This is a genomic window from Hymenobacter caeli, assembly GCF_013294115.1.
Taxonomy (GTDB): Bacteria; Bacteroidota; Bacteroidia; order Cytophagales; family Hymenobacteraceae; genus Hymenobacter; species Hymenobacter caeli.
In genome coordinates this window covers 226706-282875 of sequence record NZ_JABSNP010000005.1, presented here as the reverse complement: position 1 = coordinate 282875, position 56170 = coordinate 226706, and the positions used below count along the sequence as shown (strand labels likewise).

Annotated in this window: 39 protein-coding genes, 1 tRNA gene and 1 pseudogene (1 of these 41 only partly in view); 26 read left to right on the top strand and 15 right to left on the bottom strand. The window is 62.5% G+C overall.

The features are described from left to right. Positions 1-60: 60 nt before the first annotated feature. The 3 genes from HNP98_RS07780 to HNP98_RS07770 all read right to left on the bottom strand — a co-directional run bounded on the left by HNP98_RS07780 (position 61) and on the right by HNP98_RS07770 (position 2376). Entirely contained in the window at positions 61-336 is a 276-nt protein-coding gene (locus HNP98_RS07780; RefSeq protein WP_173809486.1) for a helix-turn-helix domain-containing protein, read from the bottom strand. A 58-nt stretch (positions 337-394) separates the two neighbouring features. After that, entirely contained in the window at positions 395-1621 is a 1227-nt protein-coding gene (locus tag HNP98_RS07775) for an OmpA family protein (RefSeq protein ID WP_173809485.1), read from the bottom strand. A gap of 197 nt (positions 1622-1818) precedes the next feature. Next, the gene (locus HNP98_RS07770) at positions 1819-2376 is read right to left on the bottom strand and encodes a hypothetical protein (protein WP_173809484.1); all 558 of its coding nucleotides are present in this window, start codon (positions 2374-2376) and stop codon (positions 1819-1821) included. A 429-nt stretch (positions 2377-2805) separates the two neighbouring features. Here HNP98_RS07770 and HNP98_RS07765 point away from each other — a divergent pair, with 429 nt between their 5' ends. From HNP98_RS07765 to HNP98_RS07715, 11 genes are all read left to right on the top strand, one after another. Then, the gene (locus tag HNP98_RS07765) at positions 2806-3546 is read left to right on the top strand and encodes a polysaccharide biosynthesis/export family protein (RefSeq protein WP_173809483.1); all 741 of its coding nucleotides are present in this window, start codon (positions 2806-2808) and stop codon (positions 3544-3546) included. 54 nt (positions 3547-3600) lie between these two features. Then, entirely contained in the window at positions 3601-5991 is a 2391-nt protein-coding gene (locus HNP98_RS07760) for a polysaccharide biosynthesis tyrosine autokinase (protein ID WP_173809482.1), read from the top strand. 123 nt (positions 5992-6114) lie between these two features. Further along, positions 6115-7695, top strand: coding sequence for a lipopolysaccharide biosynthesis protein (locus HNP98_RS07755; protein WP_173809481.1), 1581 nt, complete (start codon positions 6115-6117; stop codon positions 7693-7695). Further along, positions 7692-8915, top strand: a complete 1224-nt coding sequence (locus HNP98_RS07750; protein WP_173809480.1) for a glycosyltransferase family 4 protein — start codon at positions 7692-7694, stop codon at positions 8913-8915. The genes HNP98_RS07755 and HNP98_RS07750 overlap by 4 nt, the downstream gene beginning before the upstream one ends. Before the next feature lie 36 nt (positions 8916-8951). Further along, positions 8952-10247 (top strand): O-antigen ligase family protein, encoded by a 1296-nt coding sequence (locus tag HNP98_RS07745; RefSeq protein ID WP_173809479.1) that lies wholly within the window; start codon positions 8952-8954, stop codon positions 10245-10247. A gap of 65 nt (positions 10248-10312) precedes the next feature. Continuing rightward, positions 10313-11530, top strand: a complete 1218-nt coding sequence (locus tag HNP98_RS07740; protein WP_173809478.1) for a glycosyltransferase family 4 protein — start codon at positions 10313-10315, stop codon at positions 11528-11530. Positions 11531-11571: 41 nt separating this feature from the next. Next, positions 11572-12609, top strand: coding sequence for a nucleotide-diphospho-sugar transferase (locus tag HNP98_RS07735; RefSeq protein WP_173809477.1), 1038 nt, complete (start codon positions 11572-11574; stop codon positions 12607-12609). After that, positions 12606-13907 (top strand): glycosyltransferase family 4 protein, encoded by a 1302-nt coding sequence (locus HNP98_RS07730; protein WP_173809476.1) that lies wholly within the window; start codon positions 12606-12608, stop codon positions 13905-13907. Before HNP98_RS07735 ends, HNP98_RS07730 begins: the two co-directional genes overlap by 4 nt. 52 nt (positions 13908-13959) lie before the next feature. Beyond that, positions 13960-14826 (top strand): glycosyltransferase family 2 protein, encoded by an 867-nt coding sequence (locus tag HNP98_RS07725; RefSeq protein WP_217425690.1) that lies wholly within the window; start codon positions 13960-13962, stop codon positions 14824-14826. After that, entirely contained in the window at positions 14826-16022 is a 1197-nt protein-coding gene (locus HNP98_RS07720) for a hypothetical protein (RefSeq protein ID WP_173809475.1), read from the top strand. The genes HNP98_RS07725 and HNP98_RS07720 overlap by 1 nt, the downstream gene beginning before the upstream one ends. Before the next feature lie 20 nt (positions 16023-16042). Then, complete coding sequence (locus HNP98_RS07715; RefSeq protein ID WP_173809474.1) at positions 16043-17239, top strand: glycosyltransferase family 4 protein; 1197 nt, start codon at positions 16043-16045, stop codon at positions 17237-17239. A gap of 1 nt (position 17240) precedes the next feature. Here the strand turns inward: HNP98_RS07715 and HNP98_RS07710 are convergent, their stop codons facing one another. The 4 genes from HNP98_RS07710 to HNP98_RS07695 all read right to left on the bottom strand — a co-directional run bounded on the left by HNP98_RS07710 (position 17241) and on the right by HNP98_RS07695 (position 22164). Continuing rightward, positions 17241-18911, bottom strand: coding sequence for a GMC oxidoreductase (locus HNP98_RS07710; protein ID WP_173809473.1), 1671 nt, complete (start codon positions 18909-18911; stop codon positions 17241-17243). A 10-nt stretch (positions 18912-18921) separates the two neighbouring features. Then, positions 18922-19806, bottom strand: a complete 885-nt coding sequence (locus HNP98_RS07705) for an aldo/keto reductase (RefSeq protein ID WP_173809472.1) — start codon at positions 19804-19806, stop codon at positions 18922-18924. Positions 19807-19955: 149 nt separating this feature from the next. Beyond that, complete coding sequence (locus HNP98_RS07700) at positions 19956-21164, bottom strand: glycosyltransferase family 4 protein (protein WP_173809471.1); 1209 nt, start codon at positions 21162-21164, stop codon at positions 19956-19958. Positions 21165-21195: 31 nt separating this feature from the next. Then, positions 21196-22164, bottom strand: coding sequence for a polysaccharide deacetylase family protein (locus tag HNP98_RS07695; protein ID WP_173809470.1), 969 nt, complete (start codon positions 22162-22164; stop codon positions 21196-21198). A 475-nt stretch (positions 22165-22639) separates the two neighbouring features. On the opposite strand from HNP98_RS07695, the gene HNP98_RS07690 reads away from it, so the two are divergent. Then, the gene (locus HNP98_RS07690; protein WP_173809469.1) at positions 22640-25744 is read left to right on the top strand and encodes an Ig-like domain-containing protein; all 3105 of its coding nucleotides are present in this window, start codon (positions 22640-22642) and stop codon (positions 25742-25744) included. 72 nt (positions 25745-25816) lie between these two features. On the opposite strand, the gene HNP98_RS07685 is transcribed toward HNP98_RS07690, so the two are convergent. From HNP98_RS07685 to HNP98_RS07675, 3 genes are all read right to left on the bottom strand, one after another. Then, the gene (locus HNP98_RS07685; RefSeq protein ID WP_173809468.1) at positions 25817-26590 is read right to left on the bottom strand and encodes a WecB/TagA/CpsF family glycosyltransferase; all 774 of its coding nucleotides are present in this window, start codon (positions 26588-26590) and stop codon (positions 25817-25819) included. Between the two features lie 48 nt (positions 26591-26638). After that, the gene (locus tag HNP98_RS07680) at positions 26639-28036 is read right to left on the bottom strand and encodes an exopolysaccharide biosynthesis polyprenyl glycosylphosphotransferase (protein ID WP_173809467.1); all 1398 of its coding nucleotides are present in this window, start codon (positions 28034-28036) and stop codon (positions 26639-26641) included. 363 nt (positions 28037-28399) lie between these two features. Next, positions 28400-30061 carry an MFS transporter gene (locus tag HNP98_RS07675; protein WP_173809466.1) on the bottom strand — a complete coding sequence of 554 codons (1662 nt, stop codon included), beginning with the start codon at positions 30059-30061 and terminating at the stop codon, positions 28400-28402. A gap of 289 nt (positions 30062-30350) precedes the next feature. Here HNP98_RS07675 and gltB point away from each other — a divergent pair, with 289 nt between their 5' ends. From gltB to HNP98_RS07640, 7 genes are all read left to right on the top strand, one after another. Further along, positions 30351-34880 (top strand): glutamate synthase large subunit, encoded by a 4530-nt coding sequence (gene gltB, locus HNP98_RS07670; protein ID WP_173809465.1) that lies wholly within the window; start codon positions 30351-30353, stop codon positions 34878-34880. A gap of 192 nt (positions 34881-35072) precedes the next feature. Continuing rightward, positions 35073-36542: a glutamate synthase subunit beta gene (locus tag HNP98_RS07665; protein WP_173809464.1), complete on the top strand. Its 1470-nt coding sequence runs from the start codon at positions 35073-35075 to the stop codon at positions 36540-36542. Between the two features lie 277 nt (positions 36543-36819). Continuing rightward, positions 36820-37928, top strand: a protein-coding gene (locus HNP98_RS07660; protein ID WP_217425689.1) for an IS3 family transposase whose coding sequence is annotated in 2 segments (ribosomal slippage) — positions 36820-37075 and positions 37075-37928 — 1110 coding nt in all. Because the reading frame shifts where the segments join, the coding sequence is not laid out codon by codon here. A 169-nt stretch (positions 37929-38097) separates the two neighbouring features. Then, entirely contained in the window at positions 38098-39144 is a 1047-nt protein-coding gene (locus tag HNP98_RS07655; RefSeq protein ID WP_173809463.1) for an exostosin domain-containing protein, read from the top strand. Between the two features lie 1104 nt (positions 39145-40248). Then, on the top strand, positions 40249-41142 hold the full coding sequence (locus HNP98_RS07650; protein ID WP_173809462.1) for a glycosyltransferase family 2 protein: 894 nt from the start codon (positions 40249-40251) through the stop codon (positions 41140-41142). Positions 41143-41176: 34 nt separating this feature from the next. Continuing rightward, positions 41177-42247 (top strand): glycosyltransferase, encoded by a 1071-nt coding sequence (locus tag HNP98_RS07645; RefSeq protein ID WP_173809461.1) that lies wholly within the window; start codon positions 41177-41179, stop codon positions 42245-42247. A 340-nt stretch (positions 42248-42587) separates the two neighbouring features. Continuing rightward, on the top strand, positions 42588-43565 hold the full coding sequence (locus tag HNP98_RS07640) for a glycosyltransferase family 2 protein (RefSeq protein WP_173809460.1): 978 nt from the start codon (positions 42588-42590) through the stop codon (positions 43563-43565). 219 nt (positions 43566-43784) lie between these two features. Here the strand turns inward: HNP98_RS07640 and HNP98_RS22445 are convergent, their stop codons facing one another. Beyond that, entirely contained in the window at positions 43785-44138 is a 354-nt protein-coding gene (locus HNP98_RS22445; protein ID WP_217425693.1) for a hypothetical protein, read from the bottom strand. Between the two features lie 54 nt (positions 44139-44192). Further along, positions 44193-44483 (bottom strand): transposase, encoded by a 291-nt coding sequence (locus HNP98_RS22440; protein WP_173809459.1) that lies wholly within the window; start codon positions 44481-44483, stop codon positions 44193-44195. 618 nt (positions 44484-45101) lie between these two features. Between HNP98_RS22440 and HNP98_RS22435 the strand changes: the two are divergent. Then, positions 45102-45823, top strand: a pseudogene (locus HNP98_RS22435) (IS5 family transposase); the annotation flags it as partial. Between the two features lie 653 nt (positions 45824-46476). Here HNP98_RS22435 and HNP98_RS07615 read toward each other — a convergent pair. Then, positions 46477-47145, bottom strand: a complete 669-nt coding sequence (locus HNP98_RS07615; protein ID WP_173809457.1) for an HAD family hydrolase — start codon at positions 47143-47145, stop codon at positions 46477-46479. Between the two features lie 121 nt (positions 47146-47266). On the opposite strand from HNP98_RS07615, the gene HNP98_RS07610 reads away from it, so the two are divergent. Next, positions 47267-47983: a 3-ketoacyl-ACP reductase gene (locus HNP98_RS07610; protein ID WP_173809456.1), complete on the top strand. Its 717-nt coding sequence runs from the start codon at positions 47267-47269 to the stop codon at positions 47981-47983. A gap of 109 nt (positions 47984-48092) precedes the next feature. Here HNP98_RS07610 and HNP98_RS07605 read toward each other — a convergent pair whose 3' ends face one another. Further along, positions 48093-50969: a T9SS type B sorting domain-containing protein gene (locus tag HNP98_RS07605; RefSeq protein ID WP_173809455.1), complete on the bottom strand. Its 2877-nt coding sequence runs from the start codon at positions 50967-50969 to the stop codon at positions 48093-48095. 333 nt (positions 50970-51302) lie between these two features. Beyond that, a tRNA-Met gene (locus HNP98_RS07600) sits at positions 51303-51375 on the bottom strand. Positions 51376-51525: 150 nt separating this feature from the next. On the opposite strand from HNP98_RS07600, the gene HNP98_RS07595 reads away from it, so the two are divergent. The 5 genes from HNP98_RS07595 to HNP98_RS07575 form a co-directional block, all read left to right on the top strand. Next, a complete protein-coding gene (locus HNP98_RS07595; protein WP_173809454.1) occupies positions 51526-52773 on the top strand; it encodes a TCR/Tet family MFS transporter in 1248 nt (415 codons plus the stop codon). A gap of 44 nt (positions 52774-52817) precedes the next feature. Beyond that, positions 52818-53264 carry a hypothetical protein gene (locus HNP98_RS07590; protein ID WP_173809453.1) on the top strand — a complete coding sequence of 149 codons (447 nt, stop codon included), beginning with the start codon at positions 52818-52820 and terminating at the stop codon, positions 53262-53264. Between the two features lie 207 nt (positions 53265-53471). Beyond that, positions 53472-53846, top strand: a complete 375-nt coding sequence (locus tag HNP98_RS07585) for a BlaI/MecI/CopY family transcriptional regulator (RefSeq protein ID WP_173809452.1) — start codon at positions 53472-53474, stop codon at positions 53844-53846. A gap of 2 nt (positions 53847-53848) precedes the next feature. Next, entirely contained in the window at positions 53849-55621 is a 1773-nt protein-coding gene (locus HNP98_RS07580; RefSeq protein ID WP_173809451.1) for a M56 family metallopeptidase, read from the top strand. 95 nt (positions 55622-55716) lie between these two features. Beyond that, positions 55717-56170, top strand: partial view of a hypothetical protein gene (locus HNP98_RS07575; RefSeq protein WP_173809450.1) — the 5' portion only. Its footprint extends 113 nt past the window's final position; only the first 454 of its 567 coding nucleotides appear in the window; the start codon lies at positions 55717-55719; its stop codon lies off the right edge, out of view.

Sequence of the window (56170 nt, the reverse complement as noted above, 5' to 3'; positions counted from 1 at the left end):
CGCGGCGCAGGCGCGGAATCCAGCGCCGCAACTGCTGGGTGGCAGGGCCGAGCCAGGCCCTTACTTTTTTTGGGCCGCCGGGGGCAGTTTGGGGGGCCGGCCGGCCCGTTGGCCTTCGAGCAGGCCCGCTAGGCCCTGGCTGCGCCACGCGCTGAGCCACCCGTGGACGGTGGCGTAGCGGACGGCAAAGAAGGCCGCCAATTGGTTCAGGGTCTGGCCCCGGTGGTGGCCCAGCACGGCTTGGGCGCGGCGGCGCTGGCGGGGATGACGGGCGTGGTGGCTACACGCGTCGAGGGTGGTGACTTCGTCGGGGGTTAAGGCAAGGGGGGCACGCATGCACCAAATTTAACGCCTCCGTTTTTATGCGATTACTTTTGCGCGACTACTTAACGGCCTACTTCTTCACCACTTGCAGGCTCACGCGCCGGTTGAGGGAGCGCCCTTCTTCGGTGTCGTTGCTGGCCAAGCCGTCCTGGGCCCCGTAGCCGACGGCCTGGAGGCGGACGGCGGGCACGCCCATGCTCACGAGGGTGGTCATGGCGGCCTTGGCCCGCTCCTGGCTCAGCTTCAGGTTGAGGTAAGGGTTGCCCGAACTGTCGGTGTAGCCGCCCAGCTTGACCTTGGCGTCCGGAAACCGCTTGAGGATGCTGGCCACGTTGGACAGCTGCCACAGCGACTCGTTGGTGAGGATGGCCTTGTTGCTCTCGAAGTAGATCCGGTCGAACCCAATCCAGTTTTTGGTGGGGTCCGTGGGGTCCACTTCCTTCGACGGGTCAATCAGGAACTGGTACAGCTTGCTCTCGGTCGAGTTGGCCCCGATAATTTGCCGCACGCCGTTCTTAAGTTTGAGCACCACCGGCACCGCTGCCTTGGCCGAACCGGCCGATAAGTTGGCCACCGGCACGGCGGCGTACTGGCCGCTGCGCTCCGGGGCCCCGGGGCCGGCCACCGGGCTGGCCGCCGTTCCCGCGGAGGGCGTGGCGGCTACTTCGCCCGCACTCGTGTCGGACCGGTTGCCGATGATGTAGCCAAACTCGCCCACGGCGATGACGCCCAACGCCAGCAGCAGCGCCTTGGCATTGGCCGCCACCCAACCGATGGAGCCGCCGTCGGCCGCCATGCGCGCCACCGCGGGCTCGGTGGCGAGGCCGGCCAAGGGCACCGCCACTGCGGCGGCCGCCCCCGCCCCCGGGTGGGGCCGGAGCCATTGCCCCAGCTCTTGGGCCGTCCAGTGGCCTTCGGCTGCCAAGCCGCCCATAATTTCCAGGGCCGCCGTGGTCACCACGTCAATCAGCCGGCCCACGGTGGCCGTTTGCACACCCGCGGCCGTGGCCACGCCGTTCACTGTGCCGTGGTAGCGGTCGTCGAGCACCGATTTGATCAGGCCCGCGCCGTGGGGGCCGGGGTGGGTGGTGGCTTCGCGGGCGGTGTTCCACAGTACTTCGCGGCCGCTGGGCTGCTCGGCCAGCTCGCCGAAGCTGTTCATTACCAATTCGGTAACGCGGGTCAGGGCCAGCTGCACGCCCACTTGGTGTTCGTTGGGGAAAGCCTCGGACCGCGCCAGGCCGCGTTCCTGGACGAAGTTTTTTATTTCTTCCGGCAGATTCTGTAGCGTTACCATAAAAAAGGGCGTGACAAAAGTGAAAGCTTGGGATGCAAGTTTATATTGCTTCGGTACCAGTCAATTACGAAAAAAAGCCAGCTGCAGATTGATAAATACCAATTATGCAAAATCGCTAATTGAACAGCCGCGTCAACGGCCCCGGAGCGGTCAATTTCGTGCGGCCCCGCCGGTTATAGTATCATTTGCGGCGCGGCCTACAATTGCTCGACCTGGCCGCCGGGCCGCACCACAAACGTGGCGCTGTCGAGTCCGGTTGCCCCGGCCTTGTTGGTGGCGCGGTAGGTGTGCGTGAGCTGGGTGCCGATGCGGGCGGAGTCTTTGACGCCGATGTAGCGGTTGGCGATGAGCAGCAGCGAGTCGTTGTGCTTGTTGGCCTTGCCGTAGATGCCCATGATGGCCGCGGTGCGGGCGGGCGCGTCGTGGCGGGCCAGCGAGGCCTTGTAGTTGGCCAGGGCCTGGTTGCGCGGCACCAGGGCGTCGTCGAAGGCCTGCATGGCCACCACGCCCTTGATGGCGGCTTCGCTCATCTTGGTATAGGGCGTGGGCCGGCCCCAGCGCACCGCCTCGTAGCCGGGAAATGCCGCCGCGTTGGCCTTGATGTAGGCCGCTACGGCTTGGTGCAGCGAATCGGTGGCGGCATCGGCCGGGGGCGGAACGGCTGCGCCAGCGCCGGCGGGCGCGGATTTGGGGGTAGTGGGGCTGTTGCAGCCGGCCGCAGCGAGCAGCGCAAGGAAAGGAAAAAGGTTTTTCATAAATTTGGTTTGCACTACGCCAAGCTTGGGTTTGCGGCGAACCTGCCCCGCGGGCGGCGTACTTCGGGGGGAGGGTAAAAGATTAGTGGTTGGGCAGGCCGGGGCCTTTACGAGGCGATGCGGAAGGAGTTGGCGGGCCGGCAGGCCCTGGCCCGCAAATTGCCTGGCCGGAAACTTGGCCCGCAACGAAATGCAACAACGGCAACCGTAACGGCGTCTAATTGCGTATTCTCAGGTGGACTCCGAAATTTTGCCTGATTTAATAAAAAAATGTGACTATTTGGTTTAATGGGATGAACAATTCCATTTTTCGAGCAAAAAAGTGCGCAGGACCCAAAAATAACCTTTTATTTACTTTCTTTAATATCACCTCTGATGACCCCATTTTTTCGATTTCGCCTGGCGGCGGTAGTACTGGGATATTTGGCAATGGGACTGGGAGGTTGCGTGACGCAGAGCAAATTGCCTTACTTGCAAGGTGCGGGCTACTCAACCAAGAGCCCGGTGCAGGTGGTTAATGTACGCCCGGCCTACGCGCTGCAAGCCGGCGATGTGCTCAGCATCCGGGTGCAAAGCGTGCAGCCCGCTCTGAGCGACATTTTCAACGTGACGGGCCCCCAGACGTTTACTTCCGGCGACCCCAGCACGCTTTACCTCACCGGCTACCCCGTGGACGACAGCGGGTCCATTACCCTGCCCACCGTGGGCAAAGTTAAGGTGCAGGGCTTGAGCCTGGAGCAGGTGCAGACCCTGGTGCAGCAGAAAGTGGGGGCTTACGTGCGCGACGCCAATGTGCTGGTGAAACTGTTGAGCTTCAAGATAACCGTGCTGGGCGAGGTGCGCGCACCAGGGCGCTATTTCATTTACAACCCGCAGGCCACCGTGCTGGAGGCCCTGGGCCTGGCCGGCGACCTGACAGAGTTCGGCAACCGCGAGAACGTGAAGTTGGTGCGGCAAACCGCCAAGGGGTCGGAAGTCGTATTATTGGACCTGACCGACCCCAAACTGCTGCAATCGCCCTACTACTACCTGTTGCCCAACGACGCCCTGTACGTGGAACCGCTGAAGGCGCGCACGGCCCGGGCCAACGCCAACAACCTGGGGCTCGTGTTTGCGGGCATTTCCGCCATCGTGCTGCTGGTCAGCTACCTTACTACGAATCACAACTAAACTAAACGGGGGCCCCGGCGTGCCGTTGCCCGGGCCCTGCTTACCCTTTTTGTTATGGAAGTGCGTCCCGCGGCTCCTGCCGCCGAATTAGATTTACACGAGCTTTACTTTAAGCTGCGCCGCCGCTGGCCCCTGTTCGTGGCCTCGCTGCTGCTGTTCGGCGCTTTGGCCTGGGTGTACCTCCAGGTGAAGTCGCCGGTGTACGATTTTCAGTCCACGCTGCTCATCGGCGACCAATCGACGGGCTCGAAACAGGCCCAGGAGCTGTTGCAGCTGCTGGACAGCAAGCCCAAGGGCCTCAAGCTCGAAGACGAGGTGGGCCTGCTTACCTCTGCGGGCATGTTGCAGCGCACCTTGGCCCAGCTGCCGTTTTCGGTGAGCTACTACGCCGAGCCCAACTCGTGGCTGAACTGGGTGCGGCCGCTGCAAGTGCGCGAGCGGGCCGCCGGCGACGTGCCCTTTTGGGTGGTGGCCGTGCCCGGCCGGCCCCAGGTTACGGGCGTGCCCATTTACGTGGAGCCGCTGGCCGACGGCAAGTTTCGGGTGCACGCCGATGCCAAGCGCGGCGACCTGCGCAAGCTGACCACCGGCGAACTGGTGCGCCAAGTAGACGACGTGGAGTTTGACCAGACGGTGGCGGCCGGCGACACGCTGCGCAACGCGCTGCTCACGGCCGTGTTTCGCCCCGAGCCTGGGCAACTTGTCGGCAGCCGCCGCACCAAGTACTTCTTCAAGTTCAACGACGTGGCCACCCTGGCCGGCGAGTACCAGGCCCGCCTAAAGGTGCGCCCCACCGACCACGAGTCGCGCATTTTGGAGCTGAGCACTTCGGGCACGGTGCCGGCCAAGGAAACCCAGTTTTTGAACACGCTGATGGCCACCTACGTGCAGGACGACCTGAACCAAAAGAACCAGGTGGGCACCAAAACCATTGCCTTCCTCGACAACGAAATCAACAAGCAATCGGAGTCGAAGTCGAAGGCCGCGCAAAGCCTTAGTTCCTTCCGCTCGGCCAACAGCGTGGTAGACGCCGGGGCCCAGTCGGGGGTGGGCCTCCAGCAGCAAAACGAACTGTCGACTAATCGCAACCGCCTGGCCACCAGCCGCCGCAACTACGAAAACATGCTGGCCTACGTGCGGGCCCGTCGGGGCAGCAACCAACAGGTGTCGCTCAGCAGCGCCGGCATCGAAGACCCCGCCACCACGGGCCTTATCCAGCAGTTGTCGGAGCTGAACAGCCAGCGGGCGGGCCTGATTGTGAACGCCAGCGAAATAAACCCGATAGTGGTGGCGCTGGACGAGAAAATCAGCAGCACCAAGGAGCAACTCATCCAAACCCTGACCGGGCTGGTGAACTCGTCGGGCAACGCCCTGCGCGACGCCGAGCAGCAGCTGGGCGAGGTGCGCGGCCAACTGAACCGCATGCCCGAAAACGAGCGGCAGCTCGGCAGCCTCAAAACCAACAGCGACTACAACGACAAGAACTACAACAATCTGGTAGAGAAGCGTAACGAGGCGGCCATTGCCCTGGCCACCAACATGACGGACAAGAAAATAGTGGACCCCGCCAAGCAGAGCGGCCTGGGCCCCTCGGCCCCCAAGCCGCTGCTCGTGGCCCTGCTGGCCCTGCTGGCCGGCCTGATGCTGCCCGCTGCCCTGGTGCTGATGCAGGACAAAACCAACCGCCGCGTGCAGAGCAAGGAAGACCTGGCCCGCCTAACGAAGATTCCGCTGCTGGGCGTGATCCCGCACGGCACCCCGGAGGATAAGCAAACCATGCTGCACGACCCGCGCAGCGCCATCGCCGAGGCCTTCCGGGCCGTGCGGGTGAATATGCAGTACCTGGCCGCCGGCCTCGACAAGCGCGTGATTGGCGTCACGTCGTCGGTGCCGGGCGAAGGCAAGAGCTTTTGCACCGTGAACCTGGCCGCTGAGCTGGCCCAGAGCGGCCGCCGCGTGGCCGTGCTGGAGTGCGACATGCGCCGCCCCACGCTGGCCGGCTACTTCGGCATCGACCGCAACGCCCCCCACGGCCTGAGCACCTACTTGACCGGCGAAAGCACCCTCGACGAGGCCCGCAGCAGCACCAGCATTGCCGGCCTGGACGTGTTGTGCTGCGGCCCCTTGCCCCAGAACCCCACCCGCCTGGTAGAAAGCCCCCTGCTGGCCGACCTGGTGAAGCAGTTGCGCGACGAGTACGATTACCTGCTGGTGGACATTCCGCCCCTGGGTTACGTGTCGGAGTTCTTGGTGCTGCTTCAGTACCTGGACGCCAAAATTTACGTGGTGCGCCAGAACTACACCGACCGGGCCCTGGTGGGCCAAATCAACGAGATGCACCGCGACTACAAAGTGAAGCAGCTGTACATGGTCATCAACGACGTGCATTTTGCCAACACCTACGAGTACCGCTACAAAACCAACGCCTACAAGTACGGCGTATAGCTTTTAATTGAGCTGTTAGCTTTTAGCTGTTGGCTTCTCATGATTGCTGGCAAGTCTTTTTATTTCAAAAAGCTAATAGCTGGCGGCTAACAGCTCAAAATAGCAGCTAACAGCTCAAAAAAAATGGCCGTCACCACCCAGAATCTGACTTCGGCTGCCGTGCGCGGCGTGCAGTGGACGACGGCGGCCACGGTGCTCACGGCGGTGATGCAAATCGGCTACACCGCCGTGATGGCCCGCCTGCTCGACCCCACCGCCTTCGGGCTGGTGGCCATGACGGGCGTGGTGCTGCGCTTCGGCAGCTACTTTGCCGAGATGGGCCTGGGCCACGCCCTGGTGCAGCGGGCCGAGATTGACGGACACGACGTGCGGGCGGCCTTCACGGCGTCGCTGGGCCTGGGGCTGGCGGTGGCGGGCCTGGCCTGGCTGGGGGCCCCGCTGGCCGTGCTGTTCCTGAAAGAGCCGGCCGTGGTGCCGCTGGTGCGGGTGCAGGCCCTGGGGTTTGTGCTCGTGGGCCTGGGGGCCACCGCCACCAGCCTGCTGCGCCGCGAAATGCGCTTCGAAGCCCTGGCCAAGGTGGAGGTATCGGCCTACGTGCTGGGCTACGGGGGCGTGGGCATCACGCTGGCCGTGCTGCACGCGGGCGTCTGGAGCCTGATCGGCGCCAGCCTGGCCCAGCAGTTCTTCGTCGCCTTCTTTAACTACCTGGTGGTGCGGCACTCGGTGCGCTTCACGTTTTTGCGGGCCCCCTACGGCCGCCTGCTGGGCTACGGTGGCCGGGTGTCGGTGGTGGGCTTTTTGGAGTTCGTCAACGGCAACCTCGACACGCTGCTGATTGGGCGGCTGCTGGGTTCGGTGCTGCTGGGTATCTACAACCGGGCCTACATGCTGCTGTACCTGCCCATGTACTTCCTCACCAACAGCCTGGCGCGGGTGGCCTTTCCGGCCTTCAGCAAAATCCAGGACGATTTGCCCCGCACCCGGGCCCTGTACCTGGCCAGCAGCACGGTGGTGGCCACGCTGGTGCTGCCGCTGTGCGCGGGCGTGGCCGTGGCCGCCCCCGAGCTGGTGCAGGTGCTGCTGGGGCCCCGCTGGGCCGCGTCGGTGCCGGTGCTGCGCGTGCTGTGCCTGTCCATCCCCCTGAGCATGACCACCTTGTTTGCCGGCGTGGTGGCCGACGCCCGGGCCAACCTGCGCCAGAAAATCATCCTCAACCTGGAGTTCATGGCCCTGCTGACGGCGCTGTTCTGGCTGCTGAAGGGCTACGGCCTGGCCGGCATTGCCGGGGCCATCGGCACGGGCGAGGTGGTGCGCACCTTCCTCTACATGCGCGTCACGCACCGCGACATCGGCATCTCGTACCCGCGCCTGCTGGCCATCTACCGGCCCGGCCTGCTGAACGCCGCCGCCGTGGGCCTGGCCCTGCTGGCCGTGGCCCTGCTGGTGCGCCCGCTGCACGCGCCCGCCCTGCTGGCCCTGCTGGCCCAGATGGCCGCCGGGGCCGCGGTGCTGGGGGCCGTGCTGCTGCGCTGGCCCACGGCCGAGCTGCGGCCGGTGCTGCGGCAGGCCCTAGCCCGGCTGCGCGGCCGGGCCGCGCTGCCGGCCGGGGCCCAGGTGCGGCTGGCCCGCTACGCCGCTTTTCTGGAGCGGGCTGCGGGCGGGTCGGCGGTGCTGGAAGCTTTCGATAACCCCCTGACCCCATGAATATTCTGCTAACCTCGCTGCAAGTGCCGGGCGCGGCCTCGGGCGTGCGGGTGCACTACGAGCGGCTGAGCGCCCTGCTGCGGGCCCAGGGCCACCAGGTCACGGTCGTCACCCTGAACGACCTGCCCGCCTGGGGGCAGCGCCTGGTGGGGGCCCTGCGCCACGGGCTGGCCCTGCTGCCGGGCCCCCTGGGCAAGCGCCTGGGCCTGGAGCTGACCGACGTCATCAAAATCTACTTCGCCATCGACCGCCGGCAGGCCTACGACGTGGTGAACGCCCAGGACGTGAGCAGCGGCTGGGCCGCCCGCCTGGCCCTGCGCGACCGGGTGCCGGTGGTGGTGACCGGCCACTACAACGACCACCCCGGCGAGGAGATAATCAAGCAGGTGGGCCTGAAACCCAACGGCTGGACGGCCCGCTTCGAGCTGGCTTGGTTCAATTTCCTGCTGCGCCGCACCAAGTTTTTTTTGGGCATCTCGGAGTACGCGCTGCGCCTCACGCGGCCCCTGCTGCCGCCCGACGCCCGCACCGCCATTGCCCACAACGGGGTGGACATGGCCGCCTTTGCCCGGCCGGCTCCCGGCACTCCGCCCGCCCCCGGCCCCGACCTGCGGGCCCTGTTTTCGGGCCGGCCCATCGTGCTGAACATCGGCCAGTGGGAGGCCCGCAAAAACCAGCAGTACCTGGTGCAGGCGGCCATCGAGCTGCGCCGCCTGCGCCCCGGCTGCGTGACGGTGCTGGTGGGCAAGGGCGAAGACGAAGCCCTGCTCCGGGCCCTCATCGCCCGGCACGGCCTCGAAAACGACGTGGTGCTGCTGGGCTACCACCCCCAGGTGGCCCCGCTGCTGCACGCCGCCGACGTGTACGTGCACACCGCCACCCGCGAAAACTGTCCCTACGTGGTCATCGAGGCCCTGGCGGCCGGGTGCCCGGTGCTGGCCCTGGCCGCCGGCGGCAGCCCCGAGCTGCTGGCCGGCACGCCCGAAGCCTCGGTACCCAAGCCCACCCCGCCCGCGGCCCTGGCCGCGCAAGTGGCCGCGCTGCTCGCCGACCCCGCCGCGCTGCATGGCCTCCAGCAGCGCCAGTACGCCTACGCCCGGCCGCGCTTCGACGTGGCGGAGATGGTGCGCAACACCCTGGCGTTTTACCAGCAGGCCGCCGGCCAGGCGCCGCCCCGGCCCCGGCCGGTGGCCCCCGCGGCGGCCCCGCAGCTCGCCTAGCCCGGCCCGGCCGCGGCTTCACCTTACGCGATAATTATGAAAATCAAGCTGCATTTCCTCCTCATCCTGCCCCTGCTGGCCGTGCTGGCCACCAACGCGGCGTTTTGGGAGTTTATCTACGGGTTCCAGGTGGACCAGGAGCCCAACGGCGTTAAGCTGTATACCTACGGGCTGTTCGCGGCCGCCTTCGCCGCCATGGTGTTTTACGGGCGCTACATGGAGCGCCTCATCCGGTGGTGGATGTGGGTGGTGCTGGCCGCCATCGGCGGGCTGATGCTGGAATCGTACGCCAACCAGGGCTCGTGGATGGCCTACCCGCACGTGTTCAGCAAGCTGTTTGTGCTGCTGATTATGTTCGGCATCTACTGCTTCCACCGGCGCTTCGGGCTGCCGTCGCTGGGCCAGCTGCTGGGCGTGCTCGCGCTGGTGCTGGTGGCGAACCTGCTCATCTTTCACCGCGACTCGCTCAGCTTCACCGCCTTCGCCGAGAACGAACGGGGGTTTGGCTCGTCGGCGGCCTACTTGTTCGTGCCGGTGGCCCTGTACTGCCTCAACCGCTACCTCACCCACGGCCGGCTGCTGCTGCTGGGCGGGTTTTTCCTGTGCCTGCCGCTCATCATCTTCCTTCAGCACCGCTCGGTGTGGATTGCCACGGCCGTGGCCATTCCGCTCGATTTGCTGCTGCTGCGCCGTACGCCGGGCGTGCGCTTTTCCTTCACCAAAGCCTTTATGCTGGTGGTGGTGCCCGGCATCCTGGGTTCGCTGGGGGCCACGGCCCTGGTGCTGAACAACCCCGAAGTGGTGACCCGTTTGGCCACCAGCATGGATGACATGGCCAACGCCGACAAGCAGGGCACCGGCAGCTGGCGCCTCAAGCAGCTGGAGTCGTACATGCCCCTGGTGCAGGAACGCCCCATTGCCGGCTGGCGGCTGGAGGGCTTCGAGGTGCCCATGCAGTTCTACGACCCCAGCAACGACCAGCCCATGTGGGCCGACCGCACCGGCCACCACTTCCACAACTTCTACCTCGACCGGGCCTTTTACTTCGGCATCCTCGGCATCCTGCTGGTGGTGCTCGTGCCCATCGTCCGCATCGGGCAGCGCCTGTTCCAACCAGGGCCCATGCGCCCCGACACCGCGCTGCTGATTGCCTACTTCGGCTGCCTGCTGGTGTTCTCGGCGTCCTACGATTGGTCCACGTACCACTTCGGCCTCCTGGGCCTGCTGCTGGCGGCCCTGGCCGAGCCCGAGCCCCGGCCCCTGGCCCTCCCCGCCAACGAAGAGCCCGAAGAAGACCAGAAAATATTGAGAGAATCGTATATAAGTGTTTGATTCTAACGCTTAATCGACACATCTTTGTTTAAGGCTGCCCGCACTTACGTCGGCCTAACCTTGACATGGCATTAAAAGTCCTTTGGCTAGCACCTTTCCCGCACCCGCTCGAAACCGGTGGCCACCCGGTGCCGTGGGTGGGCACGCTGGCCAGCCTATTAAAAAAACAACCGGAGGTGGAATTGACGGTGCTGAATTGGACGCACCGCATCGCGCAGCCGGTGGACACGTTTGACGCCGACGGCCTCCGCTTCATCTACCTGAAAACGCCCGCCGTGCGGGCCGACATCCTCGGACTCTACCGGCGGCGCATCCGTGTCGTGCGTGCCTACCTGCGGGCCCATGCCGGGGCCTACGATTTGCTGCACCTGCACGGCTCGGAGCTGCAGCTGCCCGCCATGACGGCCGGCCTGCCCGTGCCAATGCTGCTCTCGGTGCAGGGCATCGTGTCGGAATACGCGAAAGTGGTGCCCAATCCGTTTTCCATCCTGAAGGTGCTCTGGACCATGGCGGGCCTCTACGAGCGGCGCTACCTGCCCGCCGTGCACCATTTCTCCTGCCGCACCCACTGGGACAAGGCCGTCACGGCCCGCCTCAGCCCGGGCTGCACCATCCACCACAACTGGGAGGCCCTGCGGCCGGAGTTTTTTGCCGCGGCCGACCAGCCCGCGCCCGCCCCGCCGGCGCGGCCGCAGGCCCTGTTCGTGGGCGGCAACCAAGCCATTAAAGGCTTCAAAGAGATGCTGCTGGCCTACGACCAGATTCGCCAACAGGCCGATTTGAAGCTGGTGATTGTGGGCCGCCTCGCGCCGGCCGACGTAGCGGCCGTGGCCCAGCGCTACGGCCTGGCCCACCTGGGGCCCGACAACGTGGAAATCCGCCCGTTTCAGGACGCGGCCGGGCTGGCGGTGCTGCTGCGCGAGTCGTTTTGCCTGCTCCACCCCTCGTACATCGACAACAGCCCCAACAGCGTGTGCGAGGCCCAGCTGGTGGGGCTGCCCGTGGTGGCGTCGGACGTAGGCGGCGTCGGCTCGCTCATCACCGAGGGCGAGACCGGCCTGCTTTGCACCCTGGAGCCCGCTTCGCTGGCCCGGCAGGTGCTGCGCCTCTGCCACGACCCGGCCCTGCGCGGCCGCATCGCGCGGCAGGCGCAGGCCGTGGCCCGCGAGCGGCACGATCCGAACACCATCATTCAACGTACACTGGCCATCTACCACGCCGTGGCCCAGCCCGCGGGGCCGGCCAGCCACGCCAATGTTCCGGCGGCGTTGGCGGTTTGTTAACTGGTTTCCGTATATGCCGTTCGCACCCCGACGGCACCCTTATGCCCTATTCTATTCCTGACGCTACCCCGCCCGATGGTCCCCTGGCCACCCCGGTCTTGCTATTGCTGTTCAACCGGCCCGATACTACCCGGCGCGTGTTCGACACCATCCGGCGGGCCCGCCCCGCCCGGCTGTACGTGGCCGCCGACGGCCCCCGCCCCGGCCACCCCACCGATGCCCCGCGCTGCGCCGAAACCCGCGCCGTGGTGCAGGCCGTGGACTGGCCCTGCGAAGTATTTACCCTGTTTCAGGAGAAAAACCTGAACTGCGGCCTGGCCCCGGTCACGGCCATGAACTGGTTTTTTAAGCACGAGGCCGAGGGCATCATCCTCGAAGACGACTGCGTGCCGGCCCCCAGCTTCTTCCCGTTTTGCCAGGAGCTGCTGGCCCGCTACCGCGACGACGCGCGGGTAATGCACATCGGCGGCAACAACTTTGGCTCGGAGGCCCAGGGGGGACCGGGCCCCGGCGAGCCCTCGTACCACTTCTCGACGCAGCGCAACAGCTGGGGCTGGGCCACCTGGCGGCGGGCCTGGCAGCTCTACGACTACCACCTCACCGATTTCCGGCGGGTGGTGGCCGCCGGCGAGCTGGACGGCACCTTCAGCGGGCCCCTGGAAAAACGGTACCGCCTGGGCAAGATGGCCGGCGTGCTGGCCCTGCCCCAGCCGCCCGACGTGTGGGACTACCAGTGGGAGTACACCATTGCCCGCCACCGGGGCCTCTACATCGTGCCCGCCGTGAACCTGGTGGGCAACATCGGCTTCGGCAACGGCTCGACCCACACCCACGATGGCGGCGACGCGATGGGGGCCGTGCCGGCCCGCGACCTGGCCTTTCCGCTGCGCCACCCCGCCGCGGTGGCCCAGGACCGCCGCCGCGACAACCGGCGCTTCAACGAGTTTTTGCGGGGCCGCCTGGGGGCCGTGGTGCGGCGCGTGTTCGCGGGCCAGAAGCCGGTGGCCGCCGGCTTGCAAAGCCCCAAGCAAGCCGCCAAGCCCACCGCTCCGCGCCCCACCAACGCCCTGCCCCGATGAGGCTGCTGCTCTCGGCCTACGCCTGCGACCCCAGCCGCGGCAGCGAAGAAGGCTCCGGCTTCAGCTGGCTGTGGCAGTCGGCGGCGCTGGGCCACGAGGTGTGGTGCCTCACCACCCCGCGCGGCCGCGCCAGCCTGGAGAAGCTGCTGGCCGACCGCGCCGCTGACCCCACCGTGGGCCGCATCCACCTGGAGTTCGTGGCCGTGCCCCGGGCCGTGGAATTTCTTTACCGCTGGCAGTTTGGCGTGTACCTGCACTACATCGTGTGGCAGTACCGGGCCTGGCGCGTGGCGCGGCGGCTCGACGCGCAAGTGAATTTCGGGGCCGTCCACCACGTCACCTACAACAGCCTGCAAATGGCCTCGTGGCTGTGGCGGCTGAAAAAACCCCTGCTGCTGGGGCCCCTCGGCGGCGGCATGACGGCCCCCGCGGCGCTGCGCCAGTACCTGCCCGACTGGTTCAAAACCGAAACCCTGCGCAACGCCATCAGCCGCCTGCTCACCACCTTCGACCCCAACGTGCGGCAGTCGCTGCGGCACGCCGCGCTGGTGCTGGCCGCCAACAGCGACACCGCCGCGCTGGCCCGCCGGCTGGGGGCCCCCCGGGTGGCGCTGGCCATGAGCGCCGCGCTGCCGGCCAGCTACTTCCCCGCCGCCTACGCGCCCCGCCCGCCCCTGGCCGGCCGCGAGCTGCGCATCCTGTGGCTGGCCCGGCTGTTTCCCCGCAAGGGCCTGCCCCTGGTGCTGGACGCCCTGGGCAAGGTGGATGCGCGGGTGAAGTTTCACCTCGACATCATGGGCGACGGGCCCGTGGGGCCCCAAGTGCCCGGCTGGATTGCCGCCAACGGCCTGCAAGACCGCGTGACCTGGCACGGCAGCGTGCCCTACGAGGCCACCCGCGCCGCCTACCTCGGCCACGACGTGTTCATGCTGTGCAGCCTGCGCGACACCTACGCCAACCAGTACCTGGAAGCCATGGCCCTGGGCCTGCCCATCCTCACCCTCGACCACCACGGGGCCGCCGACTTCATCCCCACCGAAGCTGGCATCAAGGTGCCCGTGCAGTCGGCCGCCGCCACCACGGCCGCGCTGGCCCGGGCTGTGGAGCACCTCTACGACCACCCGGCTGAGCTGGAGCAGATGGGCCGGGCAGGCTTTGCCTACGCCGCGCAGTTTGCGCTGCCCAAGCTGGTGGCCAGCCTCTACCAGCAGGCCGCCGATGCCGCGCCCGAGCTGGTTTCAATGAGTGAAGGATTGAATGAGCAAATGAGCGAAGGCGTGGGGCAAAAAACCAGCTGAACCAGCCGACCACCGCACCCATTCACTCGCTAAGCATCACTCATTTACTCATTTGCCCATTTATTCATTACCCAAAGAAGTGCTCTACGTCGTCATCCCCGTTTTCAACCGCTGGCGCTACACCCGGGAGTGCCTGGAGTCGTTGCGCCAGCAAACCAGCCAGGCGTTTCGCACGGTAGTGGTGGACGACGGCTCGACCGATGAAACCGCCGCGGCCCTGGCCCGCGACTATCCCGCGGTGGAGGTGGTAACCGGCGACGGCAACCTGTTCTGGACCGCCGGCGTGAACCTGGGCATCCGCCGGGCCCTGGATTTGGGGGCCACCCGCGTGCTGACGCTGAACAACGACGTAGTGGCCGCGCCCAACTTCGTGGCCGAGATGCTGGCCGCTTCTGACGAGCACCCCGCCGCCGTGCTGGGGGCCCTGGAGTTCGACGCCGCCACCGGCGAGGCTATTTATGGAGGCGAACGGCTTGACTTCAAGACTAATACGCGCACCGACCTGCTCCAGGAGCTGCCCGCCGGCCAGCGCACCGGACTGCACCCGGTCACGTACCTGCCGGGGCGCGGGCTGCTCATTCCGAAGGCGGTGATTGAGAAAATCGGGCTGTTCGACGAGAAGCGCCTGCCGCATTACCTGGCTGATTTTGACTACACCAGCGTGGCCCGCCGCGCCGGCTTCCCGGTGCTCTGCAACTACGCCGCCCAGCTCAGCACCTACCCCGAGGAGAGCGGCCAGACCCTCACGCGCCAGCAGCGCAGCGTGAAGGGCTACTACCAGCACCTGTTCGGCATCCGGGGCGGGGGCAACATGGTCAACTTCACGCACTTTGCCCTGAAGAACTGCCCCAGGCCCTACCTGCCGTACTTCCTGCTCAACGGCTACGCCCGCCGCATCGTGGGCTACTTCCTGCACTGATGGGCGCGGCCAAAAGCCTGGTGGGCTGGCTGTGGCTGGCCGGGCTGGACTGGGGCGGACTGAAAACCTGCGTGCGCCACGCCGCCGCCCCGGGCGATGCCGTGCTCGTCATCACGAAGGGCGGCACCTACGCGGGCACCTACCGCAGCCGCGCCTCCGGGGTGGCGTGCGTGCGCGTGGCCACGGCCGAGCCCGTGGTGCTGGACGGCTGCGTGCTGACCGGCCCCGGCCCCCTGATCGTGGCCGGGGAGGGGGCCGACCTGACCGTGCGCAACTGCCGGGGCCAGGGCCTGCCGCCCACGGTGGACAAGGAGCCCACCGGCCGGTTCGTGGACGCCTACCGGCCCCGCCGGCTGGTGGTCGAGCACAACGAGTTCGCCCAAACCACCGGCATCGGCGTGAACCGCTGGGCCGGCCCCGGGGCCCCGGGCCAAACCCTGACCATGCGCTACAACCGGGCCCGCAACATCGACGGGCGCTGGCGCAACGCCACCGGCGGCACCCACAGCAGCTTCCTGCTGCTGAACACGGTGCAGCACCTGGCCGGCGTCGAAATTGCCTACAACGAAGTGCTGAACGCGCCGGATAAGAGCCTGGTGGAAGACAACATCAACCTGTTCAACTCGTCGGGCACGGCGGGCAGCCCGCTGCGTGTGCACGACAACTTCGTGCGCGGGGCCTACCCGTTTCCGGCCACGGCCGACCACTTCACCGGCACGGGCCTGACCACCGACGGCGACGCGCAAACCCTGACCGACGCGGCCGGCTTCGTTGAGGCCGACCACAACCAGTTCGTGGCCACGGGCAACGCGGCCATGAACATTGCCGCCGGCCACGACATTTACTACCACGACAACCGGGCCGTGACCAGCGGCCAGCTGCCCGACGGGCGGCGCTTCGCCGCGGGCTTCTGCGGGCTGGGGGTGTTCAACTTCTACAAACAGCCGCCGACGGTTTTTTTTAACAACCGGGTGGTGAACAACACGGTGGGCTTCGTGCGCTGGGGCGGGCACGCGCCCTTCGCCGACCGCCAGGACGAAGCCCCCGACGCCTGCGCCCCGTGCGCGGGCACCCAGCACCTGCCCGCCCCCGTCACGGCCGCCACCGAGCAGGCCGAGTGGGCCCGGTGGCAGGCCAAGCTGGCCCAGAACCGCGTGGCCATTGGCCCCGTTACAGCCCCAAAGCCGACCAAATAGGCTTTCGTTTTCCTTCCCGCATGTACATCGGAGTGCTGGCCCCCATTGCCACCAACGACCTGTTGCCCCCGGCCGAGCGGAGTGCCCGCCCGTACCCCAAAGGGCGCGAAGGGGCCCCGCTCATCAGCAACCTCATCCGCGAATACGTGGCCCGGGGCCACCGGGTGCTGGCCGTGACCCTCGACGACCAGCTGGCCGACGATGCCCCGCCCTTCGTGCACGAGGGCCCCGGCCTGACCTACGTGGTGGTGCCCGCCCGCCGCCGCACCTTCCGCCCCAACGGCCGCCGGCTGGGCCGCACCGCCGATTTTTTCTGGTTCGAGCGCCAGGGGCTGCTGGCCGTGCTGCGGCGCTTCCGCCCCGCGGTGGTGCACGCCCACTGGACCTACGAGTTTGCATTGGCTGGCCTCGCTTACGACCCGCAAACGCTGGTGACGGTGCACGACAACGCCCAGATTATCTTCCGGTACGTGCGCACGCTCAACCGGCTGTTTCACCTGCTCATGGCCCGCTACGTGTTCCGCAAGGGCCACTGGTTCACGGCGGTATCGCCGTACATGGCCGCCACGGTGCAGCCCTGGACCACCGCCCCGGTGGCCGTGGTGGCCAACCCGGTGGTCATTCCGGCCCAGCCCAGCACCACGAAGGCCCCGCCGGAGCGGCCCGTTATCAGCATGATTGTGAACGGCTGGGACGACCGCAAAAACAGCACCACGGCCCTGCTGGCCTTCCGGGCCGTGCGGCAGCAGCACCCGGCGGCGGTGCTCTGGGGCATGGGCACGGCCTTCGTGCCGGGCGAGGAAGCGGCGGCGTTCTGCCGCCAGCACGGCATCGAGGGCGTCGTGTTCATGGGCCCCACGCCCCACGAGCAGGTGCTGAAACATATTGCGGCCAGCACCTTTGTGCTGCACGCTTCGCTCGAAGAATCGTTCGGCATGGTGCTGGCCGAGGCCATGGCCTACGGGGTGCCCGTAGTGGCCGGCCAGGCCAGCGGGGCCGTGCCCTGGGTGGTGGCCGATGGCGGCCTGCTGGTGGACGTGGCCAGCGCCGCGGCCATTGCCGAAGCTGTGAACCGCCTGCTCGCCGACCATGCCCTGTACGAGCGGCTGTCGGCGCGGGCCGTGGCCGTCATCGCCGAGCGGTTTCCGCTGGCCAAAATCGCGGACGAGTACCTGGCCCTGTACGCCAAAATGGACAGCCAGCAACCGGTGGCCTGACCTAAGCCGCCGGCTGGGCCTTCAGATAGTCGGCCAACAGCAGGGCGTGGGCCACGATGGTGAGCGTGGGGTTGGCGTGGCCCCCGGTGGGGAACACCGAAGAGCCGGCCACGTACAAGTTGCTCACCCCGTGCACTTTGGCGTTTTCATCCACGACGCCGGTGCGCGGGTCTTCCGACATGCGGGTGGTGCCGATGTGGTGTGAGGCGGAGTTGTAGGCCGCAATCCGCTTGTGCAGGTAGCGCCGCAGCTCGTCTTCGTCGTAGGTAATGTCGCCCAGGTTTTGCGCCCGGAAGCGGTCCACGAACAGCGTGTGCGCCGTGACGATGGACTCCAGGTCGGCTTCCAGAAACGCCAGCTTTACTTCGGCACGGGGCACACCGAAGGCGTCCTTCTCCGTGGCCGACAGCACCACCCGGCTTTCGCGGTTGGGGGCCTGCTCGGCCTGGAAGTACAGGCCCCAGTAGGCATTTTGCTTCGAGGGCATGAGGAACGGCAAGCGGCGCTTGGCCATCCGCTTCAGGCCCAGCCGCACCAGGTCGGGCACTTCCCACAGCCCGTTTTTGACGATGTTGGCCGCGTGCTCGCGCAGGCCCGGCAGCAGCAGCCGGGCCTGGTGCGCCGTTTGGGCCACCGAGCGCTGGCTGAGGATGGAGAGCACCGACTTGGCCACGAACCGCGACGAGAACAGCACGTCGCGGTGGCCGTTGTCGGTGTTGGCGTGGTAGAGAAAGAAGACGTGGTTTAGCATCCGGTGCGCCGCCTGGGTGGGCTCGGGGAACCACCAGCGCCGGCGGCAGTACACGCCCCCGGGGTCGCGCTCGAAGTCGGCCCGCAGCTGGGTTTTGTCGCGCAGCTTCACGTCGGCGTACGTGCCGCTGAAGTGGACCATGTAGTAGCGCCCCACGTTGTCGTGCTGGTTGCCCAGCCCGGCCGGAAACTGGTCGTTGGCGGAGGCCAGCAGCAGCCGGGCGTTTTCGATGCCGCCGGTGGCCAGCACGAAGCGCCCGGCCGCCACCGTCAGCGCCTGGCCGTGCAGCGATACCTCCGCGTGGCTCACCGTAGCGCTGCCGGCCGGGGCGTGCAGCGCCAGCACGTGGGCGTCGAGCAGTACCTGGATGTTGGCGCTTTTTTCGAGGGCCCCCCGGTAGGCCTTGCCAAAGTGCACCGGGGGGCTCCACCGTTCCAGCGGGTACGAAACCAGCTCCTCCGAGTCGAGGCCCGCCAGAATTTCCGGGTGGCTGCCGGGAAAGGCTTTTTGGGCATCGAACTCAAAATCACCAATTTGACACAGCTCGGCCGCCTGGTGGTAGTAGGGCAGCAGGTCGCTGTAGGCGAAGGGCCAGCCGCTGCCGGGCACCCAGGCCCGGGCCTTGAAATCAAGCGGCTCGAAGGGAATGCACCGCCCGCCCCAGGCCGCCGACGTGCCGCCAAACTGGCGGCGGCGGTTTTCCTCCAGGGGCTCGTGCGAGCCGGCGGGCCAGACGCTGCCCCGGTACAAGTCCTGGCTGGCCACGGTTTCGGCCCAGCCGCCGCCCGCCAGCATCACCACGCGCAGCGGGGTGCCGTCCAGGCGCAAGGCCAGGGAAATGGCCGCCGGCCCGCTGCCGACGATGCACACGTCGGCAGCCAGGGTGTGGCCGGGTTGAAAAGTGTTTTCGGTAACAATCATGCAGTTATGGTCAGGAAAGCAGCTGGGTGATGGCCGGCAGGGCCGGGGGCAGGCTGGCCACGTAGCGCAGCGCCGCCATGTTGTGGGCCAGGTGGGCCGGGTTGCTGGTGCCGAACAGCACGGCGTCGGCCTTGTGCTCGGCCAGCGCGGCGGCAATCAGCAGCTGGGGCAGCGAGATGCCCGCCAGCCCGTCCATCCCTTGAATAGCCGCCGCGTGCTGCGCAAACGCCTGCTGCAAAGCCGGGTAAGGTTGCAGTACCTGGTTGGCAATCAGGGGAATGCCGTGGGCGCGGCAGAGTTCGGCGATGGCGCGGCCGCCGGGGCCCCAGCCCACGGGCGTTTGCACCAGCTGCACCTGCCCGCGGGCAATGCCGGCCTCCACCACCCGGTAGTCGTCGGTCGAAACGCCGGTGTAGCGGGCCAGGCCCTGCTGCCGAATCCGGGCCAGGCCGTCCCAGGCGTCGGTGCCGGCCAGGGCCTCCCAGGTGGGCTCGTGCAGCAGCAGGGCGTCGGCGGCCTCCACGCCCAGGCGCTGGTTGCTGCGCTGCACGCTGCCCACGAGGTAGGCGGCCGAGTAGTTGTTGCGGGCCCCGGCGCGCTGCTTGATTTTTTTGGCGAGTTGGTTGAGGGGCGACAACCAGCCGGGGGCGTGCACGCGGGGCAGCCCGGCCTTCGTGACGACGAAAAACGGGTAACCCGTGGTGCGCAGGCCCCGGCCGATGAGCCGTTCCGCATCGCCCGAGCCGTAAAAATCCGAGGTGTCAATCAGGTTGACGCCCTGCTCCGTGGCCAGCTTGAGGAAGGCGTTGAAAGCCGCCGGGGCCATGCGGCTGCCCAGCGAGGCGGCCCGGCTGGTGCCCAGCCCCACCCGCGACAATTGGTTTATAGAAATCATGCAATCAGCAGCGTGCGCGGCGTTTGTAAGGAAGGAGCGGCCGCATCCAAGCCGGCACGCCCCCGCCTAGATACGTGCAGCGGCCGGACTAAGATGGGTCGGCCGGCCAAACCGGCCGGTTTTCGGGCCCGGGGTCCTGGCCTCGCCCACTAGCGCGCCCCGGCCAGGGCCGCCGGGGCGGGGGGCGCGGGCACGCCGTAAAAATCCTGCCACACGGCCCGGTAGGCGGCCAGGGTGCGGGCCACGATCACGGCGGGGTCGTGGCGCTGGCGGGCCACTGCGGCGGCCCGGTGGGCCAGGCGCTGCCGCAGGGCCGCGTCGCCGAGCAGGCGCAGGGCCTGCCCGGCGATGCTGGCCGGGGCCAGGGTGCAAAATAAGCCCGTGGCCTCGTCTTCCACGAGCGAGTGCACGCCGCCCACGTCGGCCACCACCACCGGCAGGCCGGCCACCTGGGCCTCGCACACGCTGTTGGGGCTGTTGTCTACGTAGGAAGGGTGCAGCAGGCAGCAGGACTCGTGGAAGAGCTGCACCAGCTCGGCGCCCGCCAGCAGGCCGCGGCACACCACGTCGTCGGGCCCCACGTGGCGCAGTCCGGCCCGCCGCACCGCCGCCCGTACCTCATCGGCGGTGGCCTGGCCGGCCACGACGAGCCGTACGTCGGCCTGCCGCCGCACGAGGTCGAGCGCGGCCAGCACTTCCCGGAAGCCTTTCATTACCTGCACGCCTCCCAGAAATACTAGCTGGGGCCGCCCCAGCGCGGCGGGGCCGGCCGCCGGTTGAAAAAACTCCGGCCGGATGACCTCCCAGTTGTGGTACACGGTGCAGCCCGGGCTGAGCTGCCGCACCAAAGCCTTGTCCCAGTGGGTGCGGCAGGAGAAATGGTGCACGGCGGGCAGGTAGCGCCGCTCGTAGAGGCCCGCCAGCGTCCAGAGCACCTTCAGGATGGAAAACGGATTGGGCACGAAAGGTGGGTATTGCGACACTAATCCCTGCACCGTCAGCAACTGGGGCACGGGCAGGCCGGCGGTCATGGCGGGCAGCTGCAGCTCCGAGCCGTGCAGGTGCAGCAAGTCGTAGGCCCCGGCATGGGCCCGCAGGTAGGCCCGCACGACACGGATGCGCCGCCGGTAGAGCGTAAGAATGTCGCGCCGGACGGTGGGCGTTTTGAGGTAGATGAAACGGAGGCCGTCGGCGGTGAACTCGTCCACGGGCGATGCGAGGCGGTGCGACCAGTTCAGCACCGTCAGCTCAATCTCGGGTTGCTTTTTTAATAAGTTGGCCAGCGTACCTACCCACGGCACCGGGTGCGCGTCCACGTCTAGTGGGTGGGGCCAGGGCGCGAGCCAGAGGATTTTCATGGGGCGGGGGAAGGCCGGGCGGGCCCGAACGCTAGCGCTGCCGGCGCAGCAGTTGCTTGAGGTGGAAGTCGGTGCGGAAAAGGGCGCACTGCCGCGCTACGTCCCGGTCGCCCCACAGCAGAAAGCGGTTGAGCAGCCGCGCATCGACGCCGTGGCGGGCGAAGGGCAGGTAATTCTTGCCCGCCCGCACGGTGGCCCCCAGGGCCAGCCCCGCGCCCGCCGCGGCGGCTACCACGGCCGGCGAGGTGTCGCCGTTGGGGTAGGCCACCGCGCAGGGCACCTGCCCGGTGAGGTGCGCCAGGTCGTGCTGGCAAGCCGTTAGTTCGGCCGCCGCCGCCACGGGGCTGTAATTGGTGAGCACCGCGTGGTGGGCGGTGTGGTTGCCCAAAAATACCCCGGGGGCCCGGGCGAAATCCTGCAGCTCGGCGGGTGTAAACGGCCGGTCCAGGTCGCCCACCGGCCGCAGCGCGTCCGGCCCGAACTGGTCCAGCAGGTACTGCGCAATTTCGGGGTGGCGCAGCTGCTTCAGCCGTGCGTATTCGGCTTGCTGGGCCGCCGGGGCCAGCGGCTGCCGCCGCCGGGCCCGGTACACCACGTCCCACCAAAAGGCCTGGTTGGCCAGCACGTGGTGCGTCGAGATGAAAAACGTAGCCGGCACGCCGTACTGGCGCAAAATGGGCAGTGCCCGGCGGTTGTTGTAGTACCCATCGTCGAAAGTGATGAGGGCGTATTTCCGCGCCGGCTCGAGGCCGCCCAGCACGTCGGCCGGGGTCACGAACGCGTAGCCGTGGGCCAGGAAGTAAGCCACGAACTGCGCAAAAACCTCAGTGGTGATGCGCTGTTGCGGGTCTACCTCGTGCCGTTCCATCTCGTCCACGTCCTCGAAGAGCACGTGAAACATGAACACCAGCAACGCGGGCCGCTCGGGCACGGCTGCTAAGTGGACCAGGGACACTCTTTCGTCGAGCCCGTTGAGCACCCGTTTCCAAACACGATCCATAGCAGCAACTGGGGCGAAAGTGACTTAAACAAATAATAATTAGCAACTAAAGTAGCGAATTTGTTCCGCTTAACAAGCGCTAACTAATAGTGGCCCAGCGCAATCGTTGCCAGTTCAGCTGGGAACGTTGCCGGTATTTGGTTACAGTCACAGAACACACAAAAATTGCATTTTACTATTATTAATATTATTGTCTTGTAAAGCAAACGGTTCGGTGTTTTTTTTCATACAAGTGCGTAATTCAATAGTTTACGTTTGCTGATGGCGCCTTATATTTGCCATAGCAGAACTTATGGATTATGAAGATTTTTAGTAACCAGCAACCTTAACCAGTATGTTTATGGTAAAAAAATATGACTTTTTCGGCAAACTGATGCGGGCTTGCCCCGCCGTTGCCGGCGCTGTACTGGCCGTTGGAGCGGGGGGGCTGGCACCCGGGGCCGCCCAAGCACAAACCATCAGCTACGCAGGCCCTTTGGTCATCACCCAGGGCGGTACCTACACCGGCAACTACCAAAGCCTCACCTCGGGCGTGCCGTGCATACTGGTCAATACCACCGCGCCCGTGGTGCTCCAGGGCTGCAACCTGTCCGGGGCGGGCAACCTGATTCAGTCGGGGTCGGGGGGAAACCTGGTGGTGCGCAATTGCACCGGCACCGGCTTGGCCCCTACGGTGAACAACCAAGCCCCGGGCCACTTCGTGGACGCGTACCAGTCGCAAAGCCTGGTAATTGAGCACAACCTCTTCTCGGGCACAAGCGGCATCGTGGTCAACCGCTGGAGTGGGGCCGGCGCGGGGCCCACGCTGACCGTGCGCTATAACCAAGCCCGCAACATCGACGGGCGCTGGCGCAACGGGGGTGACTCGCGGTCGAGTTTCTTGATTTTGAACACGGTGCAGCACTTGCCCGGGGTCGAAATTGCTTACAACGAGGTGCTCAACACGCCGGACCAGAGCTTGGTGGAGGACAACATCAACTTCTATAATTCGTCGGGGACGGCCGGCAGCCCGGTGCACGTGCACGACAACTTCGTGCGCGGGGCGTACCCGTTTCCGGCCACGTCGGCCAAGTTCACGGGCACGGGCATCACCACCGACGGCGACGCGCAAACGGCCGACGAGGCGACGGCTTTCGTAGAAGCCGACCACAACCAGTTCGTGAGCATCGGCAACTCGGCCATGAACATCGCCAGCGGCCACGACATCTACTACCACGACAACCGGGCCGTAACCAGCGGCTACCTGCCCAGCGGGCAGCGCTTCAACGCGGGCTTCTGCGGGCTGGGGGTGTTCAACTACTACCAGCAGCCGGGCGGCGTGTTTTACAACAACCGGGTGGCCGCTAACACCGTGGGCGTGGTGCGCTGGGGCGGCAACAGCCCCTTCCCTGACCGCCAGGACGAGGCCCCCGACGCCTGCGCTCCCTGCCAGGGCACTATTCACCTGCCGGCCCCCATCGCCGCGGTAACGGAAGCGGCCGAGTGGACCCTCTGGCAATCCAAACTGTTGCAGAACGGCGTCGTGCCCGGGCTCCTCGGGGCCGTCCTCGCGCCGGCTAAGCCGGCTCCGGCCGCACCGGCCGCGCCGGTCGCCGGCCAAGTAGCCAACCCCGGCTTTGAAGCCGACGGGGCGGCCGTGGGTTCGCCCACCGGCTGGCAAACTTGGACGGGTGGACTCACGAGCGCCAGCGTCGACTACACCGAGGCTTACGGCGGGGCCCACTCGGGTACCTACCACGGCACGCACTACAGCATTTTGCCTTACGAGGTCTACACTTACCAGGTCGTCAACAGCTTGCCCAACGGTACTTACGCCTTTAAAGCGTGGGTGCGCAGCGGCGGCGGCCAAACCCAGGCCCAACTGCAAGCCAAGGGCTACGGCGGGCCCGTGGCCACGGCCGACGTGCCCGCTACCCCCAATGGGCAGTGGGTGCAGGTGACGTTGCCCAACCTGGTGGTGACGAGCGGGCAGTGCGAAATCGGCTTCTACTCCAAAGCCGGGGCCGGCCAATTCGTGTACTTCGACGATGTAGAGCTGGTGGCGCAGCAACAATCGCAAAACGCCCCGCCCACGGTGGCCCTGACCGCCACCAGCAACATCGTGCTGGGCCAAGCCATCGCCCTGACTGCCACGGCGGCCGACGCCAATGGCACGGTGGCCAAAGTCGAATTCTTTAACGGCTCTGCGAAGCTGGGCGAGGCCACCGCGGCCCCGTACCAGCTGAGCTGGACGCCGCCGGCCGCCGGCAGCTACGCGCTGACCGCCCGCGCCACCGACGACACGGGCGCGGCCACGACTTCGGCTGCGGTGACCGTGTCGGTGGCGGCGGCGGTGCCGACCCCCGTACTGGTGGCCGCCGGGGCCAACCTAGTGCTGAACCCCGGCTTTGAAGCCGACGGGGCAGCCGTGGGCTCGCCCACGGGCTGGCAAACCTGGACGGGCCAGGACACCGACGCCGGCGCCGACTACACCGAAACGTACGGCGGGGCGCACGCGGGCACTTACCACGCCACGCACTACCGCACCAGCGCCTACGAAATCTACACCTACCAAATGGTGCAAAACGTGCCGGCCGGCAGCTACGCGGTGCGGGCCTGGGTGAAGGGCGGGGGCGGCCACCAAACCCAGCTGCGCATCAAAAGCTACGGCGGGCCCGACATTGTAGTGGACGCGCCCGCCACGCCCAACGGGCAGTGGGTGCAGGTAGCGGTGCCCAACCTAGTGGTGACGAGTGGACAGTGCGAAATTGGCTTCTACTCCAAAGCCGGGGCCGGCCAGTGGCTCTACTTTGACGACGTAGAGCTGGTGGCGCAGAGCGGCCTTAGCACGGGCCAGGTGTCCTCCGCCGCGCTGCTCAACCCCGGCTTTGAAGCCGACGGGGCGGCCGTAGATTCGCCCACGGGCTGGCAAACCGTGACGGGCCTGAACACCGACGCCGGTGCCGACTACACCGAAACGTACGGCAGGGCCCATTCGGGCACTTACCACGCCACGCACTACCGCACCAGCGCCTACGAAATCTACACCTACCAAGTGGTGAAGAACTTGCCGGCCGGTACTTACGCGGTGCGGGCCTGGGTGCAAGGCAGCGGCCAGTCGCAGCTACAGGTGCAGAACTACGGCGGCCTGGCCGCTACCCTCGCGCTGCCGGCCGCCGCCGATTGGGTACAGGTAACGCTGCCCAACGTGACCGTGTCGGCCGGGCAGTGCGAAATTGGTTTTTACACCAAAGCCGCCGCGAACCAGTGGCTTTACTTCGACGACGTCGAACTGGTGCTGCAAAGCGGCCCTAGCGCCGGCCAGACGGCTTCCGCCGCCGCGCTGGCCCCTGCCCCCACGCTCTACCCTAACCCCGCCGACGACCAGGTGGCCGTGGCGGTCAATTTCCCCCAGCCCACTGCCGTAGTGCTGGTGGTGACCGACATGCAGGGCACTCCCGTGGCTCGCTCTGAACAGCAGGCCCGTGCCGGCGACAACCAGTTCATCCTGCGCACGGCTGACCTGCCCAGCGGCGTGTACGTGCTGCAAATCCAAAGCAGCCTGCCCACCTCCGTGCAGCGGTTAGAGGTAAAGCACTAACCATTGACCGGTAGTCAATAAAACCGAAAGGGCCCGCCTGGTATACCAGGCGGGCCCTTTCGGTTTTATTGACTAGCCCGCTGCTAACTTGCGGGCCGCTGGCTTGCGGGTTAACAGCTTGCGAGCCATAAGGTAAAGAAAGCGGGTGTTGGTGACGAGGTAGCGCCGCCACAGGCGGCGGGGCTCCAGCCACAGGCGGTAGGCCCACTCTAGCCACAAGCGGCGGGCCCACACGGGCAGGCGCTGCTCCATGCCCGCGTACACCAGAAAGGCCTGGCCCACGCCCAGCATGCACGCCCGGATTTGGCCGCGGTGCGCGGCCATCCAGCGCTCTTGCCGGGGGCAGCCCAAGGCCACGAACAGCAGGTCAGGGTCGGCGGCGTTGATGGCGGCCACGTGCGCCGCTTCCTCGGCTGGGGTGAGGGCCCGGAAAGGTGGGGCGCAGGTGCCCACCAAGCGCAGGGTGGGCAACTCGCGCCGGGCCCGCGCCACGATGGCCGCCAGCACGTCGTCGGTGGTGCCGTAGAAGTACACTGATTGGCCCCGACGGGCCGCCTCGGTGAGCAGGGCGGGCACCAAATCCATGCCGGCCACGCGGCCCTGGGCGTGGCCGCCCACCCAGCCGGCAATGCTGGCCACGGGGCCCCCGTCGGGCGTTACGAGGTCGGCCTCGTCCAGCACCCGGCGGAAGCTGGCGTCGCGGTGGGCTTCTACCACCATGTGCACGTTGGCGCAGCACACATAAGCCGAGGAACGGGCCGCTCCCAACTGCAAAATGTTTTCCACGAACTCGTCGAACGAGCCCGTGGAGATGCGGGAATCAAGAACCAGTTGCTTCGTTAGCATGGACAAGAATACGAAATAAACAGCACCGTAGCTAATAGGTTGAGGCCATTAGTAGGCGTTCTTCTCGCCGGCAATCATGTTCCACACCGTTTTGCCGATGATTTTCACATCCAGCAGCAACGACCAGTTCTCCACGTACTTGAGGTCGTATTCCACGCGCTTCTCCATCGAACCCTCGGCGCGGGTTTCGCCGCGGTAGCCGTTCACTTGGGCGTAGCCCGTAATGCCGGGCGTCACGGTGTGGCGCTGGGCGTAGGTATGGATGTGCTTGGAGTATTCTTCGAGCTGCGATACCATGTTGGGCCGGGGCCCCACCACCGACATGTGGCCGAGCCACACGTTGAAGAACTGCGGAATCTCGTCGAGGCTGGAAGCCCGCAGGAAACGCCCGATGCGCGTCACCCGGGCGTCGCCCTTGGTGGCTTGCAGCTCGGTGCCGCCCATGTCGGTGCGCATGGTGCGCAGCTTGTAGCACGGAAAAAGCTTGTTGCGCTTGCCCGGCCGCAGCTGCTTGAAAAACACGGGGCCCGGCGAGTCCAGCTTAATCAGCAGCGCCAGCACGGGCAGCACGAACGGAAAGATGCCGACGATGACCAAGCCCGAAAATACGAGGTCGAACGCCCGCTTGGCAATCTGGTTGGCCCGGAAGCCCAGCGGGTGCCGGCGCACCGTGAGGATGGGGCCCCGGCCGTGGTAGTGCACGCTCACGCCCTTGTGCAGGGTGCCCTCGAAGTCGGGCACGATGCGGAAAGCCATGAAGTGGTCGTCGGCAAAGCTCGACAGCTCCTGAATAAAATCGGTCTGGTTGAGGGGCAGGGCGAAGTAGATTTCGTCCACCTGCTCGCGCAAACAGAAGTCTTGCACGTCGGCCAAGCGGCCACGCAACAGGGGCTGCACGCTGTCCGGCGCGGGCTCGTCAGCGAAAAAACCCAGGAACTGGTTGGCCACCGGGTCGTGCAGCGTCAGGAACTCGTGCAACTCACGCCCGCTGCGGCTGGCCCCCACGATGATGAACCGGCTGTGGGGCCGGGCCCAGCGAAAGCGGTAAAGCCGGTACAAACGGGCCAGCACCAGGCGGGTGCTGATCACGGCCATCCCCGCCGACCCGTACAGCAACACCAAGTAGCGGATGGGCAACAGCCGCACCCGCAGAATCAAAATGCCCGCCACGAGCACCACGGCGTGCAGCAGAAAGGCCCGCACCAAAGACCAGAACTTTTCCGGGTACGTTGTCAGGCGGTCCAGGGGGGCGGGGCTGGCCACTTGGCCGGCCACAATCCACCAGAGTAGCCCAAAGATGGCAAAAAACAGCGGGTAGTCGCCCCCGAACTGCCAGTCGCCCCGGTGGTAGAGTTCGATGAAGCGAAAGGCTCCGAAAATTATCATAACATCAATGGTCAGCAGAATGAGCTGATTGATGTGGGTGCGGCGTGCGTAGAGTATCATAGCTGATATAAAAGGTAGGGTTATATCAAAACACCCGCGCTCGTCGGAGCGATTGTGCGAGCAACATACGGCGCAAGCCAGGGCAAGGCTTTGAGAATTGGTGTTATAAAGCTATTTAGTTGTAAATTTTATAAAAACAACCGATTTCCACCAGAACTTAATTCGAATAATCATAGATTTAGGGCTGCTGCATTACCCTGAGTAAGCTGCGCTGTAAGATTTTAGGCTCTACAGTCGAACTTATCTAACTTACCAAAAGCTAATATATATATAATACCAACGAAAATAAAATAAATTATTATTAAATATTTAATATATTAGTATACTCATTGGGCCATTCGTCCGGCGTGGTCGTTTGCCTCGTCAGTGTTGCAACTCTACGTTGGGGTAAGGCGCGGCCACTTCCACCGGGGCGGCGGCCAGCGGGAAGGCCAGGAAGTGCGTCACCCGCGGCGGCTCGGGGCCCTGGTGAAACCGCCGCACCTGCTCTTCAATGGCTTGGTCGTCGCGGGTAAAGCGGCGGTGCTGGCGCAGGTGCTCGCCCCAGGTGGCCACGTAAAAAAACTCGGTGATGCGGGTGGGGTCGGCCAAGTCGGCGAACACGCCCGAGCGCAGGGCCCCGTCGCGCAGGCGCAGGCGGGTAAGGCGGTCGGCCACGGCCCGGAAGGCGGGCCAGTCGGCGGGGGCCACGCGGTACTCAATCATCACCACCACGGGGCCATCGTCAGGGTCGGCGGGGCCGTCGGCCAGGGGCGGGTCCAGCCAGGGGTCGGCGGGGTCCAGGTCGAGGTCCTCGGGCGCGTTCAGCGGGTAGGGAAAAGCGAGCAGGGCGCTGGCCAGCATCCAAGCGGCGGCACCGTAGAGGGCCATTTGCAGGCCCACGTGGTCGGCCAGCTCGCCCCAGGCCAGGCTGCCGAGCGACATTCCCGCCTGAAACACCAGCATGTAGATGCTCACCACCCGCGCCTGCACCCACTTGGGTACGTTCAGCTGCACGGTGGTGCTGAAGCTGGTCATGGCCATGAGCCAGGCCGTGCCCGACACGAACATGACGGGCCCCAGGATATACGTCGACTCAATGAGGGCCAGGCTCAGGTTCGTGGCCACGAACACGAGCCCGCCCAGCAGCACCCGCTGGTTGAGGCTGAGGCGCCCGCCCGCCCGTCCCATGAGGAAAGCCCCCGCCACGGCCCCCGCGCCCAGCCACGAGAGCATGACGCCGTAGTGGCCGGCGCTCAGGTGCAGCTTGCGGGCCACCACCACCGAGAGCAGCGCCCACATGGCGCTGGCCCCGAACCCGAACGCAAACACCCGCACCAGCACCGCGTGCAGGGCCGGCGCGTAGTGCACGTAGCGCATGCCCGCTCGCACCGCCCCCAGGAAGTGCTCGGCCGGGCCGTTGCTCTCCTCGGCGTCGCGCCGCCAGAAGTAGATGACGGCGAACGTGCCCAGGAACGACACCCCGTTGAGCAAGAACACCCAGCCCGGCGAGTAGTAGGCGATGACGATGCCCCCCAGCGCCGGCCCGATGGCCCGGGCAATGTTGTTGCTCACCCCGTTGAGGGTGATGGCGAAGGGCAGCACCGGGCGCGGCACCAGCTCGGTGGTCACGGTTTGCCACACCGGGCCGTTCAGGGCCGAGCCCATGCCCAGCAGAAACGTGAAGCCCAGCACCCCGAAGGCCGACACCTGCCCGCCCAGCGTGAGGGCCCCCAAGATGGTGGCTACCACCGCCATGAAGCCCTGCGTGCCCAGCAGCAGCTTGCGGCGGTCCACCAGGTCGGCCAGGGCCCCGCCGGGCATGCTCAGCAAAAAGGCGGGCAGGCTGGTGGCGGTTTGCATCAGGGCCACGAGCAGGGCCGAGGTGGTGAGGGTCGTCACGAGCCACACGCCGGCCACGTTCTGCATCCAGGTGCCCACGTTGGAGGCGAGCGAGGCAATCCACACGGCCCGGAACACGTGGTAGGCCAGGGGGCTCCACAACGTGGCTCTGGCGGCCGGGGCAGGGGGCAGGGTTGGGGTCATTCCAAACGATAACAGTGCGGCAATACTTACGGTTGTCTGCCCAACCCGGATAGGACGCATACAAGACGGAACAGCGGTATTTCCAGGGCTGCCCGCGTTCGTTGAAAATAGTAGACCTACAGAAAACCGATTAGGCGAAACCAGGTTCGTGTAATAACTTAACGCGCAGCGGGTTGGCGGTCCGGGCCCCGGAGGCCCACCGCCCCGCTCGGCGGTCCTCCCGGGGCCGGCCGCCAGGGAACTACTGGGCGGGTAGTACGTGTCTGAAAATCAAATAACTAACCATAAAATGACGGTTGACCACAACGCGGCTTCGGCGGGCCTCTACCGCCCGGAGTTTGAGCACGACGCCTGCGGCACGGGCTTCATCACGTCCATCACGGGGCGCAAGTCGCACCAGATGGTGGTGGACGCGCTGACCATGTTGGAAAACATGGAGCACCGCGGGGCCTGCGGCTGCGACCACGACTCGGGCGACGGCGCAGGCCTGCTGCTGCAAATCCCGCACTGGTTCCTATTAGAGGAGTGCCTGGCCCTCGACATTCAATTGCCCGAGCCCGGGGCCTACGGCGTGGGCCAGGCCTACCTGCCCAAGGACGCCGCCGCCCGCGCCACCGCCCGGGGCCTCATCGACGCGGCGGCTAAGCAGCTGGGCCTGCGCATCCTGGGCTACCGGCCCGTGCCCGTGAACCCGGCCGGCATCGGCGTCACGGCCCTCAGCGGCGAGCCCGTGATGGAGCAGGTGTTCGTGGCCCGGCCCGTGGACGTGGCCACTACGGAGGACTTCGAGCGCAAGCTCTACGTGCTGCGCCGCCTCATCGTGCGTAACGTGAAGGACGTGCTGCCCGGGGGCCTCGACGACCTGTACTTCGCCTCGTTCTCGTGCCAGACCATCGTATATAAAGGCCAGCTCACCACCTACCAGGTGCGCGGCTACTACCCCGACCTCACCGACGAGCGGGTGACGACGGCCTTCGGCCTGATTCACTCGCGCTTCTCGACCAATACGTTTCCGAGCTGGCGGCTGGCGCAGCCCTTCCGCTACCTGGCCCACAACGGCGAGATTAATACCCTGCGCGGCAACCTGAACTGGTTCTACGCCGGCCTGCAAACCTACGCCTCGCCCTACTTCACGGCCGAGGAAATGGCGATGCTGCTGCCCGTGATTGACGCCGGGCAGTCGGACTCGGCTTGCCTCGACAACATTGTGGAGCTGCTGCTGCACTGCGGCCGCACCCTGCCCCACGTGCTGATGATGCTGGTGCCCGAGGCCTGGGACGGCAACGAGCAGATGGACCCGCTGAAAAAGGCGTTCTACGAGTTCCACGCCACCTTCATGGCCCCCTGGGACGGCCCCGCGGCCCTCAACTTCACCGACGGCCGCCTCGTGGGGGCCATGCTCGACCGCAACGGCCTGCGCCCGCTGCGCTACGTCGTCACCAGCGACGGGCGGGTGCTGGTGGCGTCCGAGGCGGGCGTGCTGCCCATCCCGGAGGAAATTATTCTGGAGAAAGGGCGCTTGCAGCCGGGCAAGATGTTCGTGGTGGACACCGTGGCCGGCGAAATCATCACCGACGCCGAAATCAAGCACCAGGCCGCCAGCCGCCAGCCCTACGGCGACTGGCTGCGCAACTACCAGATTCGGCTGGACGAGCTGGAGGAGCCCCGCCAGGTGTTTTCGGACCTCGGCGCGGCGGCCGTGCTCAAGTACCACCAGGCCTTCGGCTACACCCGCGAGGACATCGAAACCGTCATCCTGCCGATGGCCCTGGAGGGCAAGGAGGCCATCGGCTCGATGGGCGTGGACGTGCCCCTGGCCGTGCTCTCCGACCAGCCCCAGCACCTGAGCAGCTACTTCAAGCAGTTCTTTGCGCAGGTCACGAACCCGCCCATCGACCCCATCCGGGAGCGGCTGGTGATGAGCCTGGCCACCTTCATCGGCAACAACGGCAACATCCTCGACGAGGACAAGATGCACGGGCACTGCGTGGCCCTGCGCCACCCCATTTTGCCCAACCATCAGCTCGAAAAGCTGCGCAGCATCGACACCGGCTCGTTCCACGCCAAAACGCTCCAGACCTACTTCAAGGCCGACGGGCTGCCCGGTTCGCTGGAGGCCGGCCTGGCCCGGCTGTGCCGCTATGCGGAGGACGCGGTGAACGACGGGTTTGAGGTGCTGATTCTGTCGGATAGGGCCCTGGACTCGGAGCACGCGCCCATCCCGTCGCTGCTGGCCGTGTCAGCGGTGCACCACCACCTCATTCGGCTCAGCCGGCGCAGCGCCGTGGGCCTCGTGGTGGAGGCCGGCGACGTGTGGGAAGTGCACCACTTCGCCTGCCTGCTGGCCTTCGGGGCCACCGCCATCAACCCGTACCTGGCGCTGGCCACCATCCAAACCACGCACCTGGATGGCCGCCTCGAAACCCGCCTAGAGGGGCCCCAGCTGATCAAAAACTACGTGAAAGCCGTGAACGACGGCCTGCTGAAGATTTTCTCCAAGATGGGGATTTCGACCCTGCTCTCGTACCACGGGGCCCAGGTGTTCGAGATTCTGGGCATCAACCAGGAAGTGGTGGACCGCTACTTCACCGGGGCCGTGACGCGCATTGGGGGCCTGGGCCTGGACGAAATTGCCCGCGAAACGCTCTACAAGCACTTCCAGGGCTTCCGCAGCAACACCCCGCCCGAGGCCGAGGTGCTCGGCGACGGCGGCTTCTACCAGTGGCGGCGGCGCGGCGAGGCGCACATGTTCAACCCCGAAACGGTGCACCTGCTGCAACTGGCTACGCGGACGAATAATTACACCACCTACCAGCGCTACGCCAAGCTGCTGAACGAGCACCCCAGCCAGGCGTTCAGCATCCGCGGCCTGCTCGACTTTGCCCAGCACCGCGAGGCCATTGCCCTGGAAGAAGTGGAGCCGGTGGAGCTGATTCTGAAGCGCTTCGCCACCGGCGCCATGTCGTTTGGCTCCATCTCGCACGAGGCCCACAGCACCCTCGCCATTGCCATGAACCGCATCGGCGGCAAGAGCAACACCGGCGAGGGCGGCGAAGACCCCATGCGCTTCGAGGTGATGGAAAACGGCGACTCCATGCGCTCGGCCATCAAACAAATTGCCTCCGCCCGCTTCGGCGTCACGGCCCACTACCTCACCAACGCCGACGAGCTGCAAATCAAGATGGCCCAGGGGGCCAAGCCCGGCGAGGGCGGTCAACTACCTGGCCACAAGGTGGATGAGTGGATTGCCAAGGTGCGCCACGCCACCCCCGGCGTGGGCCTGATTTCGCCGCCCCCCCACCACGACATCTACTCCATCGAGGACCTGGCCCAGCTGATTTTCGACCTGAAAAACGCCAACCGCGCCGCCCGCATCAACGTGAAGCTGGTGAGCAAGGCCGGCGTGGGCACCATCGCGGCCGGGGTAGCCAAGGCCCACGCCGACGTAATTCTCATCTCCGGCTACGACGGCGGCACCGGGGCCTCGCCGCTCAGCAGCATCCGCCACGCGGGCCTGCCCTGGGAGCTGGGCCTGGCCGAAGCCCACCAGACGCTGGTGCGCAACCAGCTGCGCAGCCGCGTGGTGCTGCAAGCCGATGGCCAGCTCAAAACCGGCCGCGACCTGGCCGTGGCCGCCCTGCTGGGGGCCGAGGAGTGGGGCGTGGCCACCGCCGCCCTCATCGCCGGGGGCTGCGTGATGATGCGCAAGTGCCACCTCAACACCTGCCCCGTGGGCGTGGCCACCCAAGACCCCGAGCTGCGCAAGCTCTTCACCGGCCAGCCCGAGCACATCGTCAACCTCTTCCGCTTCCTGGCCGAAGAGCTGCGCGAAATCATGGCCTCGCTGGGCTTTCGCACCGTGAACGAGATGGTGGGCCGCTCGCAGTTCCTCAAGCGCAAGGCCGGCATCGGCCACTGGAAAGCCAAGCAGGTGGACCTAAGCGGGGTGCTCTACCCGGCCCCCAACCCCACCGGCGCTACCTTATATAAGAGCGAAGACCAGGACCACGGCATGGCCGACATCCTCGACTGGGAGCTGCTGGCCCACGCCCAGCCCGCGCTGGAGCATCAGACGCCCGTGAAGGGCGCGTTCGACGTGCGCAACACCGACCGCACGCTGGGCACGCTGCTCTCCAACGAAATCACGAAGCGCTACCACGCCGCCGGCCTGCCCGACGGCACCATCCAGTTCAGCTTCAAGGGCTCGGCGGGCCAGAGCTTCGGCGCGTTTGCGGCCAAAGGCCTGGCGTTCAGCCTCGCCGGCGAGGCCAACGACTACGTGGGCAAGGGCCTCTCGGGGGCCCAGCTGGCCATTTTCCCGGCCCCGGAAAGCACGCTGGTCCCGGAGAATAACATCATCATCGGCAACGTGGCGCTGTACGGCGCCACCTCCGGGGCCCTGTTTGCCCGCGGGCAGGCCGGCGAGCGGTTTGCGGTGCGCAACTCGGGCGCCACGGCGGTGGTCGAAGGCGTGGGCGACCACGGCTGCGAGTACATGACCGGCGGCCGGGCCCTCATCCTGGGCCAGACCGGGCGCAACTTCGCCGCCGGCATGAGCGGCGGCATCGCCTGGATTTACGACCCCAACGGCACGTTCCCCGAAAACTGCAACCTGGAAATGGTGGAGCTCGAAGGCCTCACCGCCGACGACGAAGACCAGATCCAGGCCCTGCTCCGCCGCCACCACGAGCTGACCGGCAGCGACAAAGCCGCCTTCCTCCTCGCCAACTGGCCCGAAGAAACCGGCCGCTTCGTGAAGGTCTTCCCCTCGGAATACAAGAAGGTGCTGCAACGGGCGCAGCTGCAAGCGGCGGGGTAGGGGCCCCGGGGGGGGGGAGCCCTTGGGGGAACCTCACCCCCTAGCCCCCTCTCCAAAAGAGAGGGGGAACTAGCTCTAGCATAGTTTTTTAGAGTCTAGAACTAGAAGCTAGTCCCCCCTCTCTTTTGGAGAGGGGGCTAGGGGGTGAGGTTCCCCCAAGACGATTTAAAAATAGATTTCCAAAACCACACAATGGGCAACATCACCGGTTTTAAGCAATTCGAGCGCGCGCTGCCCGCCAAGGAGGCCCCGCAGGTGCGCACCACCAACTACCAGGAGTTCATTGGCCTGTACCCGCCCGAGGCGCTGCACCAGCAGGCGGCCCGGTGCATGAACTGCGGCATCCCGTTCTGCCACTCGGGCTGCCCGCTGGGCAACATCATCCCCGAGTTCAACGAGGCCGTGTACCGGCAGGACTGGGAGGACGCCTACCAAATCCTCACCACCACCAATAACTTCCCCGAGTTCACGGGCCGCATCTGCCCCGCCCCCTGCGAGTCGGCCTGCGTGCTGAGCATCCACAGCACGCCGGTGGCCATCGAGGAAATCGAGAAGCACATCATCGAAATTGCCTTCGAGAAAGGTTACGTGCACCCCACCGCGCCGGTGCTGAAAACCGGCAAAACGGTGGCCGTGGTGGGCTCGGGGCCCGCCGGGCTGGCGGTGGCCGCGCAGCTGGCCAAGGCCGGCCACACCGTCACGGTGTTCGAGCGCGACGAGCAGCCCGGGGGCCTGCTGCGCTACGGCGTGCCCGATTTCAAGCTGGAGAAATGGGTGATTGACCGCCGCATCGAGCTGATGGAGAAGGACGGCATCACGTTCCGCTGCAACGTGGAAGTGGGCCGCGACCTGCCCGCCGCCGAGCTCCAGCGCACCTTCGACGCCGTGGTGCTGGCCGGCGGCGCCATCGCCCCGCGCGACCTGCCGCTGCCCGGCCGCGAGCTGGCCGGCATCCACTACGCCATGGACTACCTGGGCCAGCAAAACCGCCGCGTGAGCAATATTCCGGTGAAAGACGCCGACATCCTGGCCACGGACAAGCACGTGGTGGTGATTGGCAGCGGCGACACGGGCTCCGACTGCGTGGGCACCGCCAACCGCCAGCAGGCCACCGCCGTGGCCCAGTTTGCCCTCATGAACCAGCCCTCCAACGAGCGGCCGGCCCACACGCCCTGGCCGCACTACCCCACGGTGTTCCGCACCAGCAGCTCGCACGAAGAGGGCTGCCAGCGCCACTGGGGCATCAGCACCAAGGCGTTTCTGGGCGACGAAAACGGCCACGTTAGGGCCCTGCAAGTGAGCGATGTAACCTGGGAAACCGATGCCATGGGCCGCCGCCTCACCTCGGAAGAAGTGCCGAACTCGACCCGCGAAATTCCCTGCGAGCTGGTGCTGCTGGCCATGGGCTTCCACGCCAATCCCTACGAGGGCGTGCTGGCCCAGCTGGGCGTAACCGTGGAAAAGAACGGCCTCGTGCAAGCCCCCGAAACCACCTACCAAACCAACGTGCCCGGCGTGTTCGTGGCCGGCGACATGCGCCGCGGCCAGTCGCTGGTCGTCTGGGCCATCTCCGAAGGCCGCGAAGCCGCCCGCCAAATCGACCTGTTCCTGATGGGGCAAACGGCGCTGCCGAGCAAGAACGCGGTGGGGATGTTTGCGTGAGGCTGGGTAGAAATTCCTTGAAAGGGAGGGGCCCTGGGAGCAGTTGCTTTCGGGGCCCCTTTCTATTTTATGACGACAAGTTTCTTTCGGTTAATAATTCATCAAGTTCTCCATTGCCTACCCAGCCCTGGCTTTCTCGCATGGTAATTAAAAGATAATCCTCTGCTTGGGCTAATTAAGCGGCTTCTCCGATTACTGACCTCCTCCCAGTAAACTAGGCCAAGCTAAAGTAGAGAAAATCGGGCACTTGTCGTACTTTAAAACCTTAGACAATGCCATGAAAAAGACCAAATTTACCGAGGCGCAAATCGTGTTTGCCCTGCGCCAAGCGGACACGGGCGTGACCGTCGCGGAGGCATGCCGGAAGATGGGTATAAGCGAGGCTACCTGCTACAACTGGAAGAAAAAATACGGCGGCTTGGGCGTACCTGAACTGCGGCGGCTCAAGCAGTTGGAGGAAGAAAATCAGCCCCTCAAACAGCTCGTGGCTGACCTGAGCTGGGACAAGCAGATGTTGCAGGACGTGCTCAAAAAAAAGTTCTGAAGCCCGTGCAGCGTCGGCACGCGGCTCAACACCTCGTCGACGCCTACCGCGTCTCGGCTCGCCGGGCCTGCCGAGTCCTGCGCTTACAAAGCGCCAGCTTCGCTCATCAGGTACGCCGTCGAGATGATACAGTCCTGCGGCAGCGCCTGCGCGAACTAGCGCAAGTGCGGGTGCGCTACGGCAGTCAGCGCCTCTATATCCTGCTACGCCGCGAGGGCTGGCCAGATAATCATAAGCGCGTGCATCGCCTTTACTGCCTGGAAGGCTTGAACTTACGCAGTAAGCGTCCCCGACGTACTCGCGCCGCTGCTCACCGGCTAGAACGTCTGCCGCTGGGTCGGCTGCACCAGAGCTGGAGCATGGATTTTGTCGCCGCTAACCTCTTCGATGGCCGTAAAATCCGCGCCTTAACCATAGTCGATAATTTTAGTCGCCAGTGCCTGGCCATTCACGTGGGCCAGTCGCTTAAAGGCGAAGACGTAGCGGCCGTCATGCAACGCTTACACGAGCAGTTAGGCGTGGTGCCTGAGCGCATCCAGGTCGATAATGGCAGTGAGTTTGTCAGCAAGGCACTCGACCGCTGGGCCTACGATCGGCATGTCACGTTGGACTTCTCTCGGCCCGGCAAACCGACCGATAATCCGTGCATTGAATCGTTTAACGGCAGCTTCCGCGACGCGTGCTTGAACGTGCACTGGTTTCTATCGCTGCTTGATGCGCAGGAGAAAATCGAGCACTGGCGCCAAGAATATAATGGCTTTCGGCCGCACAGCTCGTTACAGAATTTAACGCCCGATGAGGTAGTGGCTGCCGCCACTACGGTCGAGCTTCAGAACGCCTGATGCTCTACTTTCAACCGGCTCAGTAAATGGGAGGAGGTCAAGGTCAATAGTTCTATAGTATATCATATAGTCTGACCACTTTACCGCAGTTATTTCGAAAAAGAGTATTAATATTATGTTCTACATACAACTAACCATTTCTAATCAAAGCGGCATTTCTATTTGATTTATGGCAAAAATATTTGTACTCTCAGTTGCGGAGGCTCCCCGTTTTGACGATTGGGCACGTGGCCCCGCGACCGTATTGAAGGATGGTGCTAGAATAGACCGGATGGGCCAACACCAATTAGTCTTCACCCCAGCTGAAGCGGACTTGATCCTTTTTGCTGAAATAAACGAGGCAGCGACGCATCCGTACATGCAAAATGTTCTTCGCCATCCATTGTATAAGCTTTATCCGCAAAAAAGCTTCTTGTACTGGCCCGGAGACCATCCTATTGCATTATTGCCAGGTATATATTGTTCGATCGAGCGCCGGTGGTATGATCCATCTCGTGCTCGTAGTGGTCCATACCTTACGGTAATGCCCAATCCGTTTATCGATTTCCGCCCCTTGAATGAGGATGCTCCATATTTGTTTTCATTTAAAGGAGCAATTCAAAATCACCCGGTTCGCCAATCCTTATCAACTGTTCTCGGTGAAGACCCACGCGGCCTTTTTATTGATGTGTCAAAGGATAGTACGCGTATATCGTCATCGGGGACTCAGCAGGAACGTGAAAATTTCTGGCATGAATACGCAGACATTATGGAACAAACCAAGTTTGTATTGTGTCCGCGCGGAGTTGGTGCAAGCAGCATTCGCTTGTTTGAGAGTATGCGAATGGGGCGTGTTCCCGTAATCTGTTCAGATGATTGGGTAGCGCCAAATGGCCCTGATTGGGATACTTTTTCGCTGCGGCTAGCTGAAAAGGACATTCCCAATATTATTTCTCTTTTAAAAGAGAATGAGGGGCGAGCTAAACAAATGGGAGAACGGGCACGTCAACAATGGGAGTTGTTCTTCGGGCCGGAAGTAATATTTCATTACATAGCAGATCAATGTATGCGCATGAAAGCGGAACAAAAGACCTCGCCCTATTTTTCACGTTGGCTTCATGAATTTGAACGTTTGCGCCCAATTCAAATGCGCCAGCAATGGTCGCATATTAAAGCCAAATTACGGCAATGGCCTTTGGTGAAGGCATTACAAAAATCGCACTTATTGGTGGATTAAAGTATGGTGGATAAGTGTAAGGCGGTATAGTAATAAGTCTTATATTCTACCGCATATGACAGAGAAAACTCCGGTGGCTTCACACCACTCGTTATAAATACACACATGCTTTTAAAGCTGAGTGCGAGTGTCAGGGGAACCGCTGGCTTGATAAATCGAGATAGCCCGCGCTCAAGGCGTTGGAATAAGTGATGCTTAGCAGTGCAGGGCGCGCCGGAATCAAACGGTTACGCACCGAACCCGCGAACCCAAGCGCGTGGACATGATAAGCGACAATTTTCAAAGACTGCAATCGTCTTCTGCTAGTAGTCTCATTTGTAAGTAGTTGCTGGCCTACTTGCGCCTACGCTGAACTGTAGCCAATGCATGTGCACTACCACTGGTCGGCCGTCAATTTAGCCTGCTAGCTATAATCACAAGGTTCAGTGCTAAGCACTGAACCTTGTGATCCCACTCTAATTCAAATAAATAACTTAACCTTCACTAGCCAATGGCTTACTGAACAAAGAAATGGACAACTCCAGTCCGGTTTGCCATTACCTTAGTAAGATGAACTCCAAATCTATTTTGTCAGCCCCGATCACCTCAATGCTATAAAGATACATTGACTCTGTTGATGAGAATATTTCAAATGAATGGCTGTAAAACGAAAAGACGTATTTTTGAGAATGAAACTTATTATGGGTTAAAAATATAAATACGCTATTATATAATTATAAACAAGTATATCAAGACTTTAGGAATATAATGCGGGGATAGATACTGGATTTAGACTTGAGTAAAAAAAAATTGCCTAATCCCAAATAATTTGTCAATATATTTATATAATTGCTTTCTTTGAGAGTATGGTGGTATCCCTAAGAATTATAAATGCTCTAAATTTTTGGTTATGCGTCAATCTCAATTCCTAGTAATAGATGCGTATGAACGCACATCTGTCACTAGGAATTGAGATTGACGCATAGTTATATTACTAGCTTGGGCATTCTATTAACGAAAATTGTTGCTTCAACCTAAATTACTTGTGGTGATTCTGCACTATCCATAAATCCTGCACAATCCGTAAAAATAATTAAGTCTAATAAACCACTAAATTTGAAATTCATGTTATCAGTAATTGTGCCTACCTGCAATCGAAACGAATTATTAAGTATTTGTCTGGAACATCTTGCTCCATCGTTTCAAACTTTACACCATTCTCTTTATGAGGTGATTATTAGTGATGATGGTATAAATAGTACAGCAGAAGAATTAATTATTTCCCATTTTCCTTGGGCTAGATGGATAGCGGGGCCTAAAGTCGGACCTTCAGCTAATCGGAATAACGGAGCTAGCCAAGCGAAGGGCGATTGGCTAGTGTTTATTGATGATGATTGTATTCCTGTTGAAATTCTACTAAAAGTATATTATGATTCAATTATTAAAAACCCTGGTATTTCTGTTTTTGAAGGCCGCACAAATGCTGATAGACCTCAACAGAGATTTAATGAAGAATCACCCATTAATGATAAAGGAGGATACTTATGGTCTTGTAATTTTATGATTGAGAGAAAATTATTCATAAATACATTGTGCGGATTTGATGAACGTTTTCCAAACCCGGCAGTAGAGGATGTAGAATTGCATTATCGGTTGCAAAAAATGAATATCAGTATTGTTTTCATTAGAGATGCATTGGTTATCCACCCTTGGAGAATACAGAAACATATGCGTTCAATTACTTGGAAAAGATTCAAATCAATATTGTATTTTTTGGAAAAACACCCAGAAAAATATAACTCTATAAACAGTTTGTATTATTTGAAAATATTCATTCATAGTTCTATAAAAAACACTTTATTAAATTCATTTAGATATAAATTCAGAGGTTTTGCGTCTAAAATAGTGTTTGACTTCATGCATTTGTATTTTTCGGTATATCTTCTCTTTAAAAAGAAGGAATCAGCAACATCTTATCAAAAAAAATTGACCATTATAAACTCATTTATCAAAAAATAAGTGCTGATATTTATCCGCGCAAAAATTCATTGATATGAAAAAGTTGATCGTACATATTTCAGAAGTCGATATAAATTTAGAGGGGGGTATGGCACGAGTTGAGTATCATTGGCAAAACGCCTTTATAAAAGCTGGATTTGTTTTCTTGCATATTGGGCCCAAACAGGTTGGGAAATTATACCATAAATTTTTATTTCCTTACAAGGCATACCGGTATTTCAAAAGTCTCAATATTAATCCTGATGCCTTTCTTGTGCATGAATCGGCTTCTGGATGTTTCACTAATAGGGGCATACCATGTTTTGTAGAGAGCCATGGAGTAGAACGAAGATTCTGGGAATCCACAGATAAAAGCAGTATGTCTCTTAAAACAAGGCTATTATATCCCATATGGAGACTATATAACTGCGACAAAGGATTGAATAATGCCGATAAACTACTGTTGATAAATAGTGAAGATAAAGATTACGTGAATTCAAAGTATGGTCGAAATAACAAAGATATTTTTCTATTTAAGAATGGAATTAATAATATACAAAAAATCTATTCAAATACTAATAAAATCCCTTTTACAATTTTATTTAATGGTAGTTGGACGGAAAGAAAAGGAATTAGAACACTCGTTAAAGCCGCTGAAATATTATATAAAAATAATTTAAATGTTACTTATTTGCTAATAGGAACTGGTAAAGATGAAAAAACAGTAATATTAGACTGGCCCGAATATTTAAGATCAGTTGTTACCGTTATACCTCGATTTAGTCAAGAGAATGAAAATTATTTTTTACAATCTTCTTCGTTATTCGTGCTGCCAAGCTTTTATGAAGGCCAGCCTTTAAGTCTCTTACAAGCTATGGCTAATGGCAAATGCTGTTTAACAACTAACTGTTGCGGGCAAAAAGATATTATAATTGATGGCGTAAATGGATTACTTTTTAATCCAGGCGATTATTTAGAGCTGTCATTTTTAATTACCAAGTGCTATAATAATTTAATTAATACAGATGAAATTGGAAAAAATGCAATGCAGTATACTAATAATCTTTCTTGGGATAAAGTATCACATGAGGTCGTTCAATATTTAACAGAAAATATAGTATCATAGTAAATGTATATTATATATATCAAGTATTACAACTTCTAATAACTACGGATCAGCTAGTTTTAGTAATTGGTTAGCCCGATAAAAATAGTTATTGCTTTAATTAACAAGAGAGACGATAATGTCTTTTCAGTTTGTCAAAAAAGATAGCTAGACAAATAGGTATCCATTGTATTTTGGAATATTAAGATACATCTTGTAAAGCCCAAATTCTGGTTTAGTTATGATGTTGACTAATTATTGTGGCGTTTACTCCAAGTGTGCATTAATAAAAGTCATAGTTTGTTAAGATAGTACCCTCTTAAAGCTTTTATTAAATCCCATCTTTTTATTAATCTTCGTTATGCGCTTGAGTGTTGTAATACCAACTTATAAACGACCTGATGATTTATCTCGTTTATTAGATTCATTATTCGAGCAAACGGAATTGCCTTATGAAGTTTTAATAATTGTTGGGCCTGGTGACGATGAAGGCTTATGTATTGCTAAAGAATGGAAAGCAAATTGGCCAATTATTCAAGTTCATTTAGCGCTTAAACCTAGTGTAATTCACTCTCTAAATCTTTCTTTTACAAAAGTAAAAGGAGATGTAATCTGCTTGTTAGATGACGACGTTTGGTTGCCTTCCGGATGGTCTAGTAGAATAAAAATAGCTTATGAAAAAAATCCTTCAATAGGAGTATATGGTGGGCGAGATCATCTGCAACATGATAATCCAGCCCTATCGCATCCTCCATTATCTCATTTGATAGGAACATATCAATGGAATTTAGGTCTAGTTGGCAATCACCACTGTGGACTTTATAAATCACCTGCTCTAATAGATGTAGCTAAAGGATGTAATTTATCATTTCGACGTACCGCCTTCGTCGAAATGCAAATAGATACAATCTTAGAAAGTGCCGGCGCAGAAACATGTTGGGAAATTGATATTTGTCAACGCGTTCGATTAGCCGGTTTTGATGTGGTGTACGATAACAATAATTATGTACTACATTATGCTTCACCCCGTATGGCATTTGATAATCGGAATGATTCCTTTACTTACGCTAATTCGCGCCGTGTATTCAATGAAGCTTTCGTTACAGCAAAATTTAGACCTATTTTAGAAGTCATTACATTTTGCTTGCGTTCTTTCTTAATTGGTTCACGGCTTCACCCAGGAATATTATGGTCTTTTTTATTGTTGTCTAAACTTCATTTTAGTGTATTAAAACTACCTTGGCATTACATGGGATGTATTAAAGATGGGATAAGCCATGGGTTTCAACAACGCAGTGCTGTTCCTTCCCTGAAGTGGTCGAGTAAAAATGGTCGGTGAGTAAAATTGATAAGCTGGTGATTGGCAGAGAGACTAAACTGTTCATTTAAATTCGAGAGGAATCATAAACTTAAATTCAAGGTTTAGTACAGCCGTTGCGTATCATAGTTATGAATTCATTTTTACACGGGTTGTCGCACGCGCACCAGCGAGCGAAACAAATGGGCATCGATTAGTTCGCAACGTAACGAGCCACTGAAGCGCTTGATTTAGAGTTTATTAAAATTTACGGATAAGGAGTCGAATGCTGGACAGGAAGATGGTTGCTTCGGCGGCTGTCTCGCATTCGTAGTCGCGGCTCAAGCGCCGATCCCATTGCAACCAGCTGATGGAGCGCTCCACGACCTGGCGGCCGGGCACGGGGGTAAAGCTGCCGTCCGTTAGCCCAGGGGCTGTTTCCCGTCGCCAGCCGTAGTGTTCGCGGGTCCACTGGGCCAGTTGGCCGACGTAGCCGGCATCGGCCAGGACGAGGTGAGGCCGCTCAAGACCCCACTGGGCCAGCTTTTGCAGGGCCGCCTTGCCGCCAACCCGGTCGTTTTCGTGGGCCGGCCCGACATCAGCGGCCCGGAGCAGGCCGCTGATGTCGACGACGAGTTGGCGCTTGCGGCCCTAGATCTTTTGTGACCGTCAAAGCCCTTGTCCAAGACGCCCCGCTCGCTGTATTTGATAGATTGGGCGTCGAGCACGGCCACGCTTGGGCTGGGCTGCCGCGAGGGGGCCGCGTGCCGGCGGTAGCAGCGCACCAGGGCTTGGTTGAGTTGGGCCCAGCGCCCGCCAGCGCCGTAAATAGTAGTAAACAAAGGGGAAGGCCGAAAAATCGCGTGGCGAAAGCCGCCACTGACAGCCGCTCTTAGTCCAGTAAAGCAATGCATTGATAATCAGGCGCAGCGAATGCTTGCGGCGGCGCGTATCGGGCACTATTTCTTAAATAACTTGCCACTGGGAATCAGTCAGGTCTGTCTTATACATCTTTGGTCGAATAAAAAAACGTGGTAGCATGGCTAGTTTCTTTTTGTCTAACAGCTACTTGTGAGTTTTAACAGATTCTAAACACTGCGGTGCAGCGATAGCAAGTGTATTTGGAACTATGGCGTTGACATAGGATAGCCCGTCTCAAATGAGCAATTTTTGGGAAGTGCTATAATTAGCTGAGAAATGGGACTGAGAGTTGCCAGGTAGTATTGGCGCAAGTCATTTGCAAAAACGATTCGTGATTTGCTGCCATTTTTTTTTAGTAAGGGAACAGGCGACGAAAGAAATGAAACCGGGCATGGATGCGTTCGACGACCCAGCGGCGGGCGCGATAGTTAGGGTTGCGGCACCGCTCGGTTTCCTCGCCCTGGCACAGGATGCACCCGGTAGCTGCCAGCAGCCGGTGGATGGCCACGGTACCATGGCCCTTGTTGACTATAAAGCCGGGTGCAAAATCGTATTCGGTGGGCAGGGCAGCACAGACAAGGAGCCTAGAGCATGAGGGCAATCATCTTCGGTTAGAACTAGTGTAGGAGGATGCGTCGACATGAAGTAACAGACCGTCGATGGGCCGTGGTCGCGCCGCTCTTATCCGGTAAGGCCACGGATTGCGGCGTCACAGCAAAAGATAACCGCTTGTTTTTCAATGCTATCGTCTGGCTCATGCGCACCGGCGTGCCGTGGGCCGATTTGCCGGCCCGCTTCGGCAAGTCTAATTCGGTGTGCCGGCGCTTCCGGCGACTGGCCCAAAAAGGGGTGTGGGAAAAATTGTTTGAGGCCTTAAAAGCCCCGGACCTGGAGAGGGTCATGCTCGATTCGACCATCCTGCGCGCCCACCAACACGCGGCGGGCCAAAAAAAAGCGACCCCTTCACCGAATGCCTGGGTCGTAGTCGCGGCGGAGTAAGCACCAAAATCCACGCCTGCACCGATGCCCTGGGCAATGCCGTGCGCCTACTGGCCACCGGCGGCCAAGCCGGAGGCAGCCCACAGGCCCTACCCTTGCTACTGGACTTGACGCCTGGCAAAGTACTGGCTGACACGGCCTACGACAGTGACGAAACCCGTGCTTATTGTGCCCGGCATCGTATCGAGGCTGTTATTCCTAATCGCCCCAACCGGCCGGAACCAGCTGAATTAGACGAGGAGACCCACCGCGACCGTAACAAAATCGAACGCTTTTTTGGCCGTTTGAAGCAGTACCGGCGACTGGCCACACGCTACGAAAAAATCGTCGTTTCTTTCTTGGCCCTGTGGCACATCGCCGCCGCTCTTGATTGGCTGCGCTGATTGTCCTTACACCTTAGTGTAGCCTGTGTTTAGCTAATTTTTTTGATATTAATGCCGATGGCGCCTGCGACGATGGGTAGGTCCTAGGCCTCGGTGAACTTATAGCGCTTGACGCCTCCCTTACTCCAGTTGGTGGGTCGGAAACGACCGCCTCGCCGCCAAACGGGACCTTGGTCCGGCAGGCGTCGGAGCACTATTATTCCCAAGTCTAGTAGTCCCAGTCTAGCGGCCTGCGACTTGTGGCTGCACCAAGTTAATCGTCCAGATTTTAAATACGTTGGCCCTGATCCGCTGCTGAAACCGGTCATAGACTGCGAAAGCCGTCTTCAAATATTGCGGCAGGGATTTACATTGCATTCCAACTCACAAAGTATAGTGCACGGCGTAAAATGTTTGGTAGTTGTAAGCCGGAGGCTGCCCCGTTTGCCGGGGCCACTGGTAGGCCATAGCAGCTACTCCACGACTACTCACAGGGTGGCAAAGCATGAATTATAGCTTCGTGTACAGTTATAGGTGGGCGCAAAGAGAAGTTTGCAAGGCGTGGTGAACCCAAAATTCTCGCGTCCGGCTACAACTTTATTATTTTCCGCATGGGCTCTCACTGTTCAGAATGATCAAATCAGTCTGGCGCGATTTGAGCAGCTTGCAAATCACCCCACCCCCAACACCTCGCGCAGGTCGCTAATCTCGTGCTGGGGCCCCAGTGCCCGGCACGTGGCCGCGTCGCCGAAGCCATAGGCGGCCCAGCAGCTGGGCAGGCCGGCGTTGCGGGCGAAGAGCAGGTCGGAGGGCGTGTCGCCAACCATGAGCATGTGGGCGGCGGGGGTGGGGGCGAAGTGGGGCTGCACCGCTTCCAGAAAAAACGCGGGGCTGGGCTTCAGTGGAAGGCTGCTGCCGGGCAGGCTGCCCTCGCCCACCACCAGCGACACGTAGCGGGCCAAGTCGAGGCGGGCGAGGGACTTGTGCAGCGTGTGGAGGCTCTTGTTGCTGACCACGGCCAGGCCGTGGCCCCGGGCCTGCAGCTCGGCCAGCACTTCGGGGGCTCCGGGGAAGGGTTGGGCCAGCGGCTCGCCCTCGGCGTCGTAGATGGCGCGGTACTCGGCCACCCAATGGGCTACGTCGGCGGCGGGGCCCGCGGGGTGCAGGGCGTGCAGGGTGTCGAGCATGGGCAGGCCCAGGGTCACGATGGCGTCGAGCGCGGCCGCGGTGGGCACGGGCGCGTGGTGGAGGCGGAACACCTGCCGCAGGCTGTGGTAAATGGCTTGGCGGGTGTCGCAGAGGGTGCCGTCGTAGTCGAACAGCAGGACGGAATAGGGCATTGGGGCGAAATAGAAGCGGGCCGGCTTTTTCGCGGTGGGCCCAGCAGTTGGAAAGCAGCGGCCGTACAAACCCCCGGCCGCCCCCGGCGGTTACACCAGACCTTTTTAAACCAGGTAAACTATGGAATCCATCAAAGGAAAAATCGCGCTGGTCACCGGCGCGGGCAAAGGTATTGGCCGCGCTGTGGCCGTGGCCTTGGCCCACGAAGGCGTGCACGTGGGCCTGCTGGCCCGTACCGAAAGCCAGCTGCAAGAAGTAGCCAAGGAGCTGCAAGCCCTGGGCGTAAAAACCGCCGTGGCCGCCGCCGACGTGGCCGACCGCACCGCCGTGGAAGCCGCCGTGGCCCAGATTCAGCAGGCCCTGGGGCCCATCGACATCCTCATCAACAACGCCGGCATCGGCACCTTCGCCAAGTTCCTCGACATGGAGCCGGCCGACTGGGAGCACATCATCCAGGTGAACCTGATGGGCGTGTACTACGTGACGCGCGCCGTGCTGCCTAACATGGTGGAGCGGCAAACGGGCGACATCATCAACGTGGCCTCCACGGCGGGGCAGCGCGGGGCGGCGGGCACCAGCGCCTACAGCGCCAGCAAGTTTGCCCTGCTGGGCCTCACCGAGTCGCTGATGCAGGAAGTGCGCAAGCAGAACATTCGCGTGTCGGCCCTCACGCCGAGCACCGTGGCCACGGAGCTGGCCATCGGCAGCGGCCTCACCGACGGCAACCCCGACAAAGTGATGCAGCCCGAAGACCTGGCCGAGTTCATGGTGGCCCAACTCAGGCTAAACCGCCGCATGTTCATCAAGGAAGCCGGGATGTGGAGCACCAACCCGTAAGTCGGGTCGGGTATGGCACGGCCCCCATTGGCCGGCTGCCAAAGCAAAGGCCGGGCAAACCCACGAGGGGCTGCCCGGCCTTTGCTTTGGCGGCCGCCGCGAAGCCGACTTACCGGATAACCTGCACCCAGCCCTTGTAGGTGCGGGTGGTGCTGGCGGCGTCGGCGAATTGCACCTCGGCCAGGTAGTAATACAGGCCTTCGGACACTTTGCCGCTGGTGCCGGCCTCGCCCGGGGCCCCGCCGCCGTCCCAGCGGATGAAGATGCTGGCGGTGGTGGTGTTCTCGAAAACCTTCACGCCCCAGCGGTTGAAGGCCTGGAAGTGCACGCTGCGCAGCGGGCTGGCCGTTTTGGGCTGGAACAGGTCGTTCACACCGTCGCCATTGGGGGTGAAGATGTTGGGGAGCAGGAAGAACACGCACTCGGTCTGGCAGGCCACGTTGCTCAGGGCCGAGCGCACGCCGCCCGCACCCACGGCCTGCACGGCGTAGCAGCCGTTGGGGGCCAGCAGGTTGCGGTGCACGTAGGCCAGGGTGGTGGTCGAGTCGAGCAGCGTGAAGGCTCCGTCGGTACCGGGCCGGTAGAAGATGCGGTAGTAGCTGGCGGCGGCGTTGCAGCCGGCGGGCAGGCTGCCCACCGTCCAGCGCAGGCTATTGCTGTAGCGCTGGTTGTTGGCCGGGAAGAAAGGCAGCGCGGCCAGGCTGTCGCAGTTGGCCGGGGCCAGCGTGAGCACCGGTACGCAGGGCTGGTCCACCAGCGTGGCGCAGGTAATTTGGCTTTTGTTCAGCAGCCCGCTCAAGTAGGGCGGCAGCGGCGCGGGGTATCGGCCGTTGGTTTGCACGTAGTAGCAGTAGCTCTGGCCCTTCACCAGGGCGGGGTCGCTGTCGGTGAAGGTGCCGCCGGTGGCCGCGGTGGCCGGGGCCCCCACCTGTGCAAAGGGCCCGGCGGGCCCGGTGGCGCTGCGGAATACCAGGGCCGGCTGGAGTGAGTTGTCCCAGGGCGTTTGGTAGGTCCAGCTCACGGCCACCGTTTTGGTCAGGCCGTTGGCGATGGCCGCGGCCCGCACGCTGCTGGCCGTGCCCTGCGACTCGGCTACTTCGGTGCCCGCCGCGTTGGCGTACACCAAGTCGAGCCGGTAGGTGTACTGGTTGGCGGTGGTGTTCAGGCCCGCGTCCACGAACACCGAATCGGTGAGGGCGAACCGGTCGGCCCGCACCAGCGCGAAGGCGGTGGCGGCCGGGTTCAGGCCCACGGCCCGCGAGAGGCGGTAGCCCGAGGGCGTGGCCAGCAGCTGCGTAATGGCGAGCTTGGCCGGCGACCAGCGCACGGTAATCTGGCCGGCCACATCAGTGCGGTCCACGTCCACGTTCTTGAGGCGGGCCACCGGCCCGACCAGGGTCACGCAGGCTTCGGCCGAGGGCAGGCTGGCCCCCAGGCCCGGCAGCGGGAAATCGGCGTAGATGCGGTAGCTGTAGGTTTTGCCCCGGGCCAGGCCCGCGCCATTGTTGTCGTCCTTAAAAGCCGACAAGTTGGCCGCCACCGAACCAATCAGCACGTAGCCCGTCGAAGCGGGCAGGCCCGTGTCGCAGGGCCCCGGCGTGTAGGCCAGGCAGCCCTCGCGGCGGTAGATGCGGATGAAGCTGGCGTTGGTGCAGGTGTAGCGGTCCCAGGTCAGCGACACCTGGTTGGCGGTGGGCGTGGCCACCAGGTTCTGGGGCGGGGGCCCCACCACGGTGATGCGCCACACCTGCTCGTCCACCAGCGGCACGTCGGCGGGCGAGGCCGGCGTATCCTGGGCCTTGAACACCACCGAGTACGGCTCCTTGGCCACGTTGCTGCAATCCGTAGCCCAGGTAAACGTGCCGCTGGCCGTGGGCGGCCCCTTGGTGGTTTGGATGAAGCGGGCCGGCGGAATTACGCCCGAATAGGCCGTCAGCGTAACGGGCGTTTGGGCCGCCGCGCCGGGGGCCGTACCGTCGGTGGCCGTCACGGCCCCGGTCACGGTGGTGCCCGCCACCACGCACGTGTCGCGGGGAATCTTGAGCACCGGCCGCAGGTTAGTGGTCGCCACCACGGTAATCTGCATGTCGCGGCGGACAAAGCCAATCCGCTTCTTGCCAAACTCGCCCCGTCTCCATTCATCTACATAAAAGGCAATGTTATACAAGCCCGTTTGTAGTGGGGTATTCCACGTAATCTGACCTGTGCGCGGGTCTTGCGTGAAGATGGCTGGCGTGGCCCCCGCCGTACCGGCCGGTACGCCGCTATAAGCGGCTTGCTTGGCCGCCGCGTTGCCCGGGGTTTGGTTGGGGTACACGTAACCGGGAATATTGCCTGGGACGGGTGTATTATCGGTACCCACCGGAGCGGCTTGCTGGCAGGGTACCAACCTGAAACTTAACGAATCGCCGTCGGCGTCGTAGGCCCCGGGGTTGTGCACATACACTTGGTTTTGGCCGGCTTGGTCGATGGGCGGCGTGCGCAGCACCGGACTGTGGTTGACGCCCAAGGCCGGGTCAATCGTGACGGCAGCGTCGATGTAGAAAGATTGGGAGCCGGAAAGCGGGAAGTTTAAAATGCCCGCGTTGCGCAACTCGCCGTTAAAACTCACGGGGTACGTTTTGGCCCCGGGGTACGTGTGGTCGAAATAAAAAATATCGATGCCGGTTGCCGGATTGCCGGGAATGGGAATAACCTGCTTGGGACCAATGCCGGAAATACGGTCCGACGTCTGCGAAGTGCCGTCGCCAAAGTATAAAGTGGCCTGCGGCTGGTCTGCGCTGGTCCCTATCAGGTTCTGATAGATGGTGAGCTTGAAGAATATCCGGTTCGGGTTGTGGGCGGCCGTGGTGTCCACTTTCGCCTCAATTTGGCCGGCGCGGATGTGCGAGGCCCGCGCCGCGCCCGGCAGTAGTAGCCCCAGCGCCAGTAAAATGCCGAGCGGAGCCGACCGCCAGTTATGCCAAAGCGTGAAAAGTGCCGTCATTGCCTTCTGCCGTGAGTAGCCCCCGCGGGGCCTTTAAGTAAACCCGTCTGCTAAGCTAACGGCTTTTGTGACTGCTTATGTTGCGGGCGGCACTTACCAATTAAAAGTGCGCCCCCAACCCCGCAAAAACACGGGTTCCGCGGCTTGTGTTCCCGGGCAAGCCGCGCCCCGGGCCACAAAGTTGGGGCGCTTGCCGTTGCGCCCGCTGAATTCACCGTTGCTGCCCGCCCGGCCGTTTTGCTCGCCGCGCGAAAGGCCGGCCGCCGCGAGCAAAACGGCCCGCAGCGGATACGAAAAAGGCCGTTCCCTGGAAGGAAACGGCCTTTTTTTAGGTAGCGGGGATAGGACTCGAACCTATGACCTTTGGGTTATGAGCCCAACGAGCTACCAACTGCTCCACCCCGCACTGTTTGGTAATGCAAAAGTACGAAAAAATTTGGGAAATGCCACCAAACGACTGAAACTAGCGCCGCCGCCGGGGCGAAACGGTGATTATCAGGCCCAAAAAATGCGCGGGGGCCCGGGCGCGGCTAATTTTACGGGCTTTTCCCTTCTTATGTCCCAATCCCGGCCGGCCGCGCTCAGTTTCATTTTCATCACCGTGCTCATCGACGTGATTGGGCTGGGCATCATCATTCCGGTGCTGCCCAAGCTGCTCGGGCAGCTCACGGGGCAGGGCCTCAGCCGGGTGTCGGAGTACGCGGGGTGGCTGTCGTTTGCCTACGCGGGGGCCCAGTTTCTGTGCGCGCCGGTGGTGGGCGGCCTCAGCGACCGGCTGGGGCGGCGGCCGGTGCTGCTGGCCTCGCTGCTGGGCTTGGGGCTCGACTACGTGTTCCTGAGCTTCGCGCCCACGCTGGCCTGGCTGTTCGTGGGGCGGGTGGTGGCGGGCATCACGGGGGCCAGCTTCACCACGGCCACGGCCTACATCGCCGACGTGAGCCCGCCCGAGAAGCGCAGCCAAAACTTCGGGCTGGTGGGGGCCGCCTTCGGGGTCGGGTTCATCATCGGGCCGGCGCTGGGCGGTTTGCTGGCCACCTGGGGGCCCCGGGTGCCGTTCATGGCGGCGGCGGCGCTGAGCCTGTGCAACTTCCTCTACGGCTTTTCCATCCTGCCCGAGTCGCTGCCCGTGGCGCGGCGGCGGCCCTTCGCCTGGGCCCGCGCCAACCCCGTGGCCTCGCTGCTGCGGCTGGGGCGCTACCCGGTCATCCTGGGGTTGGTGGCCTCGCTGGTGCTCATTTACCTGGCCGGCTCGGCCACGCAGTCCATCTGGACATTCTACACCATCTACAAATTCGGTTGGGGCACCCAGCTGGTGGGCTACTCGCTGGGGGCCGTGGGCTTGCTCACGGCCCTGGTGCAGGGCGGGCTGGTGCGGGTGGCCATCCCGAAGCTGGGGGCCCCGCGGGCCATCGTGGCGGGGCTGCTGAGCTACGCGGTGGGCTTCGTGCTGTTCGCCTTCGCGGCGCGGGGCTGGCTGATGTTTGCCTTCCTGGTGCCCTACTGCCTGGGCGGCATCGCGGGGCCGGCCCTGCAAGGCACCATCTCGGGGCAGGTGCCGCCCACCGAACAAGGCGAGCTGCAAGGGGCCCTCACCAGCCTCATCAGCCTCACCGGCGTGGTGGGGCCGCTGTTCATGACGCACCTGTTCGCCTTTTTCACCGGGCCCGGGGCCCCGCTTGAGTTTCCCGGGGCCCCGTTTGCGCTGGGCGCGGTGCTCACGCTGGCCAGCGCCGCGCTGGCCGTGCGCACCCTGCGCCGCACGCCGGCCGGGGCGGCCCCGGCGGGGGCCCCCGCCCTGCACTAACTTTGGAAAAGACCCGGTTTTGTTATCTTATTTTATCCGTTTTTATGCCTATACCTGATGCGCTGCCCCTGCTCGACGTTGTGCACCGCGCCGACCTCGGCATTCTGGTGGGCCGCTGGGGCTACCAGCCCGACCCGGCGGCCCTGCCCGCCGCCTACGAAAGCCTGACGGCCCACGCCCACGCCACCAACTGCCGCTACTGGCTGCAAGACATCCGCCGCCGCGCCGCCAACGACCCGGCCACCACCGCGTGGCTGCTCGGCGAGTACTTCCCCGCCATGGCCGTGCGGCTCGGGCCCCGGCTGTGCGTGGCCTACCTCGCCAGCCCGGCCCTGCACCAGGCCATCCGGGAGTCGCCCGGGTTTGCCGACGTGGACACCTACGAAGGCCGGCCGTTCGCGTTGGCCTTCTTCGGCGACGAGGGCGCGGCCGTTGCCTGGCTGCACGCGCAGCAACAAAGCCAGGACGCGGCCGGCGGGCCCGTAACCTGACAAAGGAACCGTTGGAGCGCTAATGCGTACAGGTAAAGACTGGGGCCGGGGCCAATCTGAAAAATAACGCGGGCGGGCCTTTCCATAAAATAGCCTTTCCGTACCTGCAAACGCCCTTTTTAGCCAACGGTAAATAATATTCCGGGCGCGGAAGAACACTTATTACGATTATTTCGTAGATTTACGAAATAATCGTAATAAGCATTTATGGACCGCCTCACCCAACCCGAAGAAGACGCCCTGCGGGCCCTGTGGCCGCTGCCCGGCGGGGCCTTCGTGAAAGAATTGCTCGACGGCCTGCCCGCCCCGCGCCCGCCCTACACCACGCTGGCCAGCACCCTGCGCAACCTGGAGCGCAAGGGCTACGTGCACGCCGAAAAGCTCGGCAACTCCTTTCGTTTCAGCCCCTTGGTATCGGCCGACGATTACCAGCGCAGCTCGCTGGGGGCCCTGGTAAAGGAGCACTTCCGCGATTCGTACAAGGAATTGGTGTCGTTTTTTGCGAAGGAGGAAAAGATCAGCGCCGCCGATTTGCAGGACATTCTCCGCCTCATCGAGGGCGGCGATAAAAAGGCCGAGTAGCCATGCCGTCCGCGCCGTTGCTCTACCTGCTCAAGGCCCACGCGGTGCTGCTGCTGTTTGCGGCGGCCTACTGCGGGCTGCTGCGCCCGCTCACCTTCTTCACTTTAAACCGGGCGTACCTGGCCTTCGCGCTGCTGTTTGCCGCCGCCTACCCGGCCCTGCCCATGCCCGCGCTGTGGCCGGCCGCCGCCCCCACGCCCGCCGTGGCCTGGGTGCTGGCCGAGCTGCCCGCCGGGGCCCCCGCGGCGGCGCTGCCCGCCCCGGGGCCCGACTGGCCTGTCTGGCTGCTGGCGGCCTACGCGGCCGGCGCGGCGCTGCTGCTGGGCCGCCTGCTGGTGCAGCTGCTGTCGCTGGCGCGGCTGCGGCGCACCACCCGGGCCGCGATGGGCCCGGGCGGCGTGGCCTACCGGGCGTTGCCCGGCGTGGGCGGCCCGTTCTCCTTCGGCCGCACCATCTACCTCAACCCGGCACAGCACCCGGCCCCCGCCGAGCTGGCCGCGGTGCTGGCCCACGAGCAGGCCCACGTGCGCCAGGCCCACACCCTCGACGTGCTGCTGGCCCACGTGGCCACGGCCGTGTTCTGGCTGAACCCGGCGGCGTGGCTGCTGCGCCGCGCCCTGCTCGACAACCTCGAATACCTGGCCGACGCGGCCACCCTGCGCACCGGCCTCGACCGCCGCGCCTACCAGTACAGCCTGCTCCGGCTGGGGCCCGCCGGGGGCAGCCCGGCCCTGGTCTCGCCCTTTTCCCTTTCCACCCTCAAAAACCGCATCCTGATGATGAACCAACCCGTTTCCAATCGTTTGCAGCTGCTGCGCTACGCCCTGGCGGGGCCCCTGGTGGTGGCCGCCGCGCTGGCCTACTCGGCCGCCCACGCGCAACCTGTGGCCAACCCGGCCACACCGGCCGATGAGTTGTTTGCCATCACCAACAAGGCCGGCCACACGGTAATGAAGCTGGCCGGGCCCGCCGCGTACTATGTTGACGGCCAGCCCAGCAGCTACGCCAACCTGGCCAAGGTGAACCCGGCGGCCGTGGCCAGCGTGCGCGTGGTGAAACCTGAGCAGGCCCGCCCGCTGCTGGGCACCGACCAAACCGCTTACGTTATTACTACGGAAGCCAAAAAGGTTGAGCCCGCGGTGGTAGCCTTCAATGAGAAAGTGCGGCGCGTGGCCCTGTACCGCATGGGTATTGACAAGCAGGGCGAGGCCACGCTGACGCACGACGGAGGTCCCGCGGTGACTCCTGCCGCACCATTGCAAGCAAAGCCCGCGGGCCCTAAAAAACCTATTTACTATGTTGATGGTAAGTTGGTTGGCAGTGAACCGAACAACGCTGTGAAGCCAACGGACATTGCCAGTATCGACGTGCTGAAGGGGGCGCAGGCTAACGATTTCCTCGGTAGTAGTTCTGGGGCTGATGGCGTGATCCTCATTACCACCAAAACCGGCGAGCATTCACCGGAGGTAATGGCGTTCAATGCCAAAGTGCAGCGCCAAGTGCCGCTGACGGGTATGGTTCAGGCCGCGCCTGCCAAAACGATGGCTCCCGCCGACAGCACCGAAAAAGCCGTTAGCCCCATGTACTTGGGCTCGGCTGGGCTGGCGTACATCACTAAACATTACCCGGACGCTCGCCTTGTCGGCGTTGATCAAATCCGGCCCGCTAGCGGGGGTGCCCCGCGCTACCGTGCCACCATCGTTATCGGCCGCCGGCCGGGTTACATAACGTTTGGCGAGCGTGGAGAATTTATTTCAGAGTCGTACAACAAGTAGCCACTGCGGGCCGGTCCTGGCGCACAGCTAGTTTGTGCTGCGCCCATTTCCATTAGCGAATTTTCCCTCCCACATTTTCCAACCCCTTCACTTCCATGCAAAACCAACCCACTTCCGTTCGTTTATTGGGCCTGCGCCGCGCTCTGCTGGGGCCCTTGGCCGTGGCGCTGGCCTTGGGTGCCGCCGGGGCCCAAGCCCAAACCGTGACGCCCAAGGTGGTAGCCACCGAAGCCCCTAAGGCGCTGCCCACCGACGTGGTGTACTACGTGGACGGCCAATTAGCCGCCCCCGACGTCCTCAGCGCCATGAACCCGAGCGACATTGGTAACATCAACGTGCTGAAGGGCAAGCAGGCCGAGGCGCTGACCGGCAAGGCCACGGGCAGCGGCGTGATTTTGGTGACTACCAAGGGCAAAGAAAACTCGCCGGAAGTGCTGGCCTTCAACAAACAGCACAACGTGGTGCTTTCCTCCCCCTCGCCGATGCAAACCGCCGCGATGGCCGCCGCCCGGGCCTACATCGAGAAAACCTACCCCAGCGCCAAGCTGA

Bases quoted from the DNA above. Each gene is read 5' to 3' on its own strand.
- HNP98_RS07730 (WP_173809476.1), top strand. From the start codon at position 12,606: ATGAGGCTGCTGCTCTCGGCCTACGCCTGCGACCCCAGCCGCGGCAGC.
- HNP98_RS07610 (WP_173809456.1), top strand. From the start codon at position 47,267: ATGGAATCCATCAAAGGAAAAATCGCGCTGGTCACCGGCGCGGGCAAA.
- HNP98_RS07595 (WP_173809454.1), top strand. From the start codon at position 51,526: ATGTCCCAATCCCGGCCGGCCGCGCTCAGTTTCATTTTCATCACCGTG.
- HNP98_RS07685 (WP_173809468.1), bottom strand. From the start codon at position 26,590: ATGCTAACGAAGCAACTGGTTCTTGATTCCCGCATCTCCACGGGCTCG.
- HNP98_RS07665 (WP_173809464.1), top strand. From the start codon at position 35,073: ATGGGCAACATCACCGGTTTTAAGCAATTCGAGCGCGCGCTGCCCGCC.
- HNP98_RS07655 (WP_173809463.1), top strand. From the start codon at position 38,098: ATGGCAAAAATATTTGTACTCTCAGTTGCGGAGGCTCCCCGTTTTGAC.
- HNP98_RS07755 (WP_173809481.1), top strand. From the start codon at position 6,115: ATGGCCGTCACCACCCAGAATCTGACTTCGGCTGCCGTGCGCGGCGTG.
- HNP98_RS07605 (WP_173809455.1), bottom strand. From the start codon at position 50,969: ATGACGGCACTTTTCACGCTTTGGCATAACTGGCGGTCGGCTCCGCTC.
- HNP98_RS07585 (WP_173809452.1), top strand. From the start codon at position 53,472: ATGGACCGCCTCACCCAACCCGAAGAAGACGCCCTGCGGGCCCTGTGG.
- HNP98_RS07680 (WP_173809467.1), bottom strand. From the start codon at position 28,036: ATGATACTCTACGCACGCCGCACCCACATCAATCAGCTCATTCTGCTG.
- HNP98_RS07740 (WP_173809478.1), top strand. From the start codon at position 10,313: ATGGCATTAAAAGTCCTTTGGCTAGCACCTTTCCCGCACCCGCTCGAA.
- HNP98_RS07675 (WP_173809466.1), bottom strand. From the start codon at position 30,061: ATGACCCCAACCCTGCCCCCTGCCCCGGCCGCCAGAGCCACGTTGTGG.
- HNP98_RS07780 (WP_173809486.1), bottom strand. From the start codon at position 336: ATGCGTGCCCCCCTTGCCTTAACCCCCGACGAAGTCACCACCCTCGAC.
- HNP98_RS07750 (WP_173809480.1), top strand. From the start codon at position 7,692: ATGAATATTCTGCTAACCTCGCTGCAAGTGCCGGGCGCGGCCTCGGGC.
- HNP98_RS07645 (WP_173809461.1), top strand. From the start codon at position 41,177: ATGAAAAAGTTGATCGTACATATTTCAGAAGTCGATATAAATTTAGAG.
- HNP98_RS07705 (WP_173809472.1), bottom strand. From the start codon at position 19,806: ATGATTTCTATAAACCAATTGTCGCGGGTGGGGCTGGGCACCAGCCGG.
- HNP98_RS07590 (WP_173809453.1), top strand. From the start codon at position 52,818: ATGCCTATACCTGATGCGCTGCCCCTGCTCGACGTTGTGCACCGCGCC.
- HNP98_RS07745 (WP_173809479.1), top strand. From the start codon at position 8,952: ATGAAAATCAAGCTGCATTTCCTCCTCATCCTGCCCCTGCTGGCCGTG.
- HNP98_RS07720 (WP_173809475.1), top strand. From the start codon at position 14,826: ATGGGCGCGGCCAAAAGCCTGGTGGGCTGGCTGTGGCTGGCCGGGCTG.
- HNP98_RS07775 (WP_173809485.1), bottom strand. From the start codon at position 1,621: ATGGTAACGCTACAGAATCTGCCGGAAGAAATAAAAAACTTCGTCCAG.
- HNP98_RS07695 (WP_173809470.1), bottom strand. From the start codon at position 22,164: ATGGATCGTGTTTGGAAACGGGTGCTCAACGGGCTCGACGAAAGAGTG.
- HNP98_RS07760 (WP_173809482.1), top strand. From the start codon at position 3,601: ATGGAAGTGCGTCCCGCGGCTCCTGCCGCCGAATTAGATTTACACGAG.
- HNP98_RS07650 (WP_173809462.1), top strand. From the start codon at position 40,249: ATGTTATCAGTAATTGTGCCTACCTGCAATCGAAACGAATTATTAAGT.
- HNP98_RS07735 (WP_173809477.1), top strand. From the start codon at position 11,572: ATGCCCTATTCTATTCCTGACGCTACCCCGCCCGATGGTCCCCTGGCC.
- HNP98_RS07640 (WP_173809460.1), top strand. From the start codon at position 42,588: ATGCGCTTGAGTGTTGTAATACCAACTTATAAACGACCTGATGATTTA.
- HNP98_RS07765 (WP_173809483.1), top strand. From the start codon at position 2,806: ATGGGACTGGGAGGTTGCGTGACGCAGAGCAAATTGCCTTACTTGCAA.
- gltB (WP_173809465.1), top strand. From the start codon at position 30,351: ATGACGGTTGACCACAACGCGGCTTCGGCGGGCCTCTACCGCCCGGAG.
- HNP98_RS07615 (WP_173809457.1), bottom strand. From the start codon at position 47,145: ATGCCCTATTCCGTCCTGCTGTTCGACTACGACGGCACCCTCTGCGAC.
- HNP98_RS07715 (WP_173809474.1), top strand. From the start codon at position 16,043: ATGTACATCGGAGTGCTGGCCCCCATTGCCACCAACGACCTGTTGCCC.
- HNP98_RS07700 (WP_173809471.1), bottom strand. From the start codon at position 21,164: ATGAAAATCCTCTGGCTCGCGCCCTGGCCCCACCCACTAGACGTGGAC.
- HNP98_RS07580 (WP_173809451.1), top strand. From the start codon at position 53,849: ATGCCGTCCGCGCCGTTGCTCTACCTGCTCAAGGCCCACGCGGTGCTG.
- HNP98_RS07710 (WP_173809473.1), bottom strand. From the start codon at position 18,911: ATGATTGTTACCGAAAACACTTTTCAACCCGGCCACACCCTGGCTGCC.
- HNP98_RS07770 (WP_173809484.1), bottom strand. From the start codon at position 2,376: ATGAAAAACCTTTTTCCTTTCCTTGCGCTGCTCGCTGCGGCCGGCTGC.